This window comes from Amycolatopsis sp. NPDC041971 (assembly GCF_055588925.1).
The window spans coordinates 226,382-271,266 of record NZ_JBVJCE010000002.1 but is presented as its reverse complement, the minus strand read 5'-3'; the positions used below and the strand labels follow the sequence as shown (position 1 = coordinate 271,266).

The 44,885-nt window shown below is 69.3% G+C and carries 39 protein-coding genes and 1 pseudogene; 14 read left to right on the top strand and 26 right to left on the bottom strand.

Translation table 11 applies throughout. The features are described 5' to 3' along the window. The first annotated feature begins 567 nt into the window (after window positions 1-567). On the top strand, window positions 568-1,770 hold the full coding sequence (locus ACZ6DT_RS06400; RefSeq protein WP_465589553.1) for a sensor histidine kinase: 1,203 nt from the start codon (window positions 568-570) through the stop codon (window positions 1,768-1,770). Between the two features lie 157 nt (window positions 1,771-1,927). Here ACZ6DT_RS06400 and ACZ6DT_RS06395 read toward each other — a convergent pair whose 3' ends face one another. From ACZ6DT_RS06395 to ACZ6DT_RS06365, 7 genes are all read right to left on the bottom strand, one after another. Continuing rightward, window positions 1,928-2,269, bottom strand: a complete 342-nt coding sequence (locus tag ACZ6DT_RS06395; RefSeq protein WP_026467877.1) for an RNA polymerase-binding protein RbpA — start codon at window positions 2,267-2,269, stop codon at window positions 1,928-1,930. Between the two features lie 65 nt (window positions 2,270-2,334). Continuing rightward, entirely contained in the window at window positions 2,335-2,565 is a 231-nt protein-coding gene (gene secG / locus ACZ6DT_RS06390) for a preprotein translocase subunit SecG (RefSeq protein WP_125783705.1), read from the bottom strand. Between the two features lie 140 nt (window positions 2,566-2,705). After that, complete coding sequence (gene tpiA, locus ACZ6DT_RS06385) at window positions 2,706-3,491, bottom strand: triose-phosphate isomerase (protein WP_465589550.1); 786 nt, start codon at window positions 3,489-3,491, stop codon at window positions 2,706-2,708. Next, window positions 3,491-4,699, bottom strand: coding sequence for a phosphoglycerate kinase (locus ACZ6DT_RS06380; protein ID WP_465590540.1), 1,209 nt, complete (start codon window positions 4,697-4,699; stop codon window positions 3,491-3,493). Before ACZ6DT_RS06380 ends, tpiA begins: the two co-directional genes overlap by 1 nt. Before the next feature lie 9 nt (window positions 4,700-4,708). After that, window positions 4,709-5,713, bottom strand: a complete 1,005-nt coding sequence (gap, locus tag ACZ6DT_RS06375) for a type I glyceraldehyde-3-phosphate dehydrogenase (RefSeq protein ID WP_465589547.1) — start codon at window positions 5,711-5,713, stop codon at window positions 4,709-4,711. A gap of 178 nt (window positions 5,714-5,891) precedes the next feature. After that, window positions 5,892-7,079 carry a winged helix DNA-binding domain-containing protein gene (locus tag ACZ6DT_RS06370; protein ID WP_465589545.1) on the bottom strand — a complete coding sequence of 396 codons (1,188 nt, stop codon included), beginning with the start codon at window positions 7,077-7,079 and terminating at the stop codon, window positions 5,892-5,894. 377 nt (window positions 7,080-7,456) lie between these two features. Beyond that, window positions 7,457-7,885, bottom strand: coding sequence for a nitroreductase family deazaflavin-dependent oxidoreductase (locus tag ACZ6DT_RS06365; protein ID WP_125783697.1), 429 nt, complete (start codon window positions 7,883-7,885; stop codon window positions 7,457-7,459). Between the two features lie 87 nt (window positions 7,886-7,972). Between ACZ6DT_RS06365 and ACZ6DT_RS06360 the strand changes: the two genes are divergently transcribed. Beyond that, window positions 7,973-8,911, top strand: a complete 939-nt coding sequence (locus ACZ6DT_RS06360) for an AraC family transcriptional regulator (protein WP_465589540.1) — start codon at window positions 7,973-7,975, stop codon at window positions 8,909-8,911. Window positions 8,912-9,049: 138 nt separating this feature from the next. Here ACZ6DT_RS06360 and ACZ6DT_RS06355 read toward each other — a convergent pair whose 3' ends face one another. The 5 genes from ACZ6DT_RS06355 to ACZ6DT_RS06335 all read right to left on the bottom strand — a co-directional run bounded on the left by ACZ6DT_RS06355 (window position 9,050) and on the right by ACZ6DT_RS06335 (window position 16,666). Then, the gene (locus ACZ6DT_RS06355) at window positions 9,050-9,466 is read right to left on the bottom strand and encodes a PIN domain-containing protein (RefSeq protein WP_465589537.1); all 417 of its coding nucleotides are present in this window, start codon (window positions 9,464-9,466) and stop codon (window positions 9,050-9,052) included. Next, window positions 9,456-9,722, bottom strand: a complete 267-nt coding sequence (locus ACZ6DT_RS06350) for a type II toxin-antitoxin system Phd/YefM family antitoxin (protein ID WP_465589534.1) — start codon at window positions 9,720-9,722, stop codon at window positions 9,456-9,458. Before ACZ6DT_RS06350 ends, ACZ6DT_RS06355 begins: the two co-directional genes overlap by 11 nt. A 47-nt stretch (window positions 9,723-9,769) precedes the next feature. Continuing rightward, a complete protein-coding gene (locus ACZ6DT_RS06345; RefSeq protein ID WP_465589531.1) occupies window positions 9,770-14,236 on the bottom strand; it encodes a coiled-coil domain-containing protein in 4,467 nt (1,488 codons plus the stop codon). A gap of 178 nt (window positions 14,237-14,414) precedes the next feature. After that, window positions 14,415-15,155, bottom strand: a complete 741-nt coding sequence (locus ACZ6DT_RS06340; RefSeq protein WP_125794026.1) for a hypothetical protein — start codon at window positions 15,153-15,155, stop codon at window positions 14,415-14,417. Between the two features lie 56 nt (window positions 15,156-15,211). After that, window positions 15,212-16,666 carry a hypothetical protein gene (locus ACZ6DT_RS06335; RefSeq protein WP_465590537.1) on the bottom strand — a complete coding sequence of 485 codons (1,455 nt, stop codon included), beginning with the start codon at window positions 16,664-16,666 and terminating at the stop codon, window positions 15,212-15,214. 109 nt (window positions 16,667-16,775) lie between these two features. Here ACZ6DT_RS06335 and ACZ6DT_RS06330 point away from each other — a divergent pair, with 109 nt between their 5' ends. The 3 genes from ACZ6DT_RS06330 to ACZ6DT_RS06320 all read left to right on the top strand — a co-directional run bounded on the left by ACZ6DT_RS06330 (window position 16,776) and on the right by ACZ6DT_RS06320 (window position 20,615). Continuing rightward, entirely contained in the window at window positions 16,776-17,213 is a 438-nt protein-coding gene (locus ACZ6DT_RS06330; protein ID WP_465589528.1) for a PPOX class F420-dependent oxidoreductase, read from the top strand. Between the two features lie 306 nt (window positions 17,214-17,519). Beyond that, window positions 17,520-20,024, top strand: coding sequence for a YbhB/YbcL family Raf kinase inhibitor-like protein (locus ACZ6DT_RS06325; RefSeq protein ID WP_465590534.1), 2,505 nt, complete (start codon window positions 17,520-17,522; stop codon window positions 20,022-20,024). 72 nt (window positions 20,025-20,096) lie between these two features. Further along, on the top strand, window positions 20,097-20,615 hold the full coding sequence (locus ACZ6DT_RS06320; RefSeq protein WP_465589525.1) for an NUDIX domain-containing protein: 519 nt from the start codon (window positions 20,097-20,099) through the stop codon (window positions 20,613-20,615). On the opposite strand, the gene ACZ6DT_RS06315 is transcribed toward ACZ6DT_RS06320, so the two are convergent. Together ACZ6DT_RS06315 and ACZ6DT_RS06310 are read right to left on the bottom strand one after the other, a co-directional pair. After that, a complete protein-coding gene (locus tag ACZ6DT_RS06315; protein ID WP_396566372.1) occupies window positions 20,590-21,201 on the bottom strand; it encodes a TetR/AcrR family transcriptional regulator in 612 nt (203 codons plus the stop codon). The genes ACZ6DT_RS06320 and ACZ6DT_RS06315 overlap by 26 nt on opposite strands. Before the next feature lie 204 nt (window positions 21,202-21,405). Beyond that, on the bottom strand, window positions 21,406-22,320 hold the full coding sequence (locus ACZ6DT_RS06310; RefSeq protein WP_465589521.1) for a hypothetical protein: 915 nt from the start codon (window positions 22,318-22,320) through the stop codon (window positions 21,406-21,408). Between the two features lie 50 nt (window positions 22,321-22,370). Here ACZ6DT_RS06310 and ACZ6DT_RS06305 point away from each other — a divergent pair, with 50 nt between their 5' ends. From ACZ6DT_RS06305 to ACZ6DT_RS06290, 4 genes are read left to right on the top strand one after another with little or no spacing between them, the layout of a single operon-like run. Further along, window positions 22,371-25,292 carry an FHA domain-containing protein gene (locus ACZ6DT_RS06305; RefSeq protein WP_465589520.1) on the top strand — a complete coding sequence of 974 codons (2,922 nt, stop codon included), beginning with the start codon at window positions 22,371-22,373 and terminating at the stop codon, window positions 25,290-25,292. 3 nt (window positions 25,293-25,295) lie between these two features. Further along, the gene (locus ACZ6DT_RS06300; protein ID WP_465589517.1) at window positions 25,296-26,510 is read left to right on the top strand and encodes a glycosyltransferase family 4 protein; all 1,215 of its coding nucleotides are present in this window, start codon (window positions 25,296-25,298) and stop codon (window positions 26,508-26,510) included. Beyond that, window positions 26,504-27,211: a class I SAM-dependent methyltransferase gene (locus ACZ6DT_RS06295; protein ID WP_465589514.1), complete on the top strand. Its 708-nt coding sequence runs from the start codon at window positions 26,504-26,506 to the stop codon at window positions 27,209-27,211. Before ACZ6DT_RS06300 ends, ACZ6DT_RS06295 begins: the two co-directional genes overlap by 7 nt. Next, on the top strand, window positions 27,208-28,161 hold the full coding sequence (locus ACZ6DT_RS06290) for a prenyltransferase (protein ID WP_465589511.1): 954 nt from the start codon (window positions 27,208-27,210) through the stop codon (window positions 28,159-28,161). Before ACZ6DT_RS06295 ends, ACZ6DT_RS06290 begins: the two co-directional genes overlap by 4 nt. Before the next feature lie 61 nt (window positions 28,162-28,222). Here the strand turns inward: ACZ6DT_RS06290 and whiA are convergent, their stop codons facing one another. The 4 genes from whiA to uvrC are packed head-to-tail and all read right to left on the bottom strand — an operon-like array spanning window position 28,223 to window position 33,079. Next, window positions 28,223-29,212 carry a DNA-binding protein WhiA gene (gene whiA / locus ACZ6DT_RS06285; protein ID WP_061980674.1) on the bottom strand — a complete coding sequence of 330 codons (990 nt, stop codon included), beginning with the start codon at window positions 29,210-29,212 and terminating at the stop codon, window positions 28,223-28,225. A gap of 18 nt (window positions 29,213-29,230) precedes the next feature. Next, window positions 29,231-30,205, bottom strand: a complete 975-nt coding sequence (locus ACZ6DT_RS06280) for a gluconeogenesis factor YvcK family protein (RefSeq protein WP_465589509.1) — start codon at window positions 30,203-30,205, stop codon at window positions 29,231-29,233. After that, window positions 30,192-31,049 (bottom strand): RNase adapter RapZ, encoded by an 858-nt coding sequence (gene rapZ / locus ACZ6DT_RS06275; RefSeq protein WP_034311885.1) that lies wholly within the window; start codon window positions 31,047-31,049, stop codon window positions 30,192-30,194. The genes ACZ6DT_RS06280 and rapZ overlap by 14 nt, the downstream gene beginning before the upstream one ends. Before the next feature lie 50 nt (window positions 31,050-31,099). Beyond that, window positions 31,100-33,079, bottom strand: coding sequence for an excinuclease ABC subunit UvrC (uvrC, locus tag ACZ6DT_RS06270; protein WP_465589506.1), 1,980 nt, complete (start codon window positions 33,077-33,079; stop codon window positions 31,100-31,102). Between the two features lie 249 nt (window positions 33,080-33,328). On the opposite strand from uvrC, the gene ACZ6DT_RS06265 reads away from it, so the two are divergent. Together ACZ6DT_RS06265 and ACZ6DT_RS06260 are read left to right on the top strand one after the other, a co-directional pair. Next, the gene (locus tag ACZ6DT_RS06265; protein WP_465589503.1) at window positions 33,329-34,066 is read left to right on the top strand and encodes a S1 family peptidase; all 738 of its coding nucleotides are present in this window, start codon (window positions 33,329-33,331) and stop codon (window positions 34,064-34,066) included. Between the two features lie 93 nt (window positions 34,067-34,159). After that, the gene (locus ACZ6DT_RS06260; protein ID WP_465589500.1) at window positions 34,160-34,939 is read left to right on the top strand and encodes an exodeoxyribonuclease III; all 780 of its coding nucleotides are present in this window, start codon (window positions 34,160-34,162) and stop codon (window positions 34,937-34,939) included. A gap of 101 nt (window positions 34,940-35,040) precedes the next feature. Here ACZ6DT_RS06260 and ACZ6DT_RS06255 read toward each other — a convergent pair whose 3' ends face one another. From ACZ6DT_RS06255 to rpe, 5 genes are all read right to left on the bottom strand, one after another. Continuing rightward, complete coding sequence (locus ACZ6DT_RS06255) at window positions 35,041-35,484, bottom strand: PH domain-containing protein (protein ID WP_465589498.1); 444 nt, start codon at window positions 35,482-35,484, stop codon at window positions 35,041-35,043. A gap of 17 nt (window positions 35,485-35,501) precedes the next feature. Continuing rightward, window positions 35,502-36,008, bottom strand: a complete 507-nt coding sequence (gene ribH, locus ACZ6DT_RS06250; protein WP_465589495.1) for a 6,7-dimethyl-8-ribityllumazine synthase — start codon at window positions 36,006-36,008, stop codon at window positions 35,502-35,504. Further along, window positions 36,005-37,279, bottom strand: a complete 1,275-nt coding sequence (locus tag ACZ6DT_RS06245; RefSeq protein WP_465590531.1) for a bifunctional 3,4-dihydroxy-2-butanone-4-phosphate synthase/GTP cyclohydrolase II — start codon at window positions 37,277-37,279, stop codon at window positions 36,005-36,007. The genes ribH and ACZ6DT_RS06245 overlap by 4 nt, the downstream gene beginning before the upstream one ends. A gap of 53 nt (window positions 37,280-37,332) precedes the next feature. Beyond that, window positions 37,333-37,956 carry a riboflavin synthase gene (locus ACZ6DT_RS06240; RefSeq protein WP_465589493.1) on the bottom strand — a complete coding sequence of 208 codons (624 nt, stop codon included), beginning with the start codon at window positions 37,954-37,956 and terminating at the stop codon, window positions 37,333-37,335. 110 nt (window positions 37,957-38,066) lie between these two features. After that, the gene (gene rpe, locus ACZ6DT_RS06235) at window positions 38,067-38,735 is read right to left on the bottom strand and encodes a ribulose-phosphate 3-epimerase (protein ID WP_465590528.1); all 669 of its coding nucleotides are present in this window, start codon (window positions 38,733-38,735) and stop codon (window positions 38,067-38,069) included. A gap of 145 nt (window positions 38,736-38,880) precedes the next feature. Here rpe and ACZ6DT_RS06230 point away from each other — a divergent pair, with 145 nt between their 5' ends. The 3 genes from ACZ6DT_RS06230 (at window position 38,881) to ACZ6DT_RS06220 (ending at window position 42,274) form a co-directional block, all read left to right on the top strand. Continuing rightward, window positions 38,881-40,116, top strand: coding sequence for a sensor histidine kinase (locus ACZ6DT_RS06230; RefSeq protein WP_465589490.1), 1,236 nt, complete (start codon window positions 38,881-38,883; stop codon window positions 40,114-40,116). Next, the gene (locus ACZ6DT_RS06225; protein ID WP_465589487.1) at window positions 40,113-40,772 is read left to right on the top strand and encodes a response regulator transcription factor; all 660 of its coding nucleotides are present in this window, start codon (window positions 40,113-40,115) and stop codon (window positions 40,770-40,772) included. Before ACZ6DT_RS06230 ends, ACZ6DT_RS06225 begins: the two co-directional genes overlap by 4 nt. Before the next feature lie 386 nt (window positions 40,773-41,158). Beyond that, window positions 41,159-42,274: a serine hydrolase domain-containing protein gene (locus tag ACZ6DT_RS06220; protein ID WP_465589484.1), complete on the top strand. Its 1,116-nt coding sequence runs from the start codon at window positions 41,159-41,161 to the stop codon at window positions 42,272-42,274. Here the strand turns inward: ACZ6DT_RS06220 and ACZ6DT_RS06215 are convergent. The 3 genes and pseudogenes from ACZ6DT_RS06215 to ACZ6DT_RS06205 form a co-directional block, all read right to left on the bottom strand. After that, window positions 42,271-42,777 carry a flavoprotein gene (locus ACZ6DT_RS06215; protein WP_465589481.1) on the bottom strand — a complete coding sequence of 169 codons (507 nt, stop codon included), beginning with the start codon at window positions 42,775-42,777 and terminating at the stop codon, window positions 42,271-42,273. The two genes, ACZ6DT_RS06220 and ACZ6DT_RS06215, sit on opposite strands and share 4 nt — an antisense overlap. After that, a complete protein-coding gene (locus ACZ6DT_RS06210; RefSeq protein WP_465589478.1) occupies window positions 42,774-44,210 on the bottom strand; it encodes an RsmB/NOP family class I SAM-dependent RNA methyltransferase in 1,437 nt (478 codons plus the stop codon). The genes ACZ6DT_RS06215 and ACZ6DT_RS06210 overlap by 4 nt, the downstream gene beginning before the upstream one ends. Beyond that, window positions 44,207-44,795, bottom strand: a pseudogene (locus tag ACZ6DT_RS06205) (methionyl-tRNA formyltransferase); the annotation flags it as partial. The pseudogene ACZ6DT_RS06205 and the gene ACZ6DT_RS06210, both read right to left, overlap by 4 nt. Window positions 44,796-44,885: the final 90 nt, after the last annotated feature.

Genomic DNA, 44,885 nt, shown 5'->3' with positions numbered 1-44,885 from the left:
TTGGGCTGTGGAACGGGGGTCTCGCTTAGAAGTTGAAGAGGGTCGAAAAGAATCCGAGGGGCGGCTGCTTTCGCGCGTGAAGGCCCCCTTCCCTCGGCCGAGCCAAGGGAAGGGGGCCTTCACGCGCTTCTGCGGGTGGAGGGCTGCGGCGAGGCGTCGACCGGTGACACCCCCATGGCGGAAGTCCGTGAAGGCCTCCTTCCCTACCCTGAAGGTAGCTAAGGAGGCGTTCACGGCATTACGCCTTCTGTGACCGTCTGGGGGCGGAAAGTGACAAAGATCAACTCGTGCCGGCTTTCGCATCAGAGACAGGCCGTTCGTGCGTCGGAACGATCAACGGACCACCGAGCCCGGGTGGTCCGGTCCGCGCCTTGACCGACCGAACGTTCATGCGCCTGTCCGCAGAACGGACAGTGACCGGACAGTCGCTAGCCCGACTGGGGGAAACTTACCGTCCCTGCACATCCACCCGTTAGCATCCGCACATTTGTTCGTTCCTGCGCGTCCCGATCGGGCGAAGAACACGTCTCACCATTCAAGTCCACAAGACGAGTGAGGTCGCCAGCGATGAGCACAGAGGGTCTCTCGATGCCAGGTATCTCGGTGGGCGGCTCCGGAGCGGACGCCGCCGACCGGATGCGCCGTGCCGCCGGGGTCATGTCGTTCGCCAAGGTCAAACGTCCCGCGCTGGTCGCGCTGGGCGTCGATACGCTCGCGATCTTCCTGGCCGCGCTCGACGTCTGGCTGGTGATCCCCGAGAAGGCTCAGCCGTACTCCATCTATCTCTCCGGCGCCGCGTGCCTCGGCCTCGCCTTCCGCCGCAAGCTGCCGTTCCTCGCGGTGATCGTCACCGTACCCGGGTTCCTGGCGGGCTGGTCCCAGCTGGCGGCGATGATCGCGCTCGGCTTCCTCGCCACCCGTAAGCAGATGCACTGGCAGACCTGGACCGGATTCGCGCTCGTCTTCACCTGCCGGTTCGTCCAATGGCCGCTGGCCGACTTCGTCGAGCTCAGCTGGCGCGAACACGTTTTGGACGGGATCTACGGCGTCATCGTCGCCGGGATGCCGGTGGCCATCGGCCTGCTCGTCGGAGCGCGGACCGAGATCTCGCAGAAGCTCTCCGAACTCGCCGCCAGCCGCGACCGCGAGCGCCGCTTCCACGCCGACGCCGTCCGCGCGGAGGAACGTGCCCGGCTCGCGCGGGAGATGCACGACGTCGTCTCGCACCAGATCACCCTGATCGCGATGCAGGCCGGCGCGCTGCAGGCGCAGACCACCGACGCCCGCTCGCTCGAAACCGCGCAGGTCATCCGGAAACTGAGCACCAAAACGCTCGAGGAACTGCGTTCACTCGTGAGCGTGCTGCGCTCGGGCTCCGAGGACGACGGACCGCGACCGGGAATCAACGAACTCGACCGGCTGATCCGCGGCTCGGACGTCCCGGTGCACCTCACCGTCGAGCGGATCCCCGACCTCCTGCCCAGCCAGGTTTCGGCGGCGGCCTACCGGACCGTGCAGGAATGCCTGACCAACGTACACAAGCACGCTCCAGGGGCCACCGCGACCATCCGGATCCAGGGCGAGCACGGTTCCCTCAAGGTCGAAATACGCAACGAGCGCGCCCGGACAGCCGGTGCGGCCCTGCCCTCTGGAGGGCACGGGCTGACCGGACTGGCCGAACGCGCTCGACTGCTGGGTGGAAGCTTCGAGACCGCCGACACCGAGGACGGCGGGTTCCGGGTGCGTGCCCGGTACCCGCTCGACCGGTGACCAGCCGGGTGGCGCAGCTGCGCTGAACTCGCCAGGCCGCAGGCCCGCCATCGCGGCGACAGGACGCGCCCCACCAACCTGACGTCGGCATGTTCGAACGGGGCGCGCCCTGGCGACGGGATCGCGGACGCGGGCTTTCAGCTCCGGAAGACCGGTTCTAGATCTCCCGGCGCTGGCGCAACCGCTCCAGCGCCTCGGCGAGGATGGCCTCGCCGTCGGCGTCGGAACGCCGTTCCTTCACGTAGGCGAGATGGGTCTTGTAAGGCTCGGTCCGCGGCGCGGCAGGCGGGTTCTTCTCGTCCTGCCCACCGGGGAGCCCGCAGCGTGGGCAGTCCCACTCTTCGGGAATCTCGGCGTCCATCGAGAACGACGGTTGCGCCTCGTGCCTGTTGGCACACCAGTAGGAAATACGGCGCCGCGGCGCCGACTCACCCCGTTCCGATTCGCCCGAAGGACCGGCACCCACGCGGGTGCCCCGAATCGCGTTACCGCCAACCATGAATCCTCACACCTATAGGGATCGGCGGCGCGCCCCCCATAGGCACGCCGAAACACCTGGATCGATCAGACCTTGAGCAGGAGCCCCAGGCCGATGATGCTGATCAGCCACACCGAACCCAGCAACACCGTGATCCGGTCGAGGTTCTTCTCGGCCACACTCGAGCCGGACAGGCTCGACTGCATACCGCCACCGAACAGCGACGACAGACCGCCACCACGACCGCGGTGCAGCAACACGGCGACCACCAGGAAAAAGCTGGAGGCGATCAACAGGATTTGCAGGAACAGCTTCATGTCATCCTCTGCGCTCTTGGAGAATGCAGGAAAACGGTGTGCCACCGGCGGCCATAGACCGCCAGAACACACCGTACTCCTGGACTCGTCCACTGCTGTGTGACGGACCGGATACCCAGGTTACCCGGTAGGTGCCCCGATCAGGGCAGGGGCCCGCCCGCGGCGAGCGCGCAGAGTTTGGTGAACTCGTCACCATCCAGGCTTGCACCACCGACGAGCGCACCATCGATGTTCTCGCAAGCGATGAGGTCACTGATGTTGTTGGCCTTGGCCGAGCCCCCATAGAGCAGACGTACAAGCGATGCGGTTTCAACGCCGTACTTCTCGGCCAGGGTGGCGCGGATGGTTCCGCACACCTCCTCGGCGTCCTGCGGGGTCGCGACCTTGCCGGTCCCGATGGCCCAGACCGGCTCGTAGGCGACGACGACGTCCTTGACCTGCTCGGCCTTGAGCCCCTTGAGGCCCTCCACCAGCTGGGTCGTGGTGTGGGCGATGTGCTCTCCGGCCTCGCGGACCTCGAGCTTCTCCCCCACGCACAGGATCGGCTTGATGCCGTGCTTGAGCGCGGCCTTGACCTTCTTGTTCACCAGTTCGTCGGACTCGCCGTGGTACTCACGCCGCTCCGAGTGCCCGACGGTGACGAAGCTGCAACCCAGCTTCGCCAGCATCGGGCCCGACACGTCGCCGGTGTAGGCACCGGAGTCGTGCGGCGACAGATCCTGGGCGCCGTAGGTGAGCGACAGCTTGTCGCCGTCGGTCAGCGTCTGGACACTGCGGATGTCGGTGAACGGCGGCAGGACCGCGACGTCGACCTTCGCGTAATACTTCTCCGGCAGGGCGAAGGCGATCTTCTGAACCAGCGCGATGGCTTCGAGATGGTTCTGGTTCATCTTCCAGTTGCCGGCGATGAGCGGTTTGCGCGCCACTAGTCGTTCTCTCCCAGCACAGCGACTCCGGGCAGTTCCTTGCCCTCCAGGTACTCCAGCGACGCGCCGCCGCCGGTCGAGATGTGCGAGAAGCCGTCCTCCGGAAGGCCGAGCCGCCGCACGGCCGCGGCGGAGTCGCCACCGCCGACGACGGTGAAGGCGTCGCTCTTGACCAGCGCTTCGGCCACGGCACGGGTGCCGCCGGCGAAGGACTCGAACTCGAACACGCCCATCGGGCCGTTCCAGAACACGGTCGCCGCGTCGGCCAGCTTGCCCGCGAACAGTTCGCGTGACTTCGGGCCGATGTCGAGGCCCATGCGGTCGGCCGGGATGGCCTTCGCGTCGACGACGTCGAACTCCGCGTCGGCGGCGAAGCCCGTCGCGGCGAGGACGTCCACCGGCAGGACCAGCTCGACGCCGCGTTTCTCCGCCTCGGCGAGGAAACCGCGGACCTGCTCCAGCTGGTCCTCCTGCAGCAGCGAGTTCCCGACCTCGTGGCCCTGGGCCTTGAGGAAGGTGTACGCCATGCCGCCACCGATGAGCAGCCTGTCGACCTTGGTCAGCAGGTTGGCGATGACGCCCAGCTTGTCCGACACCTTCGCGCCGCCGAGGACGACGACGTACGGTCGCGCGAGGTCCTCGGTGAGCTTCTTGAGGACGTCGACCTCGGCCAGCACCAGACCGCCCGCATAGGCCGGAAGGTCCCGCGCGATCTCGTAGACCGAAGCCTGCTTGCGGTGCACGACACCGAAACCGTCGGAGACGAACGCGCCGCCAGGGACGAGGGCGGCCAGCTCCGCGGCCAGCTCCTGCCGCTCGGCCTCGACCTTGCTGGTCTCGCGGGCGTCGAAGCGCACGTTCTCCAGCAAAGCCACCTGGCCGTCGGTCAGGCCCGCGACGGTGGCCTTGGCGGACTCGCCGACCAGGTCACCGGCCAGCGGGACGTCGATGCCGAGCAGTTCGGTGAGCTTCACGGCGACGGGAGCGAGCGAAAACTTCGGGTCCGGCTCGCCCTTGGGACGGCCGAGGTGCGCCGTGACGACCACCTTCGCGCCCGCCTCGGCGAGCCGCTTGAGGGTCGGCAGGGCCGCGCGGACGCGGCCGTCGTCAGTGATCATGTTCCCGTCGAGCGGGACGTTCAAGTCGGAACGTACGAGTACGAACCGGCCCGAGACGTCCTCGCCCAGCAGGTCTTCGAGGTTTTTCAGCGCCATGGCTCAGGAGAGCTTGTTGCCGACGAGCTTGACGAGGTCGGCGAGGCGGTTGGAGTAGCCCCACTCGTTGTCGTACCAGCCGACGACCTTGACCTGGTTGCCGATGACCTTGGTCAGCGGCGCGTCGTAGATGCAGGACGCCGGGTCGGTGACGATGTCGGCCGAAACGATCGGGTCGTCGTTGTAGCGCAGGATGCCGGCCAGGGGGCCCTCGGCGGCGGCCTTGTACGCGGCGTTGATCTCCTCGAGGGTCGCGCTCTTGGTCAGCGTGACGGTGAGGTCGGTGGCCGAACCGGTCGGGACCGGGACGCGGACCGCGTAGCCGTCGAGCTTGCCGTTGAGCTCCGGCAGGACCAGGCCGATGGCCTTGGCGGCACCGGTCGAGGTCGGGACCATGCTCAGCGCGGCGGCACGGGCGCGGCGCAGGTCCTTGTGCGGCGCGTCCTGCAGGTTCTGGTCCTGCGTGTACGCGTGGATCGTGGTCATGAGGCCCTGCTCGACACCGAAGGCGTCGTTCAGCACCTTGGCCAGCGGGCCGAGGCAGTTGGTGGTGCAGGACGCGTTCGAGATGATGTTCTGCGAACCGTCGTACTTGTCGTCGTTGACGCCCAGCACCACGGTCAGGTCCTCGCCCTTGGCGGGCGCGGAGATGATGACCTTCTTGGCGCCACCGGCGAGGTGCGCCTTGGCGGCGTCACCGGTGGTGAAGAAACCGGTCGACTCGACGACGACGTCCACACCCAGGTCGCCCCAGGGCAGGTTGGCCGGGTCGCGCTCGGCGAGGGCCTTGATCGTCTTGCCGTCGACGACGATGCCCTCGTCGCTGACGCTGACCTCGCCAGGGAAGCGGCCGAGGATGGAGTCGTACTTCAGCAGGTGGGCCATGGTGGCGACGTCGCCGAGGTCGTTGAACGCGACCACCTCGATGTCGTGACCGGCGGCCTGCACGGCCCGGAAGAAGTTGCGGCCGATGCGGCCGAAGCCGTTGACACCTACGCGAACCGTCACTGCTGCCACTCCCTTGAGACTCGTCCGGGATCGCCCCGGAAAGACGTCCTTTACTCGGGCGCAACCCTAGCGTGCGTGCTCGGGCGGCCCTCTTTGCCCTGACGAGACTTCCACCACTCGGTGGGTCAGGTCAAGAATCGATCAAGTGCGTCGCCACCAGGACGTCTTGGGAAAACTCTCAGCTTCGCTGTGCTAGCCGCCGTTCCAGCGGCGTGCGCATCCGTGGCGTGACTCGCACCTCTCCGAACCACTCGGCCAGGTGGTTCGCCTCCGCCTCGACGGCCCGTTCGACGTCCGCTCCGACGTCCTCCAGGAAGTGGTGGACGACCTCGCCGTCCGGACGCTGCGCCCAGCCGCCGACGATCCGGCCGTCGGCCCAGACGGTGGGCCCGATGTTCCCGGTGCCGTCGAACAACGGCGCCTTGTGCGGGCCCAGGTACCAGTCGCGCTCGAGCCATCCCATCGACGTCGGGTCGAGGGACGGGAGCAACGCGACCCACGGTTCGGGCTCCGCGACGGGCTCCACGTCGTCGGCGAGGACCATGCCGGGAACACCGTCGAGATCGACCTCGACCGGCTGAATTTCGGTGAGCGCCTTCTTCGTCTGGCCGGCCGTCCAGCCCGTCCACCAGCGGAGGTCCGCGATCGCCGCGGGACCGTAGGCGTAGAGCCACTTCCGGGCGAGCTCGACCCTGGCCGCGTCGGCGTCCCATTCGACGAGGCCCTGTGACAGCCAGTCCGCCATCGGCGCCCAGTAGTACTGGCTGCTGATCCAGCTGCCGCGCGGGCGGCCGCGCACGATGCGGCCGTCGACCGCGAGCTGGAACAGGACGCGGCTGGTGACGTTGGCGATCGCCTCGTACGGCTTTCCCTTCGACATCACGAGTTGCTGCCTGAGACGCGGCTCGTCCTCGGAAAGCTGTTGCGCCGTGGCGGAACCGCGGGCCTTCAGCGCACGCTCGGTCGCGTCCTCGACCTCGGCCAGCCAGCGTTCCGGATCGGGCACGTTTTCCGGGTGTCCCTGCGTGCCGAGGTGCTGTTCGAGCAGGCGGCGCTGCTTCTTGGCGATGTCGGCGGAACAGGCGGCCTGGACGAGTGCCGCGTTCTCGTGCCCGACGACGAAGACCGTGCGGCGCATGCCGAGCATCCGGATCAGCGTCCGCTCCTCGTAAAGCGCGTTCTCCAGCTCCGCGACACCGTCGCCCTTGACACGTGCCCACGCCGACAGGTGCACCGACGCCGGATCGGTGGCGTGCAGGGCGACGACCGCGTCCGCGGCGGCATGCACCGAGTCCGCGGGCGTGGTCAGGCGATGACGTGTCGCGAGGCGGGCACGGCGCTGCCGGATGCCGATCTTGAGGGTCACGGATCGGTTCTATCACCGGGGCCCGACAAAACCCTGCGGTGAGGTGTGGGGTCGTGAGCGGTAAGGACGTTAGGGCCAAGGTTGTCATAGGCATCTACGGGGGGTTCCGGCTGCGGTTGATCTCAGGTCGGTCCGTGAAGGCCTCCTTGAGGGACCCAGAGTCCCTCAAGGAGGCCTTCACGGACTCGGTGATCGCCACGTTCGCCCCACAGGAACCAGCAGTTGCAGCGGCACGGTGTGAAGGACTCAAAGGGCCCTTCGCGACATAAGAGCTCGGCGCCGGGCCCATCGGGAAGCACTGAAGAAGCCACCCCGCTCACCCCCGCGCCTTGTGAGTGGTAAGGACCGTTGGAACCGTCCTTACCACTCACGAGGGGCTAGACCCGCTCCAGTTCGAACACCGGGATGACCCGGCTGGTCTTGCGCTGGTACTCGGCGAACTGCGGCATGACGGCGGACTGCCTGGCGTAGACCTCGTCGCGCTCGGCGCCGGTGAGCAACCGGGCGCGGACCGCGAAGGTCTCGGTGCCGAGTTCGACCTTCGTGTCCGGGTTGGCCACCAGGTTGTGGAACCACGCCGGGTTCTCGTCGGAGCCGCCCTTGCTGCCGAAGATGTAGATCCGGTCGCCCTCGAGGAGCGGAACGAGCGGTGCGATCCGCTCGGTGCCGGACTTCGCGCCGGTGTGGTGGACGAGGACGAGCGGGAAGCCTTCGAACATGCCACCCGCCTTGCCCCCGGTCTCGCGGAATTCGGCGATCACGCCGCGGTTGATCTCGTCGAAGTCGAAGTCGATCGTGTCTGCCATGACCTCGATCGTATGGCGCATCGCGTGACCGTATCGATGACTGAGAATGCCATGAGCATATCCATTTGTCGCACTATGCTCGGCAGGATGGACCTGTTGGCCGAAACCCTCGCCGTGGGCGGCGTCCGCGGCACCGCTGGCGCCCGGATCGAGGCGTCCGGGCCGTGGGGGATCCTCTGGCACGGCATCGCCGGTGCGGCCTTCTACGCCGTCACCAGCGGGTCGGTGTGGCTGGACGTGGCGGGCCGTCCGCCGCGGCAGCTCATGCCCGGCGACGTCGTCCTGCTGCCGAACGGACCGGAGCACACCCTGCGCAGCGCCCCGGGCGTCGCGATCATTCCCAACCTGTGCACGGCGGCGGAGAAGGCGCGGGAGTGCGGCGGAGTACTGCGCCTCGGTTCAGGGGAGGTCGAGACCCATGTCCTCGGCGCGTCCTACGACTACGATCCGGCGGTGTCCACCCAGGTGCTGGCCACCCTGCCGGAGCTGGTGCACATCCGCGCGAACCACGTCGGCGGCGGGCTGGACGACACCGTCCGGCTGCTGTCGCGGGAGCTGGCCTCTCCGCAGATCGCCACCGAGTTCGTCCTCAACCGGCTCGTCGACATCCTCCTGGTCCAGTTGCTCCGCGCGTGGCGGACCGAGAAACCCGCCGAGACGCGGGGAACCTGGCTCGGTGTCCTCGGCGATCCGCTGGTCAGCGTGGCCTTGGCCAAGATCCACGAGGCGCCGGCGAAACCGTGGACCACCGACCTGCTCGCGGCGGAACTGGCGATCTCTCGCAGCACCCTGACCCGACGCTTCCGCGAAACCACCGGCCGGACTCCCGGCGATTACCTGACCCAGTGGCGAATGGACCTGGCCGCGGTCCGGCTCCGCGACACCGACGACACGGTGGACACCATCGCCCGCTCTGTCGGCTACACGTCGGTGTACGCGTTCAGCCGGGCCTTCCGGCGGGCTCGCCATCAGGCGCCTGGGCAGTACCGGACCTCGGCTCGGGAAAGCCTCAGGCCGGCCGGGTGAAGGGCGCCGGAACCGTGGTGATCGCCGGCCACCAGCTCGGTACAGGTGGTCGTGAGTGACGATTCGGGTTAGAACACGAATCGCCACTCACGACCAACCCGACCCATGTCTCACCGCCACTTCGCCATGCGAAGCCGGTCAGCTTCCCGGCCGGGTGACCGGAACGACGTCGAGAAGTTCCTTCAGGCCTTCGAAATCCTGCGGATTGGTGGTGTACAGGGGAATTCGGTGCGCGATGGCCACGCTGGCGATCATCAGGTCGGCTACCCGGCGCCGGGGCGTCCTGCCCATCGCGAGCACGGAAGCCGACACCCGGCCGAAGATCCGGGCCGCCTCGGTACCGAAGGGCAGCGGGTCGAATTCGGACTCCACCCGTTGCAGCAGATCCATGCGCCGGGCTCGCTCGGCCGGGTCGCCGGCGTAATGCGGCCCCGCGGAGAGTTCGGCGAGCGTGATCGTGCTGATCGACATCAGGTCCGGCAGCTGGGCGTGGTCGATCGTCCGCCGGAGGATGAGGATGTTCGTATCGAGCAGGCCGTGAACCTCAGCGGCCATAGGGATCGTCCGCCTCCCCTTCGAAAGCGTCGTCGAGGTCCGCGCGGAACCTGTCCGGATCGATGAGCGGAGCGTTCGCCGAGCCGGTGGCGAACCGGTCCCGGGAAACGGCGTGCCGGCGACACAGCGGGACCAGCTGGGCGATGGGCGAACCGCTACGGGTCACGGTGAAGGTCTCCCCGTGCTCGACCGCGTCCATGATCTCGCCGGACCGGTTCCGGAGATCACGCTGGGAGATCTCGTGCTGAACGCTCATGAGCGCACTATAGCGCTCATGTGCCCCAGAGTGCCACCCTGTGCCACCTAGGCGGTTTCCTCCTCCTGTTCCGGCTCTTCCGCCGGCCGGGTGAACAGCCGTGTCGCCGAAAGGCGGGCGACGCCGTCCGGCTCGCCCAATTCGTCGGTCGCGTTCCGGATCGTCGCGTCGACGGACAGGTACTTGCGGCCCGCCCGCAGGTCCGCGTCGTTGCGCAGCCGCACGATCAGCGGGAACTCGCTCAGCGCGCCGGCGTCGAACAGGCCGGTGGTGTAGACCAGCTGGACGCCCAGCGCCTCCGCCACCGCGCGCTGCAGTTCCAGCAGGTAACCCGCCGAAGCGCGGCCGATCGGGTTGTCGAGGAACAGCACGCCGGAGTGCCGGTTGCGCGCCTTGCCGCGGTTGTTCGCCCGCAGCGCCGCCAGGGTGCAGTACAGGATGATCGCCGCGGTCAGCTGCTGCCCGCCGGAGAACACGTCCCGGATCTCGGAGACACGCTGGCGTTCGGTCCGCAGTACGGAGTCCGGCTTCAGCATGTCGACCCGGAACCCCTTGGGAGCGGCGGCCTGCACGCCGCGCAGCACGAGCGAAAGGCCGTCCCGTTTGACGTCCCGGCCGTCGGAGGTCTTCCCCACCGCGGCCTCGTCGACGACCTCGCCCAGTTTCTCGGCGAGCACGTTCTCTTCGAGTTCGGTGAAGCGGATTCGCAGGAATTCCTGGCCAGACCAGTCGCCCAGACCGTCCGGCAGCCGTGAAACCCGTTGTGCCGCGCGAAGAGTACGCAGCGCACCGTCGACCATGCCCTGCAGGCGGGTGATGATGCCGCCGCGGTGCCGGTCGATCTGCGCCAGATCGTCGGTGAGCGTGCGCAACCGCGGCCGCAGCGCCTCCGCCCATTCCGCGGCGTGGGCGGGAAGCTGATCGCGGCGGACCGAGATCACCTGCTGCCGCACCGGCGTGCTGAGCTTCTCGAATCGTTTGTCCGTGGCGTACTGCGCCAGCTGGTCGGCCGCGGCCCGCACCCGGCGGTCACCCGCGTCGGCGGCGTCCTGCGCCTCCGTGAGCGCGGTGTTGAGCCGGGAGTGCTTGGCGCGCGCGGATTCGACGTCGCCGTCGAAAGCGGCCGCGTCGTCCTCTTTGGACAACAGGTGTGCCATGGATTCGGCCAGCAGGCCGAAGCCGGACGCGGACGCCTTCGCGGACTCCAGTGTCGCTTCGGCCGCGGCGCGGCGCTCCTGGAGTTCCTCCCATTTCCGCGCGGCGGCGGACACTTCGAGGCTCGCCTCGTCGATCAGCTCCAGGCCGTGCTCGATGTCCTTCGGCCTGGCGTCGAGAGCGAGGGCCGACGGTTGTTCCGGGAGCTGGCTCAGTTCCGCCTTGCGGGTAGCGACGAGGCCGACGAGCTCGGTGCGTTCCTCTTCCAGCACGGCGACCGCCCGGTTCGCCCGCGCCTGCGCCGCCGCCCGCGCGGAAGCGTCGGAACCGTCCGGCGTCTCCAGCAACGACGAGGCCCGCTCGCGGACGGCGTCGTCCAGCGCCTCGACGGCCGCCCGCGCGGACGCCTCGACGCTTTCCGCCTGGTCGAGTTCGGCCCGCAGATCGCTGCCGACCTCGACTTTCGCGTACGCCTCGGAAGCCGACGCGAAAGTACGCCGCAACGCGTCCACCGGCTCGGCGGGCACCGGATCTTCTTCGGTGACGTCGCTCGATCCCGGAACCTCCGCCAATTCCGACTTCGCGGTCGTCGCCGTGCGCCGGTGTCCGTCGGCGGTGCGTTGTTCCTCGCCTGCCTGCTCGCGCAGGCGGGAAGCCCGCACCGCCGCTTCGGACGCCGTCGACTCGGCCCGCTCGGCGGTCTCCGTCGCGCGTTCGACGTCGTCCGTCCACTCGGGAATCTTCGCGGCGCGCGTGGCGAGCGCATCGAGGCCACGGGCACGTTCCCCCGCCTCGGCCGAAGCCGCGCGCAGTTCGGGGACCCGATCCCGCAGCCCAGTCACCTTCTCACCGAGGCGCTGGAACTCCTTTTCCGCCTGCTCCAACGCGGTCTGCGCGGTTTCGTGCGCCGTGCGCGCGTTCTGCAGCTGCTCGGCCAGCGTCGCGATGCTGCCCGGCGGGTAGTCCTCGCGCCAAGTCTTGAGTTTCCACGACAGCGCGCTGTCGTCGGCCAGCGACGACGCCAGCGCTTCCAGGCGGCGCTGACGTTCCGCGTGCCGGAGCGCGATGGCCTCGCGCTCGGCGTCGGCGGCCTCTTCGTCGTACATGGCCGGGTTGGGCGGCACGAGGAACTCGATGCCGGCCTCTCCCGGCAGCCGATCGGTCGTGGTGGCCTCGGTCGTGGCGACGGGGATGATCGTGGTGGGCAGCAAACGCCGCTCCGCCAAGACCTTCTCGGCGAGCCGGACCTGCTCCGGCTCGTTGAGCAGGATCCCCGAGACGAGCTGGGGCGCACGGGCCAACACCGCCGCACGCCGCTTCTTGTCCAAAGTAGACAGGTAGCGCCAGCCGGACCACGCGTTCATCCCGGCGGCTTCCAGCGCGTCCAACGCGGCCTGGACCTCTTCGGTGGCGGGCAGGAGACCGCCCGAACCCAGTGCGTTCAACGCGCGCTCGTCGACGGATTCCTCCATCCGCAACGCGGTCTGTTCCTTCTCCGCGGCCGAACCCGCCTCGCGGAGCCGTTCCAGCAGCACCGGGAGATCCGTCTCCAGCGCGACGTCGTCCGCGCCGAGGAGTTCACTCAAGCGGGGTTCGACGGCGAGCGCGTCGGTGCGCCGATTGGCCCTGTCGAGCTCGTCGGCCGCGCGCTCCAGCCTGTCCGTTGTGGATCCGACGAGGCGGTGCGCGTCGTTGACGGTGGCCTGCGCGGAACGCAGATCCTCGGCGACGCGTTCGAGTTCCTGTTCACGGCGGACGAGTTCCGCGGCGGTCGCCCCGGCCCCGGTCCTGGCCTCGCGCGCCGCCTCCGCGACATCGGCCCCGGCCTTGAGCGCGCCGGACCGGACGGCTTCCGCGATCTCCTCGCGGACTTCCGCGATCCGTGCGCCCAGCCCGCGGGCCTCCGCCCGGCGCGAAGCCGCGAGATTCGCCGACTCGTCCCGTTCCGCCTGGACCTTTTCCGCTTCGGCACGCAGGGCGCCGACCTGCGCTTCGGCCTTCGCCGCCTGCTCGGTCGCGTTCTTGGCCAGCGCCAGCAGGCCACGCGCGAGCGCGGCCGCGGCGGCGTTGCGCGCCTGCAGCGCGGGCTGCGCCTTCTGCTCGCGATTTCCCACCAGTTCCCGGAAATCGCGGGCCTTGCGGGCGGCGTTGAGGTGGTTGAGCACGGTGGCGCATTCCCGCCACGCCTCGGCGGAGGTCTTGGCCTCGGCCAGTTCACCGTCGATCCGCTTCTTGCTCTCCTGCGCTTCGTCGAGCCGCAGTTTCCCGACCAGGCGACGGAGTTCGGTGACCCCGGCGGTGAGACGGCGGTGGTCGCCCTCGGCCAGTTTCTCCGCGGACTTCACCTCGTCGACGTGCTGTCCGAGCCCGCTCAGCCGCTCGTTCTCCAGCTTGTCCCGCGCGGCGACCTGACCGGCCAGCGTCCGCATCTCGGCGCGGGCGGCGTCGGCGAGCTTCCGTGACGCGGCGGCGACGCCTTCCTCCTCCGCCAGCGGCGTGAGCAGATCGAGCGCACCCGCGACGAAGTCCCGCTCCGACAGCAGATCCCCCCGCTGGGCGAGGTTGTGCGCGTACGTCGCGACGACCTCCGCGAGGTCCTTCGGCTCCTCCTCCGAAAGGACCGCGCGCAACAGGAACTCGACGAACGCCTCGTCGGTGCTGAACGCGAAGGCGTCCGCCGCCTCACCTTCACCGGCGTTCATCGCGCGCTGGTAACGGAAAAGCTCGGTGTCGAGGCCGAGGCCGTCGAGCCGGGACGTCCATTCGTGGTGACGCCGGGTCCAGAACAGCTCCAGTTCCGGCTCGCCGCCGTGCACCTTGTCGAGCTGGTCGTGGAAACCGGACATCGTCAGCAGCCTGCCGTCCGACGTCAGCGGCAGCGAGTCCAGATCGAGCGAGGGGGTGGGACGGAAGCAGTACCAGGAATCGACGAGGTTCTCCGAATCCGCCGACACCACGTGCCCGCGCCATTCCGACACCTTGCCGGTGATCACCCGGTGGCCGGTCTCGACCTGCAGCCACTCCAGCACGACGTGCGAGACGTCCTTGGCCGCGACGAACTTCTCCAGCACCTTGGTGTTCGTCGTGCCGACGACCTGGCGGCGGCCGGGCAGCATGACCGAGAAGATCAGCTTGATCAGGACGGATTTGCCGCCGCCGTTCTCCAGGAACAGCACGCTCGCCGGCGACGGGCGCCGCGGCGGCCCCTCTCCCGCCAGGTGGATCCCGGCGCTGAACAGCGCGTCCTGCTTGGGTGCGGTGATGGCCGCGCCGACGCCGCTGAAGTCCAGCACGACGTCCTGGTACCGCGCGCCCGCCGGGCCCACCGAGTGCAGGCGAACCCGCGAAAGCTCGTACATCTCTTCCCTCCCCTATCCGAGAACCCGCGTCCGCGATAGCGCTGCCAGGGCGCTGGTTCCCGTTGCCACCCACGCTCTGCTTCCCGGCGCCCTGCCGCCGCGAGGGCGGGACCTCCGGCCCGGGCGGGTTCGCATCGGCTGATTTCCGCTCATCACCATTGCTCCGCTCACCAGCCGGTTACAGCGTGTCCGAAGCGGCAGCCCGCAGTGTCCCGCCGCCGTTGGCGACCGAGACCACGTTCAGCTCGAGCAGATCGTCGAAGGCCGCGTCGGCGGCGAGTTCCCGCACCTGTACCTGATAGCGCGGCGTCGTCCGATAGGTCCCGCCCTGTTCCCCGCTGACCTGGACGAGAAAGCCTTGATCGGCGAGAAAGCGCAGGGCGCGCGCGACCATGCCGCGCGTGGTGTCCGAAGCCAGCCTGCCGTCCTTGGTCGCCGCCGCCGCGGGACGCCGGGCGTAGGCGCGCCAGGCCTGTTCGAGCTCGGGCGCGTCGGCCAGCGGGTCGTTGTTCGCCTCGGCCGCCGCCGCGCGCTCGTCGAGGATCCGGCAGGCCTCACGCACCATCGCGTCGACCTGCTCGACGCTGACGCGGCCGATGTAGGTGTCGTTGGCGAGGTCGTCCGGGCGCGGGTAGCCGAGCGCGGCGGTGGCCAGATGGACGAGCCCGTGCAGGACCTTCTCGGTCTCCCGGCGTTCGCGGATCTTGCTCTGCCGCGCGTAACTGTCCATTTTGATCTCGAAGACGGACTCGTCGGTCGCCGCCAGCACGGCACCGGCCTGGAGGTTGACCTCCAGCACCATCAGCCCGAGCCCGGCCGCGACCGCGTGCGTGAGCTGTTTGAACGCCCTGTCCTCGCCGTAGCGCCGGACGAGATCGCCGTACACGACGTCCCGCGACGGCAGCTGCTTCGGGCGCATGCCGAACGAAACCAGCCTGGCCGCGGATTCGACGTCCCCTGTGGAAATCCCCGTCGTCACGCGACCTCCTCCTCTTCCTGGTCCTCACGATCGACCCTCGCCGACGAAAGCAGCAGATCCGCTCCGCCGAACTCGGGGTCTTCGAGCAGCGTGCCGTCGTCGACGGCCAGCAGTACCTGGCGCTCCCCCAGCCGCAGGGCCGCGCCGACTTCGGGACTGTAGGCGTGCACCGCCCGCAGGGCGACCAGGGCGGGCAGCCCTGGATCGATCCCGCGGGCCTCTTCGAGCAGTCCGGACAGCCGTCGCGGCACCTCCGGCAAGTCGAGCAGGTCGTCGGCGAGGCGCCACTGTTCGTCACCGAATTTGTCGGTGACCTCGGCGGGCATGAGTTCGGGCTCGGGGATCTCGCCGACGAGCTGGTCGCGTTCCGGCGCCGGCCGCAGCAGCAGCGACACCAGCGAGGACAGCGACGGCACGGTCGGCGGGGAGATCCCGGCACCGGCGTGGAAGAACGACTCGGCGGGCGCGACGGCCTCGGCGATCGGCAGGCCCAGCGTCGGCATCAGGAGCTGGCCGAACAGGTCGATCGTCGCGCGCTGCGGCGGCCCGGAGAACTGCTGGCGGTCCTGTTCGGCGCGGAACACCGCTCCGGCGTCGGCCAGCCTCGACTGGAGCCGGGTGTGGCGGCGGATGCAGTCGCCGACGATGTCGACGAGTTCGGCCGCGCGGCGTTTGCGGTCGAGATCCTCGGTCTCGTCCCGCGACGCGGTGATGTTCTTGAGGATCGCGTTCTCGGCGCGGAACCGGGACTCGATATGGGACAGCGCCTGATCCAGCAGGTCCGGGACCTCGCGTTCCCAGTCGACCGCGCGGACGTCGCGCCGGGTGGCGTCCAGCTTGGCGCGCAGCGTCTCGCCGTATTGAACGGTCCGGTAGCGGGCCTGCTCGGCGGCGAGCTTCGCGTCGGCGAGGCGGCCGCGGTTGATCAGGTTCTCCAGTTTCACCTCGGCCGCGATCTGGGCGGACTCGACGTCGGTGTCCAGCGCGCCGACGAGGACGTTGATCGCTTCGTCGGTGGCGCGCAGGTAGACCTCGCCGTCGGGCGCCGCCAGCTCGACGAGCAGCTTGAAATCGAACTGGCGGCGCTGGTAACCCCCGCCCGGACCGATGGAGCCGTAGACGCGGCGGAACCCGCGATCGGTGGTGCCGACGTTGATCAGGTTGTCGAGGACCCACCGGGCGACCTTGGCGTGCTCGTCCGGTGTCCGGCCGGGCGCCTGGAGCCCGACGAACGGCAGCAACCGCGCGATCACCTGGTCGTGATCGGCGCCGGTGTCGAAGTCCATCGACACGGTGACCTGGTCGATCGTGTGCAGGGCGATCTCGGCCATCTGGTAGATCGTGGCGTCCGCCCAGTCCAGCTTCGCCTTGCGCGCGTCGAGGTCGTGCAAGGGCGCTGTACAGGCCAGCGCCTTGAGGCGGCGGGTCAGCCCCTCGTCGGCCAGCCCCATCCCGGTCAGCTCGTCGTCTCGCACAGCAGGCCAGGCTAGTCGCCACCCCCGGCGACCCGCACGGGTGACCGGGGTGCCCGGTGCCCCGGGCGGCGGTAGCGTCTGGTCCATGCGTGAAATGAGCCGGGACGAATGGTGGGACTTCGCGAGCAAGGGCACGCGAACGGGCATGCTCGGCCTGGTCCGCGCCAACGGGGCGCCGATCGTGACGCCGGTGTGGTTCCTGCTGAACGAGGGCCCGGACGGCGACGAGCTGATCTTCACCACCGGCACGGAGACCCTCAAGGGGAAGGCGCTGCGGCGCGACCCGCGGCTCTCGCTGGCCGTCGACGACCAGAAGCCGCCGTTCTCGTACGTGCAGTTCACCGCCGAAGCCGTACTGCACAACGATCTCGACGAGATGCTCGAATGGGCGGCCAAGCTCGGTGGCCGGTACATGGGCGCCGACCAGGCCGAGGCCTACGGCCAGCGGAACGCCGTCCCCGAGGAGTCGTTGGTGCGCGCACGGATCACGAAGGTGATCGCCCGGGCGGACATCGCCGGCTGACCGCTCTCTTCTCCGCGTTTAGTCCTCTGGATGCGGTACTTGCGTGTGCAAGTACCGCATCCAGAGGACTAAACGCGTTTCGGGGGATGACCCTCCGTGTTAATGGTGGTCAAGTATTGACACGAAGGAGCCACTGGTGTGTGATTTGACCCATAGATAGGAAAGTTTCCTAACTAAAGCCCCTTCCTCCGCCGGGCCCGCCCGGTCCGCCGTTGCACCTCCCGACCCCGAACTTCACGCATGGAGGCTCCAGTGGCACCCCGACCACCGTGGCGCGCGTTGCTCACGTGTGCCGCCGCGACGGCGATGACCCTCGCCGTCCTGCCGGCTCCGCCCGCCGGCGCGGCAATGACCGACCATGAATCCGAAGCCTCGACGATCTCCCAAGGCGCCGTCGAAAAGAACCACGCCGGCTATTCCGGCACCGGGTTCGTGAACTTCGACAACGTTGTCGGCAGCTACGTCGAGTACACGGTGAACGCCGCGCAGGCCGGAACCCAGACGCTGACTTTCCGCTACGCCAATGGAACCACCATCGACCGGCCCGTCTCGTTGAGCGTCAACGGGACCGCCGCCGGCACGCTGTCCTTCCCCGGAACGGGCGCGTGGACCACCTGGGAGACCGTCACCAAGAACGTCACCTTGGCCGCCGGAGCGAACAAGATCCGCAGCACCGCGACGACCGCGAACGGTGGTCCCAACGCGGACAAGCTCACCGCGAGCGGAGTGCTCGACGCCGAAGCACCGACCCCGCCGGAGAACCTGGCCGCCAAGGACATCAAGGCCCGCAGCGCCACTTTCACCTGGCAAGCCGCGACGGACAACGTCGGCGTGGTCCGCTACGACGTCATGCGCGGCGGCAACGTCCTCAAGACCGTCGACGGGAACACACTCAGCGCGACCGTCGACAACCTGCAGCCGAACACTGCCTACGACATCTCGGTCGGCGCCTTCGACGCGGCCGGAAACCCTTCGCAGCAGAGCAATGTCGTCCAGTTCACGACACCGCCCAGCGGGGACACCACGCCGCCGACGGTGCCGGGGAACCCGCGTTCGACGTCGGTGACCGCGAGCAGTGTCTCGTTGGCGTGGAACGCTTCCACGGACGACAGCGGCACCATCGCCGGTTACGACGTCTATCAGGGCACCACGAAGGTCGCGACGACACCTTCGCTCGAAGCCACGATCACCGGGCTGACGGCGAACACGTCCTACACCTTCACGGTGAAGGCGCGTGACCTCGACGGCAACGCCTCGGCCGCGAGCGCCGCGCTGACCGCGAAGACGAGCGGGAACGCGGGCGGCGGAATCCCCGAGTACGACAAGGACATCACCAAGGCGGACCTCGCCTGGTCCGTCGACTTCCTGCCGGACGGAACGGCGCTGGCGACCGAACGGGACCGGTTCGAGATCCTGCGGATCACGCCGTCGGGTGAGAAGACCGCGGTCGGCAAGGTGCCCGGCGCGGTCGGCACCAACGGCGAGGGCGGCCTGCTCGGCATCACGGTCTCGCCGAACTACGCCACCGATCACGCGATCTACCTGTACCACACGGCATCCGGGGACAACCGGATCGTGAAGATGACCTACGACAACGGAAAGCTGTCCTCGACGTCGACGCCGGTGCTCACCGGGATCGCCAAGAACCGCTACCACAACGGCGGAAGGCTGCGTTTCGGTCCGGACGGCAAGCTCTACGCCACCGTCGGCGACGGCCAGAACAAGGACACCGCGCAGAACAAGGGATCGCTCAACGGCAAGATCCTGCGGGTCAACCCCGACGGCTCGGCACCGGGTGACAACCCGTTCTTCTCCACCGGCGGCAACGCCCGCTATGTCTGGAGCTTCGGGCACCGCAACCCGCAGGGCCTGGCGTGGGACTCCCGTGGCCAGCTGTGGGCTTCGGAGTTCGGCGACGGCAAACTGGACGAGCTCAACCTGATCCAGAAGGGCGGCAACTTCGGCTGGCCCCAGTGCGAAGGCACCGATGGCTCCTGCGGTGGCACTGTCGCGCCGAAGAAGACCTGGTCGACCAGTTCCGGCGGGCCGAGCGGGATCGAGATCGTCAACGACTGGATCTACGTCGCGGCCGTCACCAGCGAGCAGCTCTTCGCCACCCAGATCAACGCCGCGGGCAACGGCGTCGGTTCGGTGCAGTCGCTGTTCTCCGGCCGCTGGGGCAGGCTCCGCTCGGTCACCAAGACACCGGACGGCGGCCTGTGGGTCACCTCGACCAACGCGGACAAGAACGGCGGCACCCCGAGCGGGATCGACAACGTGGTGGTGCGGTTGAAGTTCCCCGGTGGCGGACAGCCGGGAGCGTTCAAGCTGACCAGTTCCGCGTTCGCCGACAACGCGTCTATCCCGGACAAGTTCACCTGTGCCGGTGACGGCACCGCGGGTCAGGACACCTCTCCGCCACTGGCGTGGAGTGCCGGGACCACCGGCGCCAAGGGATACGCGGTCGTCTTCGCCGACGTGGCCAGCAACGGCAACAAACTGCACTGGGCGATCTGGGACATCCCGGCGTCCGCGACGTCGCTGCCCCAAGGCCTCGGAGCGGGCTACACGGTTCCGAACCAGAACGGTGCGAAGCAGAAGGCGATGGGCAGCGGGGCGAACTCGCAGAAGTACTTCGGCCCTTGCCCCGGCGGCTCCAGCCATCCCTACACGTTCACGCTCTACGCCCTGAAGTCGGCGACGGTGCCGGGTTTGTCCTCGTCCTCGACGATGGCGCAGATCGAGACGGCGATCAAGAACGCCTCGACGGCCAACGTCAAACTGCGCGGCAAATCCAGCGCCGCGTCCTGAGTCGCGGCCGGGGTGTCCGGAGCGGCGCCGGGCACCCCGGCCGTTTCCATGGAAACGCCTAAGCTCAGACCGGTGAAGGACTGGAAATTCTGCCCTCGCTGCGGCGACCGCACACGGCTCGCCGGTGACGGCGAAGACGCCCACGTCGAATGCCCCGTCTGTGGCTTCACCAAATACGACAACCCGCTGCCGACCACGGTCGGGCTCGTCCTCGACGGCGACCGGATCCTGTTGCTGCGCCGGGAACACGAGCCGCGGAAGGACAGCTGGGACACCGTCGGAGGTTTCCTCTTCGGCGCCGAGACCGCCGAGGAGAACCTCCTCCGCGAAGGGCTCGAGGAAATCGGCTGCGAGCTCCGGAACCTCCGGTTCGCCGGGTCGTACCCGTCCGTCTACGGCGACACCGGGCTGAGGACGATCGGCCTCGCCTTCGTCTGCGAACTCCCGCCGGACGCGGTAATCGTGCTGTCGGAAGAGAATTCCGAGTACGCCTGGTTCCCGCTGGGCGATCGCCCGCCGCTCGCCTTCGCCGACTGCGAAGCCGCCGTGGCGGACTTGGCGGCGCTCACCAGCCGAACAGGTTCCGCATGATCCGCGAGCAGCGCTCGGTCATCGCCGCGGCGTCCTGATCCGGCTGGTCGATCCACCAGCTGATCAGGGAATCGACCACGCCGGTCCACACCTGGGCGATCGCCTCGATGTCACGATCGTCGTCCAGCCCACGCGAGTGCATCAGCTGCGCGGCGCCGATCAGCGCGAACCCGTCGAGCCGGTGGCGATAGTCGACCGCGACGCCGGCGATCTCGCCGGTCGACGGCACCGTCGGGTCGCGAAGCAGCTTCCACGCGTACCGGTCATTGTCGAACGTCTCGAAAATGGCCGAAAGTACGGCGAGCGGCATCCGTTCCGGCGGCTCGCCCTTCTCCGCCATCGTCTCGGCGACCCCTTCGGTCAGTCTGTCCCCCGCCCGGTGCAGGCAGGCGAGGTACAGCCCGTCTTTCGAGCCGAAGTACTGGTACAGCAAGGGTTTCGTGACGCCGACCCGGCGGGCGATCTCCACCATCGACGCCCCGGCGTACCCGTTCTTGCCGAACTCCTCCGTCCCCGCGCGCACGATCTGGGTCTCCCGTTCCTCACGGGGCACCCCTTTCGTGCCGACGGCCCTTGCTTCTGTCACGGCGGGTATCTTACCCTGAGGTAAATGACCTCAAGGTAAGTTACCTTATGGTCAGTTCACGGGGCACTATGCCGCGAAAGCCACTTTCGGGACACCAGGCGTCGCGAAAGTGGCTTTCGCGACGCACCGACCAGGGGACCATGGGGTTCAGCGAGGGCCATGTCAGCGGCGTAGCGACCGAGCGCGCGTGTCGTCCGCCGCGGGTCAACGCCCGGACAGTGCGACGGAGAGGGCCTCACCGGTGCGGCGTTTGGCGAGGTAGAACGCCGCCTCGTGCGGTTTCGCCCCGTTGTCGACGGTGTAGCCGCTGTCCAGGACGCCGTCGGCGCCGGGGAACAGCCGGCTGAGGTCCGGCCGGGCGGCGACGAGATCGTCGCGGTCGGCCAGGTTCACCCAGCTCGCGACACCGGGCGGGACGGACGGCGGCTGCGGGCGGGTCCGTTCGTAGACCACCGTGCGCAGACCCAGCGGCGAGCCCAGGGTGAGCAACAGCGGCAGCGGGTGGCCGTGCAGATGGGCGGCTTCGTAGGCGACGACGGAACCGAGCGAATGTCCGATGATCGCTTCGGCCTCCGGTCCGATGTGCTCGGCGACGCGATCCTGGACGCGTTTCCGGATCGTCTCGTCGGTGAGGTACAGCGTCACCTGTTTGAGTGCCTTGACCACCACGCGTTCGGCGAACGCCACCCCGAGCCTCGCGAACGGCTTCAGCCGCACCAGCGCGTTCAGCACCGGGCGGGCGGCCGCGCGCACACCCTGGGTTTCCCCGGCCGGACCGCCGAGCCTGGCCAGTTCGGCACTCGCCCGCTCGCGATCCGTCTCGCGGGACGCCGAAACGGCAGCGTTCCGCAGCCACTCCCCCGCCAGCGCCTCGGCGAGTTCCCACTCGTCGGCGCTGAGTTCGTCGGCGCCGCCTTGCTGGCCGTCCTTGAGGAAAAGGTCACCGTAGAAGGCCATCCGCGCGTCACCGGGCCGGGCGTCGCGCCACAGGGTGTCGGCCAGCGCGGGGTCACCGGCGAGCCGGATACCGCCCGCCAGACTCGGCAGCCATTCCGCCTCGAGGGTGTCCGCGGACTTCTGTTCCTGGGCGATGCCGTGCACCAGAACGATCCGAGCCATGGCGCACAGTATCGCGGCCGCCCTTGCCGGTGACCGTCCGATGAGACAAAGTGATCTCCGTGGGAGAGCGGAGGTCGTTGGTCGTCGCGTCGCAGTGCGACTCGCTGAACCTTCTCTCGTTCCTCCCCGACGCGGGCCGTCAGGTTTCGACGGCCCTGCTCGACCCCGAGATCGGCGGCTGCGTCCCCGCGCTCGAGGGCGGGCGCGGCCTGCTCGTCGACCCGACGATGGTCGAGCTGGACGACGCACTGGTGGAAGCCTTCGAGCGCGCTTCGGAGGACGAGGCGACGCTGTTCCTCTCGCTCGTCGGGCACGGCGAATACGCCGACGACGACTTCTACTTCCTCACCAAGGACACCGGCCTGCCGGTGGACAGCCGCAGGTCGTTCCTGTTCGCCCAGCGCATCAAAGAGCTGCTCGGCCGCTTCTCGATGCTGGACGGTTTGGTGATCCTGCTCGACACCTGCCACGCCGGCATCGGGGCGAGGCAGGCGGGCCAACGCTGGCTGCGGATCGTCGGCGAGGCGGGCAAACGATTCGACCTGCTCACCGCCTCGGACGACCGTGTCGCGGCGAACGGGTGTTTCAGCCGGTCACTGGTCTCGGTGCTCCGGTCGGGGCATGCCGAATTCGGCGAACGCGTCCGGTGCGCGGATCTCAAACGGGTGATCACCGGCCTCTGCCCGATGCAGACCGCCATCCATCTGGGTTTCGACGGCACCCGTGAGGTGGCCGAAGCCGACCAGGGACTGTGGCTCGCGCTGAACTCCTCCCCCGCTTGGCGGCGTTCGCCCCTGGCTGGCAACCCGGCCGCGCCGCGGATCGAACGGCTGACCGCGGACTACCGGCCGGATCCGAAACTCGGTGAAACCGTGGGGCGTCTGCTCACCGGCGCCAGGCTGGTCGCGATCACCGGTGCGGCAGGGGCGGGGAAGTCGGCCATGCTCGCCGCGCTCGCCCGGCCGTCGGTGGCCGGATCGTACGTGCCGCCGGACTTCCTGCACGGCGTCCTGTTCGCGGGCCGCGGCGACACGGCGGAGCGGCTCGCACGGGAACTCGCCCGCCAATTGCGGCGGACCGTACCCGGTTTCGCCGACGCCGAGCAGGCACACCATGCCGGGCTCGACGACGCAGCCCGCAACGGCGCAAGCGCTTTCGATCTGGCCTTTTTCGGTCCTCTTCGGACACTCGCTCCACAATGGACCGGCGGCCCGGTGCGGATCGCGATCGACGGGCTCGACGGGCTCGACCTCGAACTCCGGCAGCGGCTGTGCACGGTTCTCCTCGACCTGTCACGGGAACCGACCCTGGAGTGGGTCAACACGGTGGTGGCGACCCGGAAACCGGACCTTCTGCGCTCCGCGTTCGTGATCCGGCTCGATCGGCCGAACGACGTGCCGAGCTTGAGCCGCGAACCGGAAGAAGTCTACGTGGGCGACCCCGGTTCGCCCACCTCGCCGAGGATCACCCCCGCCACCCTGGTCATCGACGTCCCCGGTCTGCCACCCGCGCGGCACGAACTGTCGTTCGGGCTCACCACGCTCGGCCGCAGCAGGAACGCCGCGCTCCGGCTCGGGGATTCGCGGGTTTCCCGGCTCCATTGCGAGATCCACTGGGACGGCACGACGGCGTGGCTGACCGACCGGGACTCCGCCAACGGCACCTTCGTCAACGGGAAACGGGTGCTGAACGCCGAATTGGCGCATCGCGACGTTCTCCGGCTCGGCGATTCGACGGTCACCTTCATCAGCGTCACGCAGGAGGATGAAGACCAGGTCGATGTCGAGCAAAGCACCGGCGCGGTCGCCTCGCCGCGGCAGGGCCACGCGGTTCTGCTGGAACTGCTCGGGCTGGCGGCCGGCCGCGGGCCCATCCCGATCTCGATCCTCACCGCGGCGAGCGCGGCGGCCGGTGGTCCGGACCGGCGGGTTCACGTCCGCGACTTCCTTGCCGGGCTCGGTGACTCGGTCAGCCGGACGCGAGCGGGGCTGGCCGACGAAACCGTCCTGTGGACCGGTGCGCCGCCCGTGCTCTTCCCTGATGTGGCGACCCGTCTGCACGCCCGGCTGGCGGCGGCGACCTCGGAGGTGGCACTCGTGACCGGAGACGACGAGCCGACACTCGAACAAAGTTATGCCGCGGCCAACGAGGCCGAACACCTCTGGCTCGCTCACCTGCGCGAAGACGCCCTCACCTCGCTGGAACGCCGGGCGTCCCACATCCCCGTCGAGAACAGGGAACGCTGGGCGGCCTGGGCGAATCGCGCGGCACGGGAACTCGGCGAGACCGACCGGATCACGTTGCGGTGCAAAGCACGGCACGCCACCTGGACCGGCAAGGCGGGCGACGCGGCCGGGGCGCTCGCCCGGTTCGAAGAACTGCTGCCGATCGCCACCACCGCGCTGTCCGGCGGCGACGAAGACGTTCTGAGCATCCGGAACAACATCGGACATCTCCTCGCCGAACTCGGCCGCTTCGAGGAATCACGGTCCGAGTTCGAATCCCTTGTCCGGGACGCCACCCACGCGCTCGGAGCCGACCATCGCGAGACACTGCACGCGCGGCACTTCCTAGCGATCGCGACGGGCAAGACCGGGGACGGGGAGAAAGCCCTCCGGCTCTCCCGGGAACTGCTGCCACAGGTGAAACAGGTGTTGGGTGACGACGAGATCGTCGGCCGCGTCCGGCACAACATCGCGTTCTGGAGCGCCGAAATCGAGCACCCCCCCCCCGTTGTTTCGGAGTACCGACGGCTCCTCGACGAAGCGACGGGACGGCTGAATGAGCGGCATCCCGACGTCCTCGACCTTCGGTTCGGTCTCGCGCTCACCCTCGCCAAGGCGGGCCAGGTCACCGAGGCCCTCTCGACGTGGACTTCGCTGCTCGACGATTCCGTCGAGGTCCGCGGCGAACGACACGAGGAAACCCGGAAGATCCGCGAGCAGCTCGAACATTGGGGTACGCGGGAGTGAGCGGTGAGCGCCTTGCGGATCGCGCTCCTGACTTACCGCGGGAACCCGCGCAGTGGCGGTCAGGGCGTGTACGTCCGGCATCTGAGCCGCGAACTCGCCGCGCTGGGGCATCGCGTCGAGGTGCTGTCCGGGCCGCCTTATCCGGAGGTCGATGACGGCGTGCGGTTGACGAAGATCCCGGGACTCGACCTGTTCGCGGAGCCGAATCCCTTCCGGACACCGCGGCCGCGGGAGTTGCGTGATCTGCCGTCGTGGGTGGAGTTCCTCGGCATGCGCCGAGGCGGCTTCCCCGAACCCCTCGCGTTCTCCCTGCGTGCGGCCCGCCATCTCGCGAAGCGCCGGGACGAATTCGACCTCGTCCACGACAACCAAGGGCTCGGCTACGGAATACTCCACTGTGGACTGCCGACCGTCGCCACGATCCACCATCCCATCGCCGTGGACCGTGCTTTGAAGCTCGCCACCGTCACCGGACGCGAAGCGGCGCGGGTCAGGCGGTGGTACGGGTTCGTCGACATGCAGCACCGCGTCGCGCGGCGGCTGCCCACGCTGACCGTGTCGCTGGCTTCCCGGGCGGCCATCGGCCGGGAAATGGGCGTACCGGACGACCGGATCCACGTCGTCCCGCTCGCCGCGGACGCCCGGATCTTCCGGCCGCGGCCCGAAATCCCACGGGTCCCGGGGCGGGTCGTGGCCACCGCCAGTGCGGACGAACCCCTGAAGGGACTCGCACATCTTTTGGCGGCGTGGGAACGGATCCAGGGCGAACTGGTGATCGTCGGCAAACCGAAACCGGACGGCCCGGCGGCGCGAGCACTCGCCCGGCTCGGTCCCGGCGCAAGCGTCCGGTTCGTCACCGGGCTGACCGACGACGAACTCGCACAGCTGCTCTGTTCCGCCGAAATCGCTTGCGTTCCTTCCCTGTTCGAAGGGTTCTCGCTGCCGGCGGCCGAGGCGATGGCCTGCGGAACGCCGATCGTCGCGACCACGGGCGGCGCGCTTCCCGAGGTCGTCGGCGACGCGGGGATCCTGGTGCCGCCGGGTGACGTACCCGCGCTCGCGGAGGCGCTCACCAAGGTCCTCGGCGACGAACACCTGCGCGCCGACCTCGCGGCCCGCGGCCTGGAAACCGCGGGCGCGCTGAGCTGGCGACGCACCGCCGAGGAGACCGCCGCGTACTACCGGCGGGTCCTCGGCCGGGAGCGTGCGAGGTGCTGACCGTCGACTTCGACCGGTTCCCCGTCGGCCCCGGCGACCGGGTGCTCGATCTCGGCTGCGGGGACGGGCGGCACGCCTACGAAGCGTACAAACGCGGCGCCGACGTGGTCGCCGCCGACCTCGACGACACCGCGCTGAAGTACGTTCGGGAAATGTTCGCCAACCTCGCGGAAGCGGGCGTGGCTCCCGCTACGGCCTCGGCGATGGCCGTCCGCACGGACGCCCTCCGGCTTCCGTTCCCGAGCGGCTCCTTCACCCGGGTGATCGTGGCCGAGACACTGGAACACATCCACGCCGACCGGACGGTGCTCGCGGAGGTGAGCCGGGTGCTGGCGCCCGGTGGCCGGCTGGTGGCGACCGTGCCGCGCTGGTGGCCGGAGCGGATCTGCTGGCTGCTCTCGGACTCATACCACGAGGTCGAAGGCGGGCACATCCGGATCTACCGGCGTCGCGAACTGCTCGGCAAGCTCAGGGAAGCCGGACTGCGGCCGACCGGCGGCCATCACGCGCACGCGCTGCATTCGCCGTACTGGTGGCTCAAGTGCGCTGTCGGTCCCGACGAGGAGCACCGGCTCTGCGCGTTGTACCACCGGTTCCTGGTCTGGGACATCATGCGGAGTCCCCAGCCGGTGCGGTTCGCCGAGCGGGCGCTGAACCCGGTGCTCGGCAAGAGCCTCGTCGTCTACGCCCGCAAACCGTGAAGGCCACCGCCGCCGGTATCGCGGCCGTGCAACGGCCGGACGGCGGGATTCCCTGGGAGGCCGGCGGGCACCTCGATCCGTGGAACCATCTCGAAGCCGCCATGGGACTGGACGTCGCCGGGCTGGAGGCGGAGGCCGAAGCCGCGTACGACTGGCTGGTCCGGAACCAGCGTCCTGACGGATCCTGGGCGGCCGGGTACCGCGACGGTGAAATCGACTTGTCCACTATGGACACCAACTTCACCGCCTATGTCGCGGTCGGGACGCGGCACCATTTCCTGCTGACCGGGGACCGCGCGTGGCTGGATCGCATGTGGCCGGTCGTGGACAGGGCCGTCGGCGCCGTCCTGCGGCGGCAGCAACCGTCGGGTGCCATCGCCTGGCGCGACGACCCCGAAGTCCGGTTGGTCGCCGGATGCAGCAGCATCCACCACGCGCTGACGCAGGCGCTGGCGCTCGCGTCCACGATAGGGCTGGACCGTCCACAATGGTGGGACGCGGCGCATCGGCTCCGCGCGGCTCTGGTCGGCGAGCCACGGCTGTTCGCCGCGAAACCGCATGCGATGGACTGGTACTACCCGATCCTGTGTTCCGTCGTGACCGGCGCCGACGCCACGGCGCGGCTCGCGGCGGGCTGGGACCGGTTCGTCGAACCCGGCCTGGGAGTGCGCTGCGTGCACCACGAACCGTGGGTCACCGGCGGGGAAACCGCCGAACTGGCCCTGACTCTCGCCGCCCGCGGAGAACGGGTCCGCGCGGGCGAACTCCTCGCTTGCGTGGCCCGGCTTCGGCTCGGCGACGGCTCGTACTGGACCGGGTATCAGTACGCGGACGACGAGTTCTGGCCGGACGAGCGTACGACGTGGACCTCGGGCGCGGTCCTCCTCGCCACCGCCGCACTCGATGGCGACCCAGCCACGTGCGAAGTCTTCGGCGAGCAGCGCGTTTAGTCCTCTGGATGCGATCGATGCACGCGCAACTACCGCATCCAGAGGACGAAATGCGGGCTACTCAGGCCTCGTCTTCCTCGAGCATGTCCGGCGTGACCGCGGATTCGGTGTCCGGGATGCCTTGTTCCTTCGCCTTCTTGTCGGCCATCGCGAGCAGACGGCGGATCCGGCCGGCGACGGCGTCCTTGGTCATCTGCGGATCGGACAGCTGACCCAGTTCTTCGAGCGAGGCCTGCCGGTTCGACAGCCGCAGCTTGCCCGCGGCGAGCAGGTGATCCGGGGCGGATTCGCCGAGGATGTCCAGCGCGCGTTCCACCCGGGCCGCCGCGGCGACGGCCGCGCGGGCCGAGCGCCGCAGGTTGGCGTCGTCGAAGTTCGCGAGCCGGTTCGCGGTGGCGCGCACCTCGCGGCGCATGCGCCGCTCTTCCCAGGCGAGCACGCTCGTGTGCGCGCCGAGCCGGGTCAGCAGGGCACCGATGGCGTCACCGTCGCGCACCACGACCCTGTCCGCGCCGCGGACTTCACGCGACTTGGCCTGGATGCCCATCCGCCGGGCGGCGCCGACGAGCGCCAGCGCGGCCTCGGGGCCGGGGCAGGTCACCTCGAGCGACGACGAACGGCCGGGTTCGGTGAGTGAACCGTGTGCCAGGAACGCGCCGCGCCAGGCGGCTTCCGCGTCGGCGACGCCGCCGGACACGACGGCGGCGGGCAATCCGCGCACCGGACGGCCGCGCTGATCGATCAAGCCGGTCTGCCGGGCGAGCCCCTCGCCGTCCTTGACCACCCGGACGACGTACCGCGTGCCCTTGCGCAATCCGCTGGAGGAGATGACGTGGACGTCGGACTGATGTCCGTACAGTTCGTGGATCTCCTTGCGCAGCCGCCTCGCCACCGAACCGGTGTCGAGTTCGGCCTCCACCACGACGCGGCCGGCCACGATGTGCAGCCCCCCCGCGAATCGCAGCATCGACGCGACCTCCGCCCGGCGCGGGCCGATCTTGGTGATCTCCAGCCGGCTCAGCTCGTCCTTCACGGCGGCGGTCATCGCCATCGCTGCCCCTCCATACCTTCAGCTCCTCCCCCGGTGAGACTCCAGAGCGTCTCGCATACAGCTCGCGAGCGCATCAGGATCATGCCGCCCCGTCACGACCGGGTCAGCCACCGCCCCCAGCAACGCCCTCGCGCCCAGCCTCCCGGCCGCGTCCCGCAACCGGGCTGGTGAGGGCACCGAGTCACGGTCCGCGATGACCGCGTCCACCCGTAATTCCGGGGCGTGTTCGAACAGTACGTCCAAATGCTTCTCCGGAGAGAATCCGGCCGTCTCCCCCGGTTGGGGGATCAGGTTGAGGATGACGACCTTCGTGGCGTCCGTTCGGAGCAACGCGTCGTACAGATCCGGCACCAGCAGATGGGGCAGCACACTGGTGAACCACGACCCGGGACCGAGGAACACCACGTCCGCGCCGAGCACGGCCTCGATGGCCTCGGGACACCCGTGCGGCGGCCGGTCGGCCTGTCCTGTCGGGTGCAGGCTGATCCGGTGCACCTGCCCCGGCGTCGTCGCCACCGCCACCTGACCGCGAATCCGCCGGAGCTCCTCGGGATTCTCGGCGTCCAGCCCCGAAACCTCGCCCTGGATTTCCAACGGTTCGGGTGACATCGGCAGGACCCGGCCGGAAATGCCCATGAGCCTGCTCGCCTCGTCGAGCGCGGCGACCGGATCCCCGAGCACCTCGAACAAACCGGCCAGCAACAGGTTCCCGACCGCGTGCCCGGCGAGCGCGCCGTCGCCGCCGAAGCGGTGCTGGAACACCTCCGCCCACAGGGTGCCGCCGTCTTCGGCGGCGAACGCGGCGAAGGCCTGCCGCAGGTCGCCCGGCGGCAGCAGCCCGAGTTCCCGGCGCAGCCTGCCGGAGGAGCCCCCGTCGTCCGCGACGGTGACCACGGCGGTGACCTGCGAGGTCACCCGGCGCAACGCGGTGAGGGTGGCGTGCAGGCCGTGCCCGCCACCCAGAGCGACCGCGCGCGGATCACTCGCGGCCAAGGTCGCGGTGCACCACCTTCACGGCCATACCGTCCTCATTGGACAGACGCTGGGCGAGCTCCTCGGAAATGGCGACACTGCGGTGCTTTCCGCCCGTGCAGCCGACGGCCAGCGTCAGGTACCGCTTGCCCTCGCGTTTGTAGCCCGCGCCGATCAGGCGCAGCAGCTGGTGGTAGCGGTCGAGGAACTCGTCCGCGCCTTCCTGGCTGAGCACGTAGTTGCGGACCTCGCCCTCGAGACCGGTGTGGTCGCGCAGTTCCGGGATCCAGAACGGATTCGGCAGGAACCGAACGTCCATCACCAGGTCGGCGTCCATCGGCAGGCCGTACTTGTAGCCGAACGACAGCACGGTGACCCGGGTCTGCGTGCTCGCCTCGGAGCCGAAGGCGTCCTCGATCTTGGCGCGCAGGTCGTGCACCGAAAGCGACGACGTGTCGAGCACGAGGTCGGCCTCTTCCCGCAGCGGCTCCAGGAGCGTGCGCTCGGCGGTGATGCCGTCGGCGAGCCTGCCGTCACCCTGCATCGGGTGGCCGCGGCGGACGGCCTCGAACCGGCGCACCAGCACCGCGTCCGTGGCCTCCAGGAACAGGACGCGCGGCTTGTACCCGCGGGCGTCGAGATCCTTGATGACCGACGCCAGGTCGTCGGTGAACGCACGCGAGCGCACGTCCATCACCACGGCGACCTTCGTGATCGCGCCCCGCGCCTGCGCGCCGAGCTCGACCATGGTGGCGATCAGTTCGGGCGGCAGGTTGTCCACCACGAACCAGCCCAAATCCTCCAGGCATTTCGCGGCGGTGCTGCGGCCCGCTCCGGACAGCCCGGAAACGACCGCGACCTCCATCCCCGAACCGCGGCCTTCTTCTTGCGCACTCACAATGGTCCCTTCACCGATCACGTACCGGACTCCCCCGCCGTCGCCGCCGACGTCTCCCCTGCGAGTGCCGCGACGACCGCTTCCGCGGTGCGCCTGCCGAAGCCTGGCACCGCCTCGATCTCCTCTATCCGCGCGTCGCGGAGTTTCTTCACCGAGCCGAAATGTTTGATCAGCGCGGTGCGGCGAGCCTGCCCCAGCCCGGGTACACCGTCCAATGCGGACACCTGCATCCGCTTGGACCGCTTCTCCCGGTGGTATCGGATGGCGAACCGGTGCGCCTCGTCACGCAGCCGCTGCAACAGATACAGCGCGTCGGAGGTGCGCGGCAGGATCACCGGATCGGGATCGCCCGGCAGCCACACCTCCTCCAGCCGCTTCGCAAGGCCGACCACGGCGACGTCGGTGACGCCCAGTTCGGACAGGACGTCCGCGGCGGCGGTGGCCTGCGGGCCCGCGCCGTCGACGACGAGCAGGTTCGGCGCGTACGCGAACTTGCGCGGTTTGCCGGTCTCCGGGTCGATACCCGGCCGATCCGGATCGACCGCGGCACCCTCGGCGCTTCCGGCGTTTTCGGCGTTTTCCTTGAGGTAGCGGTAAAATCGGCGGCGGACGACCTCGGCGATCGACGCGACGTCGCCTTCCTCCGCGGCCTCGCGCAAGGCGAAGCGCCGGTACTCGGACTTGCGCGGGATGCCGTCCTCGAACACCACGAGCGACGCGACCACGTCACTGCCCTGGATATGGCTGATGTCGACGCATTCGATGCGCAGCGGCGCGGTCTCCAGCGCCAGGTAGTCCTGTAGTTCCGCCAACGCGGCCGAGCGCGCCGTGAGATCGCCGGCGCGGCGCAGTTTGTGCTGGGTGAACGCCTCGCCGGCGTTGCGCGTCACCGTCTCCGCGAGCGCGCGTTTGTCCCCGCGCTGCGGCACCCGCAGGCTCACCCTCGACCCACGCAGCCCGGAAAGCCATTCGCCGAGCGCTTCCGCGTCGGCGGGCAGCTCGGGGACGAGGACCTCGCGCGGCACCGGCGACCCGAGGTCGGGGTCGTCCGCGCGTTCGGCCTCCTCACCGTAGAACTGCGTGAGGAAGTGATCGACGAGATCCTTGACGTCCATCTCTTCGGCCTTGTCGATCACCCAGCCGCGCTGACCGCGGACCCGGCCCCCGCGCACGTGGAAGACCTGGACAGCGGCTTCGAGTTCGTCGTGGGCGAAGGCGACGACGTCCGCGTCGGTGCCGTCGCCGAGCACGACCGCCTGCTTCTCCATCGCACGCCGCAACGCCCCGAGGTCGTCCCGCAACCGGGCGGCCCGCTCGAACTCCAACTCCTCGGACGCGGCCGCCATTTCCTGTTCCAAGCGGCGGATCAACGCGTCGGTGCGGCCGGCGAGGAAGTCGCAGAAATCCTCGACGATCACGCGGTGTTCATCGGCGGAGACCTTGCCGACGCAGGGCGCGGAACACTTGCCGATGTAGCCGAGGAGGCAGGGTCTTCCGATCTGGCCGTGCCGTTTGAAGACGCCCGCCGAGCAGGTGCGCGCCGGGAAGACCCGGAGCAGCAGGTCGAGCGTTTCGCGGATGGCCCAGGCGTGCGCGTACGGGCCGAAATACCGCACACCCTTCTTGCGCGCGCCGCGATAGACGTGCAGGCGGGGGAACTCCTCGTTCATCGTGACGGCGAGGACCGGGTAGCTCTTGTCGTCGCGATAGCGGACGTTGAACCGCGGGTCGAACTCCTTGATCCAGTTGTACTCCAGCTGGAGCGCCTCGACCTCGGTGCTCACCACGGTCCACTCGACGCTCGCCGCCGTGGTCACCATCTGGCGGGTGCGCGGGTGCAGGCCCGTGAGGTCGGCGAAGTACGAGTTCAGCCTGCCGCGGAGGCTTTTCGCCTTGCCGACGTAGATGACCCTCTTCGTGGCATCGCGAAATTTGTACACGCCAGGGGCGTCCGGGATGCTCCCCGGCGAGGGACGGTAGGTGGTCGGGTCAGCCACGTCGTCCAGCCTATGGGGCACCACCGACAGTCTTACGAGGCCCCGTCCTTAGCGGCGGGTCGGTCAACCCTTCGAGTGACGGTTCCCACGATCCGGTCCGGATTTCGCTACTCATACCGACCTAAGTCGGGTCTTCGGCCGGAACCGACGTTCGTTGGTTCCTGGCGGGTGAATCGGGTGATTACTTTCCGTCCCAGTTCCACTTCACTCGGTTCTTCGTCAGATGACGCTCGAAAGGACTCCTGCACCGTGAGCCGTCTTCGTACGCTGGGCGCCGCCACCCTCGCCGCCGCAGCCCTCACCATGACCGCCGGCGCCGTCGCCTCCGCGGGCACCCCCACCGGTGTCCAGCCGAACATCGTGGGCGGCGGCACCGCCCCCACCGTGAGCTGGGGCGCCCAGGTCTACGTCAACACCCCCGGCCGTCAGTGGGACGGGTTCAACTGCTCCGGCAGCGTCATCGCCCAGCGCTGGGTCCTGACCGCCAAGCACTGCCTCGACTCCGACGGCACCGGCATGCGGGTCCGCGTCGGCAGCAACGCGCTGCAGGGCGGCCGCGAGATCGCCGTCGACCGCAAGGTGTCCTCGCCGAACGGCGCCGACATCTCGCTGCTGCACCTGGCCTCGGATGCCGGCGTCACGCCGATCAGGCTGGCCTCCTCGAACCCGTCGGTCGGCAGCACCAACCAGCTCTACGGCTGGGGCCGTGAGACCCCGTCCGGCCCGCCCGCCTCGGCGCTGAAGGTGGCCGACGTCCGCGTCACCGGCAGCTCGCGCGACGCCTACGGCGGCCCGGCCATCCAGAGTGTCGGCATCAACGGTTCGGCGTGGAAGGGCGACTCGGGCGGCCCCCAGGTCGCCAACGGCGTCCAGGTCGGTGTCGCTTCGACCGTGCAGAACCAGAGCGGCTCGAACATCCGCGGCACCAACAACTACGGCAGCGTCGCTTCGGCCCGCTCCTGGATCCGCTCGACCACCGGGGTCTGACCTCCACCCCGGTGAAGGGCCCTCCGAGACGCGACCCGTCTCGGAGGGCCCTTTCGCGTTCGGGTGTCGGTGGGGTGTGGGACGCTCGCGGGCATGCGGATCGCGACGTGGAACGTGAACTCGATCGGGCCCCGGCTGCCGAGGGTGCTGGACTGGCTCGGCTCGGTACAGCCGGACGTGCTGTGCCTGCAGGAACTCAAATGCGGCACCGACGCCTTCCCCTTCGACGCCGTGAAGGAACTGGGCTACGAGACGGCGGCGTACGGCATCGGACGCTGGAACGGCGTCGCGATCGTGTCCCGCGTCGGCCTGGAAGACGTGACGCGCGGGCTGACCGGTGAGCCCACCTTCGAGGACAAAGCCGACGCGCGGGCCATCGGCGCCACCTGCGGCGGGCTCCGGCTGTGGTCGGTGTACGTGCCGAACGGGCGTGACCTGGAGAACCCGCACTACAACTACAAACTGGCCTGGCTCTCGGCGCTGGAGGCGACGGTGCGGGAGGAGCAGGCGCGCGGACTGCCGTTCGCGGTGCTCGGCGACTTCAACATCGCGCCGGCCGACGCGGACGTGTGGGACATCGGCCTGTTCGCCGAATCGACGCACGTGACCGAGCCGGAGCGGAAGGCGCTCGCCGCGCTGCGCGACCTCGGGCTGTCGGACGTGTTCCCGCGGCCGCTGAAGTACGACCACCCGTTCACGTACTGGGATTACCGGGCCGGGAACTTCCCGAACAACAAGGGAATGCGGATTGACCTCGTGTACGCCGACGCCGTCGTCTCCGGTGCGGTGACGGACTCCTATGTGGACCGTGAGGCGCGCAAGGGTAAGGGCCCCTCGGATCACGCGCCGATCGTGGTGGATCTCTCGCTTTAGCCATTCGTTGTCCGTGAAGGCCTCCTTGAGGGACCCTGGGTCCCTCAAGGAGGCCTTCACGGACTTGGGCCGGATTTCGTCCACACCCGCCAGAGAGAGCGTCAGCCTTCCCAGGCCGCCTTGTGCAACCGCCGCAGCGCCCGCACCGCGGCCACCGCGCGTTCCCGGTCCACCGCCTGCACGGCCATGACCGAGTAGTACTCGTCGTCCGGCAGTTCCAGCCGCGCCCACGAAGCCCCGTCCGGGAAACTCACCGAGAGCACCTCGCTCCACGCGAACTTCTTGGTCATCAGCACGTTCCGGACCTCGATGCCGTCGGCGTCGGCCTTCACGCGCGCGGTCGCGAACAGCATCGTGCCCGCGGCGAGCAGGACGCCGATGCCGATCATCGCCGCCTGGTCGGACGGCTGGAAGAGCACGCCGGTGTCCGAGCCGCGCAGCAACACCGCGACGACCACGAACGTCGCCAGCAGGAGCACCGCCAGCACCGAGCACATCACCAGGGCACGGCGGGGCCGCAGCACCACTACCTCGGACTTCGTCATCACATCCGCCTCGACGCTCACACGAAGCCCCGCTCGGTCCACGGCTGGCGCAGGTTCCGCAGCGCGTGCGCGGCGTCCAGCGCGGCGACCGTCGCTTCGTAGCCTTTGTCCTCGACGGAGCCGGGCAGACCGGCCCGGTCGAGGGCCTGCTGCTCGGTGTCGCAGGTGAGCACGCCGTTGCCGACCGGGGTGCTCTCGTCGAGCGCCACCCTGGTCAGGCCCGCGGTGACCGCGTCGCAGACGTACTCGAAGTGCGGCGTCCCGCCCCGGATGACCACGCCCAGCGCGACGACCGCGTCGTGCGTGCGGGCCAGCGCCTGCGCGGCGACGGGCAGTTCGACGGCGCCCGCGACACGCACGACCGTCGGCTCTTCCTCCAGGTCGGCCGCCTTGGCCGCTTCGAGGGCACGGTCCAGCAGCGCGCTCGTGATCTTCGTGTGCCAGCGTGTGGCCACGATCCCGAGCCTGATGTTCTTACAGTCGGACAGGTCGAGTTCGACGTCCGGCCGGCCTTCGCCGCTCACCGCTTGCCACCTCCGTTGCCCTGGTCGACCTCGGCGCCGACCTGGTCGAAATGCTCCAGCTGGGACAGGTCGTGCCCCATCCGGTCGCGTTTGGTCCTGAGGTAGCGCAGATTCTCCGGGTTCGGCGAGATCGGCAGCGACACCCGCCCGGTGACCCGCAGGCCATAGCCCTCCAGCCCGACGCGTTTGGCGGGGTTGTTCGTCAGCAGCCGCATCGAGCTGACACCGAGGTCGCACAGGATCTGCGCGCCGGTGCCGTAGTCCCGCGCGTCGGCGGGGACGCCGAGCTGCAGGTTCGCGTCGACGGTGTCCGCGCCGGCGTCCTGCAGCTGGTAGGCCTGCAGTTTGTGCAGCAGCCCGATCCCGCGGCCCTCGTGGCCGCGGATGTAGAGCACGACGCCGCGCCCTTCCTTGGCCACCGCTTCCAGCGCCGCCTCCAGCTGCGGGCCGCAGTCGCAGCGCAACGAGCCGAAGACGTCGCCGGTGAGGCATTCGGAGTGCACGCGGACCAGGATGTCCTCGCCGTCGCCGATCTCGCCGTAGACGAACGCGATGTGCTCGATGCCGTCGAGCAGGCTGTCGTAGCCGACCGCGCGGAACGTGCCGGCCGTCAGCGGGATCCGCGCCTCGGCGACCCGCTCGACCTGCTTCTCGGTGCGCCGCCGGTACGCGATCAGGTCGGCGATGGTGATCATCTTGAGGTCGTGGTCCGCGGCGAAGACCTCGAGTTCGTCGCGGCGGGCCATATCGCCCTCGTCCTTCTGCGACACGATCTCGCAGAGCACGCCGGACGGCGAGAGCCCCGCGAGGCGAGCCAGGTCGACGGACGCTTCGGTGTGCCCCGGGCGCCGCAGGACGCCGCCCTGCTTGGCGCGCAGCGGGACCACGTGGCCGGGCCGCCGGAAGTCCGACGCCGCGGACGCCGGGTCGGCGAGCAGCCGGACGGTATGCGACCGGTCGGCCGCGGAGATGCCGGTGGTGATGCCCTCGGCGGCGTCGACCGTGACGCTGTACGCGGTGCCGCGCTGGTCCTGGTTCGTGTGGTACATCGGCGGCAGATCGAGCCTGTCCGCCTCGGCCTCGGTCAGCGCGACGCAGACGTAACCCGAGGTGTAGCGCACCATGAAGGCCATCAGTTCCGGCGTGGCCTTCTCCGCCGCGAAGATCAGGTCGCCTTCGTTCTCGCGGTCTTCGTCGTCCACCACGACGACCGGACGGCCCGCCTTGATGTCGGCGATCGCCGCCTCGATGGCATCGGCGTTCACGGCCACCCCGCCTCCACAGGGGGTCAGATCGGCCGACCCCGGAATCGCACTCGTCTCAGTCACGCCCGCTCCTCCGTACCGCCATTGTCCCCCTGCGCGCGCAGATGCGGCATGGCCAGCTTCTCGACGTACTTGGCGACCACGTCGACCTCGAGGTTCACCAGGTCGCCCGGGGTGTTCCGGCCGAGGGTGGTGAGTTCGAGGGTGGTCGGGATCAAGGCGACGGAGAACTCCTCGTCGGTCACCGAAGCGACCGTGAGGGAGACGCCGTCGACCGCGATCGACCCCTTCTCGACCACGTACCGCGACAGCTTCTTCGGCAGCGCGAACGAGGTGAGTCCCTGCTCGTCCCGCTTGAGGAAGACGCCGGTGCCGTCGACATGGCCCTGCATGATGTGCCCGCCGAGCCTGCCGCCCGCCGGTGTCGCGCGTTCGAGGTTGACGACGTCGCCGACGTGTACCTTCGCGAGGCTGGAGCGCTGCAGGGTCTCGTGCACGACATCGACGGTAAACTCACCGCCCGCCACCGCGACCACGGTGAGGCACACGCCACTCACCGCGATGGAGTCACCGTGCCCGGCGTCGCTGGTCACCAGCGGACCCCGCACGGTCAACCGCGCGGCGTTCGGGACCTGCTCGACCGCGGTGACCTCGCCGAGTTCCTCGACAATGCCGGTGAACACTCCTGCTGCCCTCCTCCTGGCTCGCACCGTCGCTGGACGGTGCTCCCCTCATCCAACACCCATCGGGACCGATTCCTTCTCCTGACCCGACGGCGGATCAAGAGGCGGGATCAGCCGCGGGCGCGGGCCGCCTGCTCGCGCAGCGCCGCGACCGCCTTACCGGCGTCTTCGGCGCCGTAGACGGCGGAACCGGCGACGAAGCAGTCCACACCGGCCTCGGCTGCCTGCTCGATGGTGTCGGCGTTGATCCCGCCGTCGATCTCGACGACGAGCTTGAGGTGACCGGTGTCGACCAGGCGCCGCGCGGTGCGCACCTTGTCGAGGACGCCCTCGATGAACGACTGGCCGCCGAAACCGGGCTCGACCGACATCACCAAGAGCGTGTCGTAGTGCTTGAGCGTGTCGAGGTGGTCCTCGATCGGTGTGTTCGGCTTGATCGACAGGCCTGCCTTCGCCCCGGCGGCACGCAGGTTCTTCGCGAGCGCGATCGGGTCGTGCGCGGCCTCGACGTGCACGGTGACGTTGTACGCGCCCGCTTCGGCGTACCCGATGGCCCACTTGTCGGGGTTCTCGATCATCAGGTGGCAGTCGATCGGCACGTCGGTGGCCTTGAGCAGCGACTGCACCACGGGCAGGCCCAGGGTCAGATTCGGCACGAAGTGCGCGTCCATGACGTCGACGTGGACCCAGTCCGCGCGGGTGTCCCCCTCCCCCGCGACGGCGCGGATCTCGTCGCCGAGCCGGGCGAAGTCCGCGGAGAGGATGCTGGGTGCGATCAAAGGTCGGTGAGCCACGCGCCCGAGTGTAGGAGGGCACCGCTAACGCCCGCTAACCGGCTGTGACCGCCCGGCCGGTCTCGAGGATGACGGGAAATGGCACCGCAGTGGGAGGTGCGCGCACGCGGCGCCGAATAGCGTTCCCGTCATGGTCAACCCCTTGAAACCCCTGGTGCGGATCGGCAGCTATCGGAGCGTGCCGTTCGGACTCCTCGGCATGGCGATCACGGCGATCCCGTTCCCGATCGCGCTCATCCCCGCCATCCTCATCCCGGGCGACGTGCGGGTGAAGCTGGTCTACGGCATGCTCGCCATGGGCGTGCTGGTCGCGCTGGCCGGGCTTCCGGGACCGATGCGGCGCGTCGGCATCTGGTTCGCGAACCAGATGCTGGGCACCCGGATCGCGCAACCCCTGCCGAATACGAAGATCGCCTGGCCGGAGCGCTGGCGTTCGGCGGCATGGCTGCTCGTGCACACCGCGCTCGGCTGGGTGCTGTTCGGCCTCGGCTCCTTCCTGATGCTCGGCTTCGTGTTCGCCGCGGTGTGGGCGGGAGGCGGTGGCAGCCCGATCGAGGTCTTCGGGGAACGGGTGACGGTCGAATCCGGCACCGGCGGCCTGTGGACGCTGCCGATCGCGTTGGTCACGCTCGTCCTCATCGCCTTCGTCCTGATCGGTTTCACCAGGCTCTTCCAGTACAGCGCGGTCGCGCTGCTGGGCCCTTCGGCCGCCGAACGCGTCGCCGCGGCCGAAGTCCGGGCGAATCACTTCGAGCAACGCAACCGGCTGGCACGCGAACTGCACGACTCCATCGGCCACACGCTGACGACGTCGACCATTCAGGCCGCCGCGGCCGCCGAACTGGTCGACTCCGAACCGCGACTGGTGCGGAAGGCGCTGGGCACCATCGAGGAATCTTCACGGGCGGCACTCGAAGACCTCGACCACGTACTCGGCCTGCTGCGGCAGGACCGGTCGTCCCGCGAACCCGAACGACGGCTCATCGAGGCAGGCACGCTGGCCGAACGGGCTCGCGCGGGTGGCGCGGTGATCGACTACGAGCTGAGCGGACCCGCCGCGGAACTGCCGGCCACCCTTTCGCGGGAGGCGTACCGGATCGTCCAAGAAGGACTGACGAACGCGTTGCGGCACGCCCATCCCGGCCCGGTGTCCGTGCGGGTCGCGGTACTCGCCGACGCGCTGCGGATCGAGATCGTGAACCCGCTCGTGGAACACGCGGCCGTTTCCGGCCGCGGCGGCAACGGGCTGCCCGGGCTCACCGAACGCGTCGAAGCGCTGCGCGGCGAGCTCGTCGCGGGGCCGGCCGTCGACGGGGAACCGCTGTGGCGGCTGGTGACCACGATCCCGCTACGGTCGCACTCATGACACTGCGCGTCCTGATCGTCGACGACGAACCGTTGCTGCGCGCCGGATTGCGCTCGCTGCTGGACAACCAGCCAGACCTGACGGTGGTCGGCGAGGCAGGCGACGGCGGCGAAGTGGTCGGCCTGGTGCGTCGGACGCATCCCGACGTGGTACTGATGGACGTGCGCATGCCGGGCGTGGACGGGATCGAGGCGACCCGGCGAGTGCTGGCCGGGATAGCCGAACCGCCGAAGGTCCTCGTGATCACGACGTTCGACAACGACGATTACGTCTACGACGCGCTGCTCGCCGGGGCCAGCGGGTTTCTGCTGAAGCGGGCGCGCAAGGAGGAATTCGCGCACGCCATCCGGACCGTCGCCGCCGGGGAGACACTGCTGTTCCCCGACGCGATCCGGCGGATGGTCACCGCGCGCCCGGCGCCGTCCGGCCTCGTCCCCCGGCCGTCGTCGCTGACGAAACGGGAGACCGAGGTCCTGCGGCTCATCGCCACCGGGATGTCCAATGTGGACATAGCGGCCGAGCTGGTCATCAGCCTCGAAACCGTCAAGACCCATGTGGGCAACATCTTCGGCAAACTGGGCGCGGCCAACCGCAGCCAGGCGGTGGTGTTCGCCTACGAGACCGGCGTCGTCGCGCCGGGGCACAGCCTGCGCTGATCTCTTGGCGCGGCGGCGCGGGCGCAATGCTCCCCGCACCCCGAAAGTCCGCGAAAGCCTCCTTTCCCTACTTGGAGGACAGGGCCCCTGCGAAGTCGCATAACCGCTGGTCAAGTGAGTGCCGGGGAAGCGGGTTCGTCACAGTGGCCTGACGCCTTCCCGACTGTCCACAGAGGACATTTCCGGAGCGGCAATGCCCGATTCGGGCGTTAGTGTCCCTTATGGACATTCGGGGTCCTGACTCGTCCCTCGGGTAAGCCGAACGCCACTCAAGACCCCCATTTGAGGGTAGGGAAGGAGGCCTTCACGGACAGGGGGCAGACCCCCGGTCCGCCGTGGGGCCTGCCCCATGGCTACCGCATTCGACCGTCCCTAACTTGGTACCCATGCGAAAATCCCTGCCAGGCAAAAAGATCATCGCCGCCGGTTCGCTGGTCGCGCTGCTCGCGGCGACGACCGCAACCCCGGCGTTCGCCGTGAGCAAACCCCACGACGCGGTCGACAAAGCACTGAAAACGCTGGTACAGGACGGAGTCCCCGGCGCGCAGGCGACGGTGACGAGCCCGTCCGGGCGGACGTGGTCGGAACGCGAAGGCGTCGGGAACGTCGAGACCGGGACGCCGTTCCCGCACGGCTCGAAGTTCCGGGCGGCCAGTATCACGAAGACGTTCGTCGCCGTCGTGATCCTGCAGCTGGTCGCCGAAGGAAAGGTCCGGCTGGACACGCCGATCGACCGGTATCTGCCCGGTCTGGTGCGCGGGAACGGCAACGACGGCACCAAGATCACCGTCCGGCAACTGCTCCAGCACACCAGCGGGATCTACAACTACCTCCGGGACCTCGACCTCGATGAGTGGCGCCATCGCGGTGCCGAACCCGAGGAGCTGGTGGCGATCGGCCTCGCGCATCCGCCGCTGTTCGCACCCGGCACGAGCTGGTCGTACTCCAACACGAACTACATCATCGCCGGGATGCTCATCGAGAAGCTCACCGGTCGTTCCGTCGCCACCGAAATCCGAAGCCGGATCGCCAAGCCGCTCGGCCTGCGCGACACCTATCTGCCGTCGCGCGGCGACGAAGGCCTGCCGCACCCGCACGCCAGGGGCTACGCGCCGGGCCCGGTCGACTACACCGAATTCGATCCTTCGGCCGCCGGGGCCTCCGGCGGGATCATTTCGACCGGCGCCGACCTGAACCGGTTCTACGGCGCGGTCGTCGACGGCCGCCTCCTGCCGCGCGCGCAGCTGGCGGAGATGCAGCGGACCGTTCCGGCTCCCGTCGGGCTCCCGGGCGCGGAGTACGGCCTCGGCATCGCGTCCGTCCCGCTGTCTTGCGGTGGCGAATTCTGGGGGCACGGCGGGAACATCGTCGGCTTCGCGAACATGTCGGGTGCCGTCCCGCACGGCAGGCGGGTGAACGTCGTGGTGAACCTGGATCCCGCGCCGGACAAGGTGTCGGACGGCCTCGCCAAGGCGCTGGACACCGGGTTCTGCGCCCGCTAAACCGCCGGGAGCAGGTCCAGAACGGAGGTCCAGGAGGCCTCCGGGCTGAGCCTCGCGGTGGTGACCCCGGCGGAGGCGAGCGTGTCGAGATGGCGCTGCCAAGCCGGATGATGCACCCGCGTGTCCTGGATCTGGTAGCCCAGCACGATCGTGACGCCCGGCGTGCTGAGGACGTCGCCGAGCAGGGTCAGCGCCTGGTTGTCGGCGATGCCCAGCGCCAGTTTCGCCACGGAGTTCGCGGACGCGGGCGCGAACAGGAACACCGCCGGATCCGGATGCGGCCGGGGTTCGCCCGGCAGCCGGGAGGTACTGCGGACCGGCAGCTCGGTGCACTTTTCGAGGTCACCGAGCCCGCCGGTCCTCGCCATCCAGCGGGCCGCGGTGGGGGTCAGTGTGATCGCGAGCTCCCAGCCGCGGTCCGCGGCCGGTTTCGCGAGCTGCGCGGCGAACCGGGTGTCCAGCCCGCCGCACGAGCTCGCGACCAGGCCGAGGACCCTGCTCACCCGGCGGAGTCCGGCTTCCGCAGGACGGCGCAGAACATCGCGTCCGTACCGTGGCGATGCGGCCACAACTGGACGTACGGGCCGTCACCGAGCTGCGGGACACCCGGGAAGAACTCCCGCGCGTCGACGATCTCAGCACCGGCGCGGCGCGCGGTCTCCCCCACGACGCCTTCGGTCTCGGCCAGATGCGGCGAGCAGACGACATAGGTGACGACGCCGCCGGGACGGGCCAGGTCCAGCGCCGCGGTGATCAGCTGGCCCTGCAGTTTCGTCAGGTCCGAGATGTCACTGGGCTGACGACGCCAGCGCGCTTCGGGGCGACGCCGCAGCGAGCCGAGCCCGCTGCACGGCGCATCGACCAGGACGCGGTCGTAACCCGGTTCGAGACCGCTCTCGCGGCCGTCGGCGACGTGGATGGTCACCGGAAGGCCCTGGACGGCGTTCTCGATCAGCTTCGCGCGGTGCGGTGCCTTCTCGACCGCGTCGACGGTCGCGCCGCCGATCGACGCCAGCGCGCCCAGCAGCGCGGCCTTGCCACCCGGGCCGGCGCACAGGTCCAGCCAGCGCTCGTCGGAGCCGGTGAGCGGGACCTTCGTGACGGCGACGGCGCACAGCTGACTGCCCTCGTCCTGCACCGCGGCCAGCTTTTCCCTGATCGGCTCGATGTCACCGGGGTCGCCGGAGCCCGCGGGCATCCGGACACCGTAGGGCGAGTACGGCGCCACGTCGCCGCCGGTGATGGCGGCCAGTTCGTCGGCGCTGATCTCGCCCGGCCTGGCGACCAGGTGGACGTCGGGACGGTCGTCGTCGGCCTCCAGGGCCGCCTTCAGCTCAGGTCCCTTGTCCCCCAGGGCTTCCGCGAACGAACGCGCGACCCAGCGCGGATGCGCCGTCCGCAGCGCGTAGGCACCGATCGGATCGGCGGCCTCGTCGGGGGCCAGTTCGTTCAGCCAGGTCTCTTCGTCCTTTTCGGACACCGAGCGCAGCACGGCGTTCACGAAACCCGCGATCCAGGAGCCGACTTCGGCGCGGACCAGGTCCACAGTGGACCCCACGGCCGCGTGCTGGGGGATGCGGGTGCGCAGCAGCTGGTACGCGCCGAGCCGCAGCCCGTCGAGCACGATGGCGTCCACCTTGGCCAGCGGCCGGTCGAGGCAGGCCTCGATGACGGCGTCCAGCATGCCGACCGCGCGGCAGGTGCCGTAGGTCAGTTCGGTGGCCAGCGCCGCGTCACGACCGGAGATCCGGCGATTGCGCAGCAGTTGCGGCAACACCAAGTTCGCGTACGCGTCGTCTTCACGGACCGCGCGCAGGACGTCGAAGGCGACCTGCCGGGCCGGGTCGATCTGCGGCGGGCGGCTGGGCCCCTCTTTACGCGGGCCCGGACGGCCTCGCTCCGGCCTGGACGGCCGGCGTTCCCTACGCTCGTTCACTGCAGGCGCTCTCCTTGTTCGATCCTCGTACCGCGCGCCCAATCGGTGGCCGCCATCCGCTTCTTCCCCTGCGCCTGCACTTCGCCCAGCCGCACCGGCTTCGACGCCGTGCCGACCAGTACCCGCTTGCGTTCCAGGACCAGCTCGCCCGGCGGGGGCCCCGGCTCGTCGACGACCGTCACCGGGCCGAGCTTCAGCCGCTCACCCCGGAACTCCGCCCACGCGCCCGGTTCCGGCGTGACCGCGCGGATCTGCCTGTCGACCGCGGTGGCGGGGTCGGCGAACGACACGCGCGCGTCCTCGACGGTCACCTTGGGCGCGTAACTCACACCGTCACCCGTCTGCTCCACCGCGCGCAACGTGCCGTCGGCGATTCCGTCCATCGTGGACACCAGCAGCTTCGCCCCGGACTCCGCCAGCCTGGCCAAAGTTTCACCCGCGGTGTCGGTACCGGCGATCTGCTCGGTGATCACGCCGTAGACCGGTCCCGCGTCGAGTTCCTTGACGATGCGGAAGGTCGAAGCGCCGGTGATCTCGTCCCCCGCGCGGATCGCGGCCTGGACCGGGGGGGGGGCGCGCCCCCCGGGTAGCAACAAAAAAGGCCAGGTTCACCACCCGTGCGCCGGAAGGTTCCCGGCAGCACGGGGCAGCAAAAAACCCTAGATGAACCACCGG

What these genes read in the sequence shown, in the direction of transcription:
- ACZ6DT_RS06335 (WP_465590537.1), bottom strand. Translation starts at nt 16,666, where the DNA reads ATGGGGCTGGCCGACGAGGGGCTGACCCGCCGCCTCAAGGCGCTGGCC.
- ACZ6DT_RS06340 (WP_125794026.1), bottom strand. Translation starts at nt 15,155, where the DNA reads ATGCGCCCGAAGCAGCTGCCGTCGCGGGACGTCGTGTACGGCGATCTC.
- ACZ6DT_RS06310 (WP_465589521.1), bottom strand. Translation starts at nt 22,320, where the DNA reads ATGGCTCGGATCGTTCTGGTGCACGGCATCGCCCAGGAACAGAAGTCC.
- ACZ6DT_RS06260 (WP_465589500.1), top strand. Translation starts at nt 34,160, where the DNA reads ATGCGGATCGCGACGTGGAACGTGAACTCGATCGGGCCCCGGCTGCCG.
- rapZ (WP_034311885.1), bottom strand. Translation starts at nt 31,049, where the DNA reads ATGGAGGTCGCGGTCGTTTCCGGGCTGTCCGGAGCGGGCCGCAGCACC.
- ACZ6DT_RS06230 (WP_465589490.1), top strand. Translation starts at nt 38,881, where the DNA reads ATGGTCAACCCCTTGAAACCCCTGGTGCGGATCGGCAGCTATCGGAGC.
- ACZ6DT_RS06225 (WP_465589487.1), top strand. Translation starts at nt 40,113, where the DNA reads ATGACACTGCGCGTCCTGATCGTCGACGACGAACCGTTGCTGCGCGCC.
- ACZ6DT_RS06355 (WP_465589537.1), bottom strand. Translation starts at nt 9,466, where the DNA reads ATGGCCGCTGAGGTTCACGGCCTGCTCGATACGAACATCCTCATCCTC.
- ACZ6DT_RS06400 (WP_465589553.1), top strand. Translation starts at nt 568, where the DNA reads ATGAGCACAGAGGGTCTCTCGATGCCAGGTATCTCGGTGGGCGGCTCC.
- ACZ6DT_RS06365 (WP_125783697.1), bottom strand. Translation starts at nt 7,885, where the DNA reads ATGGCAGACACGATCGACTTCGACTTCGACGAGATCAACCGCGGCGTG.
- ACZ6DT_RS06360 (WP_465589540.1), top strand. Translation starts at nt 7,973, where the DNA reads ATGGACCTGTTGGCCGAAACCCTCGCCGTGGGCGGCGTCCGCGGCACC.
- ACZ6DT_RS06255 (WP_465589498.1), bottom strand. Translation starts at nt 35,484, where the DNA reads ATGACGAAGTCCGAGGTAGTGGTGCTGCGGCCCCGCCGTGCCCTGGTG.
- ACZ6DT_RS06325 (WP_465590534.1), top strand. Translation starts at nt 17,520, where the DNA reads ATGACCCTCGCCGTCCTGCCGGCTCCGCCCGCCGGCGCGGCAATGACC.
- ACZ6DT_RS06330 (WP_465589528.1), top strand. Translation starts at nt 16,776, where the DNA reads ATGCGTGAAATGAGCCGGGACGAATGGTGGGACTTCGCGAGCAAGGGC.
- ACZ6DT_RS06220 (WP_465589484.1), top strand. Translation starts at nt 41,159, where the DNA reads ATGCGAAAATCCCTGCCAGGCAAAAAGATCATCGCCGCCGGTTCGCTG.
- ACZ6DT_RS06350 (WP_465589534.1), bottom strand. Translation starts at nt 9,722, where the DNA reads ATGAGCGTTCAGCACGAGATCTCCCAGCGTGATCTCCGGAACCGGTCC.
- secG (WP_125783705.1), bottom strand. Translation starts at nt 2,565, where the DNA reads ATGAAGCTGTTCCTGCAAATCCTGTTGATCGCCTCCAGCTTTTTCCTG.
- ACZ6DT_RS06395 (WP_026467877.1), bottom strand. Translation starts at nt 2,269, where the DNA reads ATGGTTGGCGGTAACGCGATTCGGGGCACCCGCGTGGGTGCCGGTCCT.
- whiA (WP_061980674.1), bottom strand. Translation starts at nt 29,212, where the DNA reads ATGGCGATGACCGCCGCCGTGAAGGACGAGCTGAGCCGGCTGGAGATC.
- ACZ6DT_RS06345 (WP_465589531.1), bottom strand. Translation starts at nt 14,236, where the DNA reads ATGTACGAGCTTTCGCGGGTTCGCCTGCACTCGGTGGGCCCGGCGGGC.